The organism is Trinickia sp., from assembly GCF_051953955.1.
Taxonomy (GTDB): domain Bacteria; phylum Pseudomonadota; class Gammaproteobacteria; order Burkholderiales; family Burkholderiaceae; genus Trinickia.
This window is the reverse complement of the sequence record NZ_JBQCIF010000116.1, coordinates 1-56942: the sequence shown is the minus strand read 5'-3', so window position 1 is coordinate 56942 and position 56942 is coordinate 1. Positions and strand designations below refer to the sequence as shown.

The window sequence follows — 56942 nt, the reverse complement described above, 5'->3', positions numbered from 1 at the left end:
GCATCGGGCGCCTCGCCCCAGGTGAGGTAGGTATCGACATGCGAGGCGGCGATCTCGTGGGCGGCTTCGGACGATCCTCCGAACCACAGCGGCGGATGCGGCGTTTGGACGGGCGGATAAAGCAGCCGCCCCCCTTTCGACTTCAAAAATCGTCCCTCGAAATCGACAGTCCCGCCGTCATGGGCCCGGCTCAGATGGTCACGCCAGATCGAGAGGAATTCATCGGTGATGCGATAGCGCGTATCGTGATCGGCGAACACTCCATCGCCTTCGAGTTCCGCCTGATCGCCGCCCGTCACGACATTGATGAGCAAACGCCCCTTCGAGAGCCGATCGAACGTGGCGGCCATGCGGGCGGACAGCGCGGGCGAGCTCAGCCCGGGGCGCACGGCCACGAGGAACTTCAAGCGCTGCGTCGCGGCGATCAAGCTCGACGCGACGACCCACGCGTCTTCGCATGACCGTCCCGTCGGCAGCAGCACGCCCTCATAGCCGAGCGTGTCAGCCGCCACGGCCACTTGCCGGAAGTAATCGAAATCGGCCGAGCGCGCTCCCTCGGCCGTGCCGAGATAACGCGTATCTCCATGCGTGGGGATGAACCAAAATACTTTCATGCGTTCTCCGCTTCTGTTAGGCGAGCCATTGCGCGTCTTTGACGGCAATCTGCTTGGGAATCAGCTTCAACTCGGTGAAGGTATCGGCGATCGTCTGCTGCGCGGCCAGCACCTGCGGGCTCACGGGCACGACGCCGTATGACGCACGGCGCGCGGCAATTTCGATCGTCGCGGCGTCGAGCCCGGTGATCGGCGCGAGTTCGCGCGCGATTTCGCCGGGGTGCGTCTTCGCCCATGCGTCGACTTGCGCGAGTGAATCGATGACGGCATGAACGAGTTGCGGCGCGGTCGTCGCGAAGCGGCGCGATGCCAAGTAGAACTGCAGGTTATCGACGAAACCAGTACCGTCCGCGAGCACGCGCGCGCCCGTTTGCCGTTGGATCGCGGCGAAATACGGATCCCAGATCACCCAGGCGTCGATGCTGCCTTGCGTGAATGCGGCGCGCGCATCGGCCGGTGCCAGATAGACGGGATGGATGTCGGTGTAAGCGAGGCCAGCCCGCTCGAGCGCGCGGACGAGCAAATAGTGAACGTTCGATCCTCGATTGAGCGCGACCCTCTTACCGCGCAGCTGAGCCACCGACGTCAGCGGCGAACGCTGCGGCACGACGATGGCCTCCGACTTCGGGGCCGGCGGCTCGTTGCCCACGTAGACGAAATCGACGCCGGCCGCCTGCGCGAAGATCGGCGGTGTCTCGCCGACGGTCCCGAAATCGACGGCACCGGCATTGAGGCCTTCGAGCAATTGCGGGCCCGCAGGGAATTCGAGCCATGACACGCCGATGCCTTGATCGGCGAGACGCTTTTCGAGCGTGCCGCGCGCTCGAAGCAAGACGAGCGTGCCGTACTTTTGATAGCCGATGCGCAGCATCTTGATGCGTTCCTGCGCGAGCGCGCGCTGCCCCGGTGCAATGCCCCACGCCCCCGCTGTCAGCGACACGACGCCCCATGTGGCGCACTTGAGCAAGCGACGGCGTGCGTGATCGCGAGGGGGTGTATTCGGCGAGGACATGACTTCTCCTTGGCGCGCGAGCGCCGTCTTCACGATATCGTTGGGTGGATGGGACCGGTTCGGTTCGGCGTTGCAATCAGTTGCAACGGGAAGCGTCAGTCTAGAAAACCCAGCGCGACGTGAGAACGATCGATTCGAGCTTTGCTCAGGAGAGATCGAGATATGTTGCGGGCGCGGCCCCTTACAAGCCCCACGCAGCGCGCACGCGCTCGCGAATGTCGGCGAGCCGCGCCACCGGTTCGTTGGCGTAGACGAACCGCAAGTAACGGCCGGCTTGCGGCCCCCACCCTTTCATCGGTGTTGCCGCGACGTCCGCCTTCGCGAGCAGCAGGCGGGAAGCCTCATCGGGCGAGAGCCCCAATTGTTCGGTGTCGATCAGCAAGGACCACCCCCCGGAAGGCCGAACGACCGGCAGATCGTGAAGCTCGGCGAGCAGCCGATCGCGCCGTGCCTGCCACTCGGCGACAGCCGCAGCCACGCCGTCGTCGTTCGACGTCAGCGCCGCCGTCGCGCCCGGCATGCCGATCCCCACCTGGCAAACGACGTTGGACAGGCTCGTCAATCGAACGTCCGCCATGATCGGCGCGGGACCGACGATCCAGCCCACGCGCCAGCCGATCATTCGATACTCCTTCGACACGGACCCGACCGTGATCGTCCGCTCGCGCATCTCCGGTAACCCCGCCGGTTGAATGACGGGATGGCCATCGAAGACGATCCGTTCCATCGCGGCATCGTAGACGAGCCACGCATCGGCCCGGCGGCAATGGGCCGCGATGGCTGCCCACTCCTCGGCGTTCGCGACGAAGCCGCTCGGCATCGACGGCGACATCACGAGCAACGCCCGCGTGCGCGAGCCGATCGCCGCCGCCAGCGAATCGAGATCGAGCCGCCATCCGCGAGCGCCCGGCACGAGCCGCACGAACTTGGGCACACCGCCGGCCAGCCTGACGCGATTGATGAGCCCCGCGTAGGTCGGGTCCGTCAGCACGACTTCGTCGCCCGGCTCGAGAATCGACAGCAGCGTATTGAAGATGCCGGCAAGGCCGCCAGCGCTGATGATGCATTCCGTTTGAGGATCGTACGTGACGCCGAACGAGCGATGCATTCGCGCGGCGACGGCTTCGCGCAGCGCCGCCTGCCCCGTGAACGGCAAATAGCTGTTCGCATCGTCGTCGTCGATCGCGGCATGCGTGGCCGCCAGCGCGCCGGCCGGCGGCCTGATGTCGGTATCCAGATTCTCGAGCCGTAGAATGTCGCGGTTACGCAGGGCATCGGCCGTATCGCCGATCTTGTCGACCCCGATGCCGGGGATGTCGCTCAAACGCGAGACCGTCATGAATGCCTCCCTCCGCTTCACAGGTTTTTAATATATTAAAATGAAGAAGTCGCCGACTGCAAAGTTTTTTTCGGAGTCCCTCGCGGATCAGCTGCGCGACCGCATCTTGCGCGGCGAGCTAGCGCCTGGTGCTCAGTTGCGGCAGGACAAGATCGCGCAGGAATTCGGCACGAGCCACATCCCCGTGCGCGAGGCGTTCGCTCAGCTGCAGGCGCGCGGATTCGTCACGATCATCGCCAACCGCGGCGCGTTCGTTTCGTCGATGACGGCCGACGAGGCCGACGAATTGCAAGCGATGCGCGTCGCGCTGGAGCTGCTCGCGCTCGATTCGGCAATCGACGCGTTCACATCGGAAGATGCGGCCGCGGCACGCGAGATTCTCGAGATCGACCGCAACGCGGGCGACGTCGATCAATGGTCGCGAGACAACTGGGCGTTTCACCGGGCGATCTATGCCCCTTGCGGCAAGCGCTATCTGCTGAGCGTGCTGGAGTCTCTATGGCAGAAGGCCGATCGCTATTTGCGGCTCGTCTGGCAGATTGCGGCGTGGCAGAACACGTCGCTTGCCGAGCACATGGAAATCCTCGAAGCGGTCGAGGCAAAGGACAAGCGGCTTGCAAAACGGCTGACCAAAGCCCACATCACGGCGGCCGGAGAAGTCATGCTGACCGCCTTGGATCGTCATCGCGCCGACACGGAGTAGTGGCGCAATTGCGTGTTGCCCCTTAGGCGCTGCTCGAGCCGGGGCGTCGCCCCCTTTGTCCTCGCGCGATGCCGAACCAGCCAGCATCGGCCCCATATCGAGCGCACTCGGTTACGCTGCGCACACATGGTGTGAGTTATCCCCATTTTCTGTTGGCAATGCTGTGGACAAGCTGCTGATGATTAGCGTAAGTTCTTGATTGAATTGAGGGACAGACGCAGTGCACGCAATTGAGGTGCACCGGTCTTTCTATTTACCGCTTCGTTCGTCGATCGGGGATCCAGCCATGCTCAAGAAGCTCCTTTTGCTGCTCGCCGCGCTCGTCGTGGCGATGTCCACTGCCACTGCCGCGACGGTCGACGTCAACACGGCCGACAAAGCAACGCTTGAAACGCTGAAGGGCATCGGTCCCGTCAAATCGCAAGCGATCATCGACGAACGCAACAAGCACGGCGCATTCAAGGATGCGGACGACTTGGCTCGGCGCGTGCCGGGGCTAGGCGTGAAGTCCGTCACGAAGCTCGAAGCCAACGGATTGACGGTAGGTGGCTCGTCGGCCCCCCCCACCGCGGCCGGCAACAAGCGTGAAATGCCCCCGGCGGCAGCCGCCGCCAATACCGCGCATTCGCCCGCGAAGACGGCCGTGCCCGCCCCGTCCGCGCCCGCAGCCGCATCGACTGCGGCTGCATCGGCGCCGAATCCGTCATCCTCGAAATCGCACAAGCCAAGCAAGAAAAGCAAAGCAAGAGGCGCCTCTGCCGCATCGGGCGCTTGATCGGCCTCAAGCCACCCTTCCCGCGCCGCACGGCGCATGACTTCGGCGCCGGTTGCTCAGCGGCGCCACTTTTGCAGGAATGCCACCATGAGTCTCTTGAATATGCTGGGCGCTGTCCTCGGCAACACCGAAACGGGCGGACAACAACAGAACGCGCTTTCGGCCGTGGCCGAATTCATCAACAACCAGCCAGGCGGGCTACAAGGTCTCGTTCAGACCTTCGAGCAACAAGGCGCCGGCGGCGTGATCCAGTCGTGGATCGGCAATGGAGCAAATCAGCCGGTGTCGTCCGAAGCACTGCAGAACATTCTCGGCTCCGGCGCACTGGGCGACTTGGCGGGCAAGCTGGGCGTGTCGCCCGAGCAAGCATCGAGCGTGCTGGCTCAAGTGCTGCCGCACGTCGTGAATCACGCGACGCCGGATGGCGAAGTGCCGCAAAGCGGTCAGGTCGATGCCGGCAGCGTCCTCGGATCGATCGAGCAAGCCGGGGGGCTCGGCTCGCTCGTCGAGGGGTTGCTGGGAAGGAAAGAAGGCTGAAGGCTGCGCGCTGGCTGGCCGAAACGGCGTGGGAGCCGCGGCTGCGACCGTGATCGCCGCCGCGGGAAGCTGTCGAGCGCGGGCTACGTCAGCTTCGGCCGCTCGGCGCGCTGCCGCGGTGTCCTACGCACGTGCGTAGGGCCGAGAACGCATACGCGTCAATTCGCGGAATCGTGGCTTGCAGCATCCGCAGGTTGCGGTTCCGCGCTTGCCGCGTCGCTCCGTTTCTCCACGGCGGCGTCCGACGCCTGCGCGTCGGCTTGTTGGGCGTCGGCGCGTTCCGCATTCGCCGGTACAGCAGTCACCTGGCCTGCGTTGGCTTGGCCTGCGTTGGCTTGGCCGGCGTTGGCTTGGCCGGCGTTGGCATTGGCTTTGCCCTGTGCCTTGCGCCGCCCGCCGGGGCCGCCCTTCGCTTGATTCCGCGCAAACGCGGCATCGCGCGCCGTGACCGTACCGGCGGGCGCGCCCGACAAATCCACGCGCGCCGCACCGTCGGTTAGGCAAGCCCAGTAACGGCTGCCGCGACACCAGGTGCTGACGGCCTCGCGGATTTCCGCTTCGCTCAGTTGGAGATCGGACGCCTGCGCGACGAGATCGGCCAGAATGCCCACCTTGAGCGGCACTTTCGGGGCGGGATTCTTCGGGAAAGCAGCCGGAAAGCGCTTTTGCAGCTTACCGATCACGCGCACGACAGGATCGACCGGCGGCGTCTTCTCGCTCCCGCGCGCCTGCCCGGCGGGCCGTGCCGGCCGCTGCTCGGGCTTGGCGCCCGGCTTGGCCGCCGGCCTCGGCCCAGGCTTGGCGCCCTGCCTCGGCTCTTGCTTCGCAGCCGGGGCCGGCTTGCCCGCCGGGCGCTCGTGCTGCTTTTTCAACTTCGCTTCTTTCGTCAGCTGCGCCTTGAGCGCGGCCAGTTGCTCGAAACCCATTGCTCTGTCCTATCACCGCAAACCTGAATCGGACGACAATAGTAGCAGCGTCGCCGCCGACGTGCCGCAGATGTGGGAGATTTGTGGCGAAGAGGGACGAGCCGCGCGCAGCGCCGGTCGTCGAATGCCGCACCGGCACGGCCGGCGCGGCGGCGGCAAGGTGCTCAGGCGCCGGCGCCGTTCGTCGCCTCGCGCAGGGCGCGATATTCGCGGCGCACGATATCCATGAGCTCGGGCACCGACGTCTTCGCGCTGTGCTGCTCATAGGTCACGCGCCCGCGTTGCATCAGCATGATGCGGTCGGCGATGTCGAGCGTTTGCGCATAGTTGTGCATGATCATGATGATCGACAAGCCGCCCTTCTCTTTGAGCCGCAGAATCAAATCGATGATGAGGCTGGCTTCGCGCGCCCCCATCGCGGCGAGCGGCTCGTCGAGCAGCAAGATCCGCGCGTTCGAATTGACCGCGCGGGCAACGGCGATGGCCTGCCGCTGGCCGCCCGACAATCGCTCGACGGGCATCGTCACCGACGGGACGTGCACGCCGATGTCGTCGAGGCACTGCGCCGCGCGCTCTCGCATCGCGCGATGGTTCAGGAAACGGATCGGCCCGGGATAGACGATCTCGCGATTCAAGAACATGTTGTGATAGATGCTCAGCGAATTGGCGAGCGCAAGGTCTTGGTAGACGCATTCGATACCGAGCGCGCGCGCGTGATCGACCGAGCGCAACAGCGTCTGCTCGCCGTGGATCGTCAACTCGCCGCTCGTTTGCTGATGAAAGCCCGTGAGGATCTTGATCAGCGTCGATTTACCCGCGCCGTTGTCGCCGAGAATCCCGAGAATTTCGCCCTCGGCGAGGTGCAGCGAAACGCCGTCGAGCGCCGTGACCGCACCGAAACGCTTGACGATGTTGCGCGCCTGCAGGGCGAGCGCCCCCTCGTTCGTGGCCATCACGACCTCCCCCGCCGGCCGAGCCGCGATACGTGGATGTTGAAGATCATCGCGGCGAGAATGGCTGCACCGAGAATGATGTTGAACGTGAACGCGTTGATGCCGATCAGCGTGAAACCGTCGTTCAGCATGCCGAGCACGACCGCACCGATGAGCCCCCCGATGATCGTGCCCGATCCGCCGGTCAGCGGCGTACCGCCGATCACGGCCGCGGCAACGGCCAGGAACATGATCTGATTGCCGCCGGCCTGCGGGTCGATCGACGTAATGCGCACGGCTTCGAGAATCCCCGTCAGCCCCGACAGCACGGCCGCCAAAATGAAATTGCCGAGCTTGAGGCGGTTCACGTGAATCCCGGCCTCGGACGCACCGAGCGGATTCGCTCCGCTCGCGACCGTATGCAAACCCCATCGCGTATGCCGCAGCATCACGTGCATGGCGAATGCGATGCCGACGGCCCAGCAGATCTCGCTGTAGCCCCATCCCCCCATCACCGACGTGAAAATGGGGCCGCCCGGCGTCGGCACCGGCGTGCCGCGCGAGATCGTCAACGTAATGCCGTTGATGAGGAACAGCGTGCCGAGCGTCGTCACGAACGAAGGCAAGCGCAAAAACACCGTCACCGCACCGTTGACGAAGCCGACCGCCCCTGCTGCGACGAGGCCCGCGATGACCGCAAGCCACATCGGTGCCCCGGCGTCGAACGCGAACGACATCATGAACGGCGCAAAGGCGAACACCATGCCGGACGACAAATCGATCTCGCCGCCGATCATCAGCATGATTTCGCCGAACCCGATGATCGCGGCCGGCGCGACGAACTGCGACAAGTTCTGCAGGCTCGCACTCGTCAGCAGAAAATCGTGGTTGGCCGCTTCGAAGTACGCCGCAACGAGTATCGCAACGAGCGCGATGCGCAGCTCGGCAGACCATGCAAAGCCCCCGAACCTCGCGCCCGAGCGCGAGGATACGGGGCGACTGCGCGTTTCGTTCACACTTTCACTCATGACTTGATGGGACCTGTGCGCGGTACGATTTGCGCCTTGGTGCTCTTGCCTTCATAACGGGTCGACGTATTCAGGTACGGATCGACGGTCGACTTCGTGACGAATTTCAGGCCCGAGTTGACGTCCGCCGGACCGACGAGGCCGCCCGACGCCAGATACGTGAATGCCTCCACGACAGTATAGAAGCCCTGAACGTAAGGCTGCTGGTCGATCGTGAAGTCGAGAAAGCCGTCGTGGATCAGTTGGACCGTCGTGGGCAGCAAGTCGAAGCCGCCGCCATGCACGCCTTTCTCGGGCAGCTTGTTCTCCTTCATCAATTGCGCGATGCCCTGGGTGCTGCCTGCATCGACGGCGAACATGCCCTTCACGTCCTGGTGGCCCAAATAGAACGACTTGATCTTCGAGAGCTCTTCGTTGACGGTCGCACCCGTGGCGATCGTCTGAATCTCGATCTTCTTGCCCGACTTCTTGATCGCATCGGACGCGCCGTCGAGCCGCGGTTGGATATTGAGCTGCCCCGGCGTCGCGATGAACAGCCCGACGAGACCGCTATCGATCAGGCTCACGATCCGCTCGCCCATCTGATAGCCCGACAAATACAAGTCTTGGCCGATGTAGGCGAGCCGCGGGTTCGTGCTGCCGCGCGGCGCGTCGGCGTTGTAGGCGAACACGGGAATGCCGGCGTCGAGCGCCTTTTGAATCGGGCCGTTGAAGGCTTTCGGATCGACGATCGGCACGGCGATGGCATCGGCCTTCGCGGCGATCGCCGCGTTCATCGCATTGACCATCTCGCCGACGTCCGCATTGGCGGAGCCCGTCCACTGGTAATCCATGCCCAACAGGGAGCAGGCGTCTTGGATCCCGTATTGCGTCGGCACGAAGAACGGATTCGTCGTCACGTGATTGACGAAGACGATCTTCCAGCGCTTGTGCGAGGGGAACGCCGCCTCGGCCGCCTGCGCAGGCGAAATCATGCCGCCCATCATCGCCAGTGCCGCCCCCAGCCCGGCGCCTTGCAGCAGGCCGCGCCGCATGCGGTTCGTCATGCCGTCGCCGGCTTCCCCTTGCAACTGATCCTGGGCATCGTCTCGCTCGCTCGTCATTACATCCTCCGTCGTTTTCGTTGGCTGAATGCTTCTTGCGAAACGGCGCAAGCCGTAATCGGCTTGCGCCGGTAAGTCGCTCCGGCGCGCCCCGCGCGGACAACACTGATCGCGCTTGGGGCCAATGCATGAACGCCTGCCATGCTAGCTCACCGGTCAAACGACCTTAATACATAGATACCCTTAACTAGTCGGACTATTTAGTGGGATTTTGCGTGATCTGACGAAATCGGAGAATCGTCCCTCCACACTTCGCAACAGTGACGGATAAATTCTAGCAAGACGAACGTAAGGAATACCGCGGCCCACGCGCGATCGACCTCGATCCGCGCATCGCGCTCATGAAACAGTAAGACTATCTGAGCCAGATATTGGTGCGCATGGCGCATTAGGCGATACCGGCTATCCTCGTCAATTCTTGCTTCGCTCGATGCCACGCCGCGAAGGTCAGCACACTCGGTTCGAGTTGCGACGGATCGAGCCGCGTGATGCTGTAGAACGCGCCGTCCCATTCGGGAACCGGGCGCATGTGCGTCGTCGGAATGTCGGACAAACCGGCTCGATAAGCCTCGTGCGGCCAAAACAGCGGCATGATCCGACGCTGCTCCATGCCCTCGCGCAACCAGTCAGGCCCGCCCGCATCGACGACGGTATCGCACTGAAAAGCCCATTCGTCCTCGTCCCATGCGACGAAAACACCGGCACGGCCCTGCTCGTCCAGCATCAGCACGGCGTTCTGCGCGGGCCGCCAGTAGTATTCGACATAGCCTTCGCGCGCGGCCAGATCATCGAGCAATCGGATCACCCTCGCATCGCAGTAGGTCGAGCCCACGTCGTGCACCCCGACCTGCCCCCTGAGCCTGCAATGTTTTTTCTTCGCGTCCGCGAGGATGCCGGAGAGCTTGGCCGGCATGTCGGCGTCGGTCTTGCGCAGATAGAAATCGATGAGCCCCGCGTTGAACGCATCCACCGCCTCCCTATCGCCGGCGACGCCCGTGAGCAGAATCTTGGTGCAGGCGGCATCGTGAATCGACGAAAGAAACCGGATGCCGTCGATCTCGGGCATTTCGTAATCGACCACGACGGCAGCGATTTCCTCGAAGCGGCTGTCGTCTTCGAGCGGGTCATTGCCCAGCGCGTTGCCGCCGCCTTTCTCGATTTCCGAATAATCCGAACCCGAAAGCAAGAGGCCGGGCACTTCGCGCTGGCGCGACGAGATATACGCGAGCCCCGCTCTCGGATCCGTAAAAAACCGATTCAGGATGCGATCCCGAAAGATGCCGCGCAATCCGCTCAGGAAATCCGCGCTGTCATCGACGAAAACGACTGACAGAGGGTGAAACAGCGGTTGCCTGACGAACGAACTCATATCGACCTCTGATAAAGAGAATTTTCAGGTTTCCTTGCGAACCGTCTTCGGCTAATGCCGCGGCGCGGTAGCGCTCGCCGGCGACAATTATGGCATATCCGCAGCGCTTTCCACAGACAAATCCGAATTGAACGTCCATCCCTAATCCTTCCGCGGCAAAGGCTGCAAACGATAAACCCGGTAAAAATCGTGCATTCCCCAAGATTGGGCGAATGCGCCGCTACCGCCAGTAGCGTTTTTTGCAAGGAAGATTTTTATGTTGACGCGAGATGCAGTTCCCCAACAGTTGACCAACGCTGCTTCGCTTTTGACGTCCGGATCGCTCGATGTCAGAGAGTGCAAGACGTTTCATCACACCATCGATATTTACCTCAAGGACTCCAATGCCTTTGCCAACACTTACTTCGCCCGCTACTTCGAATGGCAGGGAGTATGCCGTGAACGCTGGTTTTTCGAATGCATCGACAACAATCTGCTCGGGGCCGGCGGCACCTTCATCACCAAGCGCGCCCATCAGGAATATGTTCAAGAGACGTTTCCGTTCCAGCGCGTCGATTGTTATCTCAATACGTTCAAGGTGAAGCAATGCTCGGCCTATTTGCTGTTCCGGTTCTACGTGGACGGCCGCCCCGTCTCCATGGGATATCAGCAAATTCTGTTTGCCGGTCACGATAAGCGGATCCGGCGCTTCCCTGCTGGCATTATCGACCGCGTCATGGAGTATGCCGTGACGCTGCCGGCGGCGAATTGATTGTGCCAACGCACGCGATGTAAGTAGTCATCCGGCGCAATAGCGCGGCGGAGGCGGCAGGTCGTGCACGCCACGATCTGCCGCCGAACCCGGCTCCGGCAAACGCAACGTGAACGTCGTGCTCACGCCGAGCGTCGATTCGCACGAGATGCTGCCGCCCAACGCTTCGCAGACGCGCCGGCAAAACGTCAACCCTACCCCGGCTCCTCGTCCGTGCGCTTTCGTCGAGTAAAACGGATCGAAGATGCGCGGCAAGACGTCGGGGGCGATCCCGGACCCGCTGTCGTGAAAGCGCAGCACGCAAAAGCCGCCGGCCCGATGCGCGCCGATCTCGATGCAGCCTTTGCCCGCGGCATGGATGGCCGCAATGGCGTTTTTCAGCAAGTTGATCAAGACGAAGACGAGAAGCGAATCCGATCCGGAGAAACGAATCTCGGGATCGACCGATACCACCGACACGAGTTCTCGCTCTCCCGCGCGAAACGGAAAGCGATCGAGCGCCGACTCGACGCACGCGCGGATCGAATGCACGGCGTAACAGCGTTTATCGAGCCGATTCATCGTGAGCGACGCCAAGGACATTTCGATGACGGTGCTCGTGCTGTCGACCTGGCGCCGAATCGCGGACGCGAGCGCCGGCACTCTGTCCGGTTCGTCGAGCATCGACAAGGTGTCGCCACACAACTGGTACTGCACCGCCAATTGGTAGCCGCGCATCAGTTCGGGAAGCACGTGGCGCAATTCGTCGGCGTGCAGGCCGATCGTGGCGAGCGGCGACGCGACCTCGTGAGCGACCGTCGCGAGCACGAGCCGCGGCCCCATGAGGCCATAGCGGATGATCGACACGGCCAGCAGCCCCAGGCTGACGGTAATGAACGCGACGCCGAGCGGATAGAAGTCGAAGCCGTAGTTGACGGCGTAATCGGTGGCCGCGAGCGAATATAGGCCGAGACTGATCAAGCACAGATCGAGCAGTTTTCGAGAACTCGACGAATCCGCCTTGCGCCTCGCTTTGAACAACAGCCAAGCGCTGCGTCCCGCGAGAAAAATCGTTTGCGCGACGTGAATCGGATGGAGCCGTCCCGCGCGCGGGTAATCGCCGAAAGAATGGGCGATGAAGCCATTGACGACTTGATCGGTTGTCACGACGAGGATGCCCAGCAATGCGCAGAGAAAGTAAGATCCCAGCAGCAACGGCCGTTCACCGGGACATGACGCTACTTCTTTCACGAAGTGATAGAAGGTCGTCGGCAGAAACAAAATGAATAGGTAGCCGCCCTTGACGAGCAGGTTCGCAACGCTCGGATTCGTCGTTTGGAACAGAAATGCCCACGTTCCCTGCCAAACGAAGGTCGTCGCGCACATGGCGATGAAAGGGACGGACATACGTGTCGTACCGACGGTAACCAACACATAGATGCCGAACCCGAGAAACAGCGCCGATACGAAGGCAGGCAATAACGAGTACATGGTGCGTGTTCGCGATTCCAGTATTCCTGCAAGCGCACCGACCCATCGAAAAAGCCGCTCCCGCGTGGAGAACGAACCGCCGATAGCGTGCACCATAGGACCATGACCGGGCGCTGCGCCGCATTACACCGAACGCACTCGAACGTCTGCCTGCCCGTATTGGATCCAACCGAAAACCGAATCTTAACGCATTATGCACATCGATCCGAACTGCGATTCGACGAAAAACTCGGCCGAGGGTCGATCCCGCCGATATCGACCAGAACGGTCAGTATTTTATTGCCGCGCAAAAACGCGCGAATTAGGCAGTTTCTACTAAAAATCAGGCTTCACGCCTCCATCGTCCGCAATTCAATACGTCTCGAGATGCAATCGCCCCTCGCGCTTGAGCCGCTCCCAGAGCGCGGGCCAACCGAGCCCATGATCCTCGGCGATTTCGCGAAGCACCTGCAGTACGCCCTCCTCCATGCCGCGCAAGCCGCAAACGTAGATGTACGTCTGGTCGTCCTTCAACAGTTGCGCCACGTCGGCGGACCGCTCCCGCATCGCGTCCTGCACGTAGCGTTTCGCTTGGCCGGGCGTGCGCGAAAAAGCCAGATTCGTATCGATGAAGTCCTTCGGCAAGTTCGTCAAAGGCCCGAAGTAAGGCAACTCCTCCTTGGTGCGCGCGCCGAAGAACAGCATGAGCTTGCCCGTCGCGCCCTTCATGCGGCGGCGCCTGCGGTATTCCGTCATCGCCCGCATCGGCGCCGAGCCCGTGCCGGTACAAATCATCAGCAAATGCGAGTTCGGATGATTGGGCATCAGGAACGTGGCGCCGAACGGCCCGATCACGGTCACCGTATCGCCTTTTTTCAGGTCGCACAGATAATTGGAGCAGACGCCGTCGGCCGCATTGCCTGCGTGGTCCTGCGTCACGCGCTTTACCGTCAGCGCCAGGTTGTTGTAGCCAGGGCGCTCGCCATTGCGCGGGCTCGCGATCGAATATTGGCGTGCATGATGCGGCTTGCCGTCCGCCGTCGTGCCGGGCGGCAGGATTCCGATCGATTGGCCTTCGAGCACGGGGAACGGCGTCGCGCCGAAATCGAGCACGATGTGGTGGATGTCGGCGGCCGGCGTGGATCGCGGCGCCGATTCGTCCGTCAGCCGATAGTTGCCCACGACCGTCGCCGTCAACGGCGACTTGTGCGTATAGAGATTGACGTAGGGTTTCGCCGCCGACCACGGCGGCACGAGCGCCCCGCTCACTAGCGCGTGCGGATCGGCATCGCCCTCGGCGGCGAAGGCGGCTTGCTCCGAAAGCGCGGCGGCCTCCTCGAGCGGCTTCGATGCCGGGAGTTCGTCCCACGTGAATTGCTCGTCGATGCCATAGGCTTCGGCCTTGAGCACGGTACGCCAATTGTCAATCGCACCGGTCGGGCACGGCGAAATGCATGCCATGCACCCGTTGCAGACATCCGCCTTCACCACGTAGTTGTTTTCGTCGTGTGTGATCGCATCGATCGGGCACGTCTCTTCACACGTGTTGCAGCGAATGCAGATCTCGGGATCGATCAGGTGCTGCTTGAGCACTTCCATGGGGACGACGGGCATGTTCATGATGGCGAGTACGATCGGTTTTAATTGAATCGCACGTATTCGAAATCGATGGGTTGTCGGTTGATGCCCATCGCGGGCGGCGCGATCCAGTTGGCGAACTTGCCGGGCTCCGCCACGCGCCCCATCAGCGAAGCGACGTAGGCGCGGTCTTCCGGCGTCGCCAGCCATTTGGCCTCGTTCGCCGTCCACTCGGCTTCGCTCACGATGCGGCCGTCCGGCGCAACGCGCACGCCCGCGAACGTCCCGATCTGCCGGTTGAACGCCTTGTGCGGCACAGTCAGGCGGAAGTCGATGCCAGCCTTCTCCAGCACCTTGTTCCAACGATTGACGCCCGCCACCGAGTCCTTGATGTAATCGTCGCGCAGTACTTCGTTCATGGCATTGAGCATCGGCACTTCGCGTTCGACGAGCTTGTCGCCCTCCACGTCGAGCAGCTTGTAAGCCTGCCCGACGAGTTGGTGATCATCTTCGCGCTTCGATTCCTCATAGCGCCCCTTGAGTCCCGAGTTGTAGAACGTCGCGGCATTCGACGACTGATCCGCGCCGAACAAATCGATCGTGACCGAGTAGTGGAAGTTCAGGTAGCGCTGAATCGTCGGCAAATCGATGACACCTGCCGCGCGCAACTTCGCGACGTCGTCGGTCTTGAGCTCGTTCATCACCTGCGCCGTGCGCTGCACGACGCGCGAGACGCCCGACTCGCCGACGAACATGTGGTGCGCTTCCTCGGTCAGCATGAACTTCGTGGTCCGCGCGAGCGGATCGAAGCCCGATTCGGCAAGCGCCGACAGTTGGAACTTGCCGTCGCGATCGGTGAAGTACGTGAACATGAAAAACGACAGCCAGTCGGGCGTGCGCTCGTTGAACGCGCCGAGAATGCGCGGGTTGTCGTCATCGCCCGAACGGCGCTCGAGCAGCGCCTCGGCTTCCTCGCGCCCGTCGCGGCCGAAGTACCGGTGCAGCAGGTAGACCATCGCCCACAGATGCCGGCCTTCCTCGACGTTCACTTGGAACAGGTTGCGCAAGTCGTACATCGAGGGCGCCGTGAGGCCCAAGTGACGCTGCTGCTCGACGGATGCCGGCTCGGTGTCGCCCTGCGTCACGATGATGCGGCGCAGGTTCGCGCGGTGCTCGCCCGGCACGTCCTGCCAGACGGCTTCGCCCTTGTGCTCGCCGAAGTGGATCTTGCGGTCGGCGTCACCGGGCGAAAGAAAAATCCCCCAGCGATAGTCGGGCATCTTCACGTAGTCGAAGTGCGCCCAGCCGCCAGCTTCGACGCTCACCGCGGTGCGCAGATAGACGTCGAAGTCGTGCGAGCCATCGGGGCCCATATCGCCCCACCAGGACAAGAAGTTCGGCTGCCATTGCTCGAGCGCACGCTGCAGCGTGCGGTCGTCGGCTAGATTGACGTTGTTGGGGATTTTTTGGCTGTAGTCGATCGTGGACATGATGACGGATTCCTGTTGCGTATCGAGACGGAGCGCGACGGGGCGCCGGAGCGGCCGGTCAAACGCGGGCAGCGTCGAACTGGGCCTTGCTGCCTTTTCCATAAACCTTGAGCGCGCCCTTCTCCCCAACGGCGTTCGGCCGATTGAAGATCCAGTTCTGCCAGGCGGACAAGCGCCCGAAGATGCGCGTTTCCATCGTCTCCGGTCCGTTGAAGCGCAAGTTCGCTTCCATGCCAGTCAATGCGTCGGGCGACATCGCGGCCCGCTCTTCGAGCGCGATGCGGATCTCGTCAGCCCAATCGATGTCGTCCGGCGCGGCGGTGACGAGCCCGAGGCGCTCGGCTTCGAGCGCGTGCACGGGCGTGCCGATCTTGGCCCGCACGGCCTCGATGGCAGCGGCCTCCTCATAGAACCGCCGCGCAAGGCGCGACTGATGCGTGACCATCGGGAAGAGACCGAAATTGACTTCCGAGAGCGTGATCGCAGGCTCTTCTTCTTCGTTCGCCGGGAGTGCCGCCATGTAGGTGCGGTCCGCAGCGAACGCGAGTTCCGCGAACGTGCCCGCGAAACACGAGCCCGGCTCGATCAGCGCGAACAGCGAGCGTGAGGAGACGTCGATGCGTGCGAGCGTGCGCCGCAGCATCCCGATCGTCTCGCGCACGAACCAGTGATCGCGGTGCGCAAGCAACGCAGCATCGGCCGCGAGCACGGCGGACGCCTCGCCCGACGTCTTGAAGATCCAGGTGCCGACGTCCAGCTCGTTCGTGCGCATAGAAAGAATCGCGTCGTCGAGCTCGCGCGCGAATTGCAACGGCCACCATGCCGCCCCCGCTTCGACGATGGCCTCGATCGTCGACGGCTGCGGGCCGCTCGGCGCTTTCGCCGTGAACGTGGCCGTGCGTTTGGCACGATCGATCGAGACGTTCACCGTGGCGTAGTCGATACCGTCTTCCCGGTCGCTGCGCTCGATCCGCGCAAGCGCGATGCCTTTCGCACCCGACGGACGGTCGCTTTGCGCCGCGAGCTCCAGAGCGCGCGCCTGCACGGCCTGGCCGAATTGGTTGGGCTTGACGACGTCGTCCACGAGCCGCCATTGCTTCGCGCGCTCTCCGCGAATGCCCTCCACGATCGTGCAGAAGATGTCGGCGCGATCATGCCGCACCTTGCGCTTGTCGGTCAGCCGCGTGAGCCCGCCCGTTCCGGGCAGCACGCCGAGCAGCGGCACCTCGGGCAAGGCGACCGACGACGAACGATCGTCGACGAGCAGGATCTCGTCGCAGGCGAGTGCAAGTTCATAACCTCCGCCGGCGCAGGCGCCGTTGACGGCCGCAATGAACTTGAGGCCCGAGTGGCGCGACGTGTCTTCGATGCCGTTGCGCGTCTCGTTCGTGAACTTGCAGAAGTTGACCTTCCAGGCATGCGTCGACAACCCGAGCATGAAGATGTTGGCACCCGAGCAGAACACGCGGTCCTTCAAGCTCGTGACGACGACGGTTCGCACTTCGGGATGCTCGAAGCGGATGCGCTGCAACGCATCGTGCAGTTCGATGTCGACGCCGAGATCGTATGAATTGAGCTTGAGCTTGTAGCCGTCGCGAATACCGCCGTCCTCGGAGATATCGATGCCCAGGGTCGCGACCGGCCCCTCGAAGCTGAGCGTCCAATGCTTGTACTGCGAAGGATCTGTGCGGTAATCGACGCGCTGCGCCGCTTTGACGTCCGTCTCCGGTGTGAGCATGCCTTTCTCCTAGTGAGCTGCATCGTTGCAATGAACGATAGTGCATCACCAGGATCATGTAAAGCACTTTAGTGCATGTTTTCGCTTCTTCCCGGGTAAACGCGAAGTAGGCGCGCGGCGTCGCGTCGACGCCCGCTCATTCCATCTCGGCGCCCAAACGCGCGGCAATGCGATCGCGCAATTGCAGATAGGCATCGGCCAGCGTCTTGTCGCTCGTGTCGAATGCCATGTCGGCACGGCCATAGAGTTCGCCGCGGCCTGCCAGGATGCGCTTCAGATCGTCCATGGCCTCGCGATTGCCCGACATCGGCCGCAGGTCGCCTTGTGCGACGACGCGGCGCATGTGTTCTTCCGGCGTCGCCTGCAGCCAGACCGTGAAGCAGTGCGCGAGCAGCATGCTGAACGTGGACGGCTCCGAGACGAGCCCGCCGGGCGATGCAATCACGGCGCGCGGATGCTCGGCAATCACGGCTTCGAGCGCCCGGTGCTCGTAGCGGCGGTACGCGCTCGCGCCGTACAGCGAATGGACTTCCGACGGCGAACAACCGGCCAGTTGCTCGATGACGCGATTCAATTCGATGAAGGGCGCCTTCAACTCCTGGGCGAGCATGCGCCCAAGGGTGGATTTGCCGGCCCCGCGCAGCCCGATGAGCGCGATCCGCTCTCGCCGATGGGGGTCCGCGGGGGCTTGCTCGAACAGTTGCGCCAACGCCGCGCGCGCGCGCTGCAGCGCCGAGGGATCGCGCCCTTGCAACAGCTCGCGGATCAGCATCCATTCGGACGAGGACGTGGTCACGTCGCCGATGATTTCGGCGAGCGGGCAATTCAACGTCGCGGCGATCTGGCGCAACACCTGCACTGAAGGATTGCCCATACCCGATTCGAGGTTGGCCAGATGCCGCTCGGATAGGCCCGTCTCTCCCGCCAGCGCTTTGCGCGTCATCCCGCGGCGCGCGCGCAGCAGACGGACGCGCTCTCCCATCGCGGCCATGAACGGATCTCGTTCGGTGCGCTCCGCCTCGCCGCTCTCGCTTTCCATGTCGCTAGCCTGGCGCTCAGCGCCCTTGCCCTCCGCCACGACAGTGTAATTTTGCTTCATGTTTTACCCTATATTCTTCCGACAACACGCACTATAGTGCTTGACACATCGATTCGATACGGCTAATTTTCGCGGAAACGGTGGGATGCGGCAATGAGCGGCACCTCGCGTGCACTAACGTGCACCTTCATACGATTCGAGAAGCTAGGAAGGAGACATCGATGTCGCCCGAGGATTTCGAATACCTCATAGCCGAGGTGACCGCGCCGCTCGCTGGGCGCGTGCTCGACGGCACGCTCGATCGCTGGCTCAACGAAACGTGGCCGGCGGGCAGCCCCACTTATGAGCAGCTTGCGCAGGCCTGCCGAACGGGCGCCGCCGAAGGTTGGTTGTGCAACCGCGAGGCAGGCGGCATCCGCTACGGCCGCATCGTCAAGCCGACACCACGCACGCACGACTTTTCCGTCGACGTCGTCCGGATGGAAGACCTCGCCGGCCCTCACCACGTCCACCCGAACGGTGAAATCGATCTGATCATGCCGCTCGCGGAGCACGCGACGTTCGACGGCCGCCCCGCCGGATGGTGTGTCTACGAGCCCGGCAGCGCACATCGCCCAACCGTCTCGAACGGTGCCGCGCTGATCCTCTACCTGCTGCCGCAAGGCGCCATCGAGTTCACCCGCTAGCGCGCGAGCCGCGCGCACGTTGCAAGGAGTCACGAAGCATCATGACCGAACGACTGAAGAATTACGTAGCCGGCCAATGGCGCGACGGCAACGGCCCGGGAACGGTACTGACCGATCCCATCACGGGCGAAGCGCTCGTCAGCGTGTCGAGCGAGGGTCTCGATCTCGATGCGGCGTTCCGCTTTGCGCGCGAAACGGGCGGTGCGGGTCTGCGTTCGCACACCTACGCATCGCGCGCGTCGATGCTCGGCGAAATCGCCCAGGTCCTTCAAGCGAATCGCGACACGTACTACGACATTGCCTTGGCCAACTCCGGCACGACGCGCAGCGATTCGGCCGTCGATATTGACGGCGGCATCTACACGCTCTCGTGGTTCGCCAAAAATGGCGCAACGCTCGGCGACGCATTCGTGCTGCGCGACGGCGCCGATGTCTCGTTGTCGAAGGATCGCTCGTTCGGCGTTCGACACGTCTGGACCCCGACGCGCGGCCTCGCGCTCTTCATCAACGCATTCAACTTTCCGGCATGGGGCCTTTGGGAGAAAGCGGCGCCTGCCCTGCTCTCCGGCGTTCCCGTCATCGTCAAGCCGGCGACCGCGACGGCATGGCTCACGCACCGAATGGTCGCCGACGTCGTCGCGTCGGGCATCTTGCCCGACGGTGCGCTTTCGATCGTCTGCGGCAGTGCGGCCGGCCTGCTCGATCGAATCGATGCATTCGACGTCGTGTCGTTCACAGGCTCGGCGCAAACCGCATCAAAGCTGCGCACCCATGAGGCATTCGTATCGAGAGGCGCGCGGCTCAACGTCGAAGCCGACAGCCTCAACAGCGCGATTCTGTGCGGCGACGGCGCACCGGGCACCGAGGCGTTCGAGCTTTTCGTCAAGGAAGTCGTGCGCGAGATGACCGTCAAATCCGGGCAGAAATGCACCGCGATTCGTCGTGCGTTCGTGCCGCAGGCATGGCTCGACGAAGTGCTCGCGGCGCTGTCGGCACGACTGGTGAAGATCAGCGTCGGCGATCCGCGCAACGAATCCGTACGAATGGGGGCGCTCGTGAACCGGGCACAGCTCGAGGGCGTCAAGGCCGGCATCGCGGCGCTGTCGCGGGAAGCACGCCTCGTTTTCGACGGCCGGGCCGTGCCGCTCGTCGATGCCGACCCCGACGTCGCGGCCTGCATCGCCCCGCACTTGTTCGTCGTCGACGATCCCGACACGGCGCAGTGCATGCACGACGTCGAAGTCTTCGGCCCCGTCGTCACCGTCGCGCCTTATCGCCTCGCGACGGAAGCGATGCCCGAAGCGCATGCCGTTCAGTTGGCACGGCGCGGAGGCGGTTCTCTGGCGGTCTCGGTCTACTCGAACGACGATGCGCGCGTGGGCGCCGTCGCGCTGGAACTGGCCGATACACACGGCCGCGTCCACTGCATCACGCCCTCGGTGCGCGATAGTCAGACGGGACACGGCAACGTCATGCCGATGTCGCTGCACGGGGGCCCCGGCCGTGCCGGCGGCGGCGCCGAATTGGGCGGATTGCGCGCGCTCGAGTTCTATCACCGGCGAGCGGCCGTTCAAGCGTCGTCAATCGCGATCGAAAGCATGACCGGCATCGCGAACCTACCCGCGTAGCCGTAGCCGGCACGGTGCGCCATGCGCGCGAGTGAGCCCCGTCACGCGCGCTGCGCGTTCCCGCAGCGACACGGCGCCCGGCGAACGAGACGACCGAAGATCAAGCCGAACATCAAGCCGAACATCAAGACCAGGACGGAGACGAAGCACCCATGGACACTCGCACGACATTGCCCGCCGGCGCGGATGCGATCCCGGCCCCTCCCGCGCAATTGAATTTCGCCTCGCACGTATTCGCGCTGAACCGGTCGAGGGCGCAAAAGCCCGCCTACGTCGACGACCACGGCGTGACGACCTATGCCGAGCTCGAAGCGCGCGCCAGGCGATTCGCGTCCGCGTTGCACACGCTCGGCATCCATGAGGAAGAGCGCATTCTGCTCGCGATGCACGACTCGTCCGATCTTCCCGTCTCGTTCCTCGGCGCGCTCTATGCCGGCGTCGTGCCGGTCGTGGTCAATACGCTGCTCACCGCGCCCGACTATGCTTACATGCTCGCGCACAGCCGTGCGCGAGCGGTCGTCGTCTCGGCGCCGATGGTGCCGGTGTTCGAGGAAGCGCTCGCTCGAGCGCAGCTGGACAGATGCATATCGATCGTTTCGTATCGCCATGAGGCCGGCACTGCCTCGCGAGCACCGGGCCTCGACCTGGAAACGCTGATCGGCGAAGCGCAGCCTCGCGCGGACGGCGCCCGCACGAACGGCGACGACATTGCATTTTGGCTCTATTCCTCGGGCTCCACGGGCAAACCGAAAGGAACGGTGCATACGCATGCCAATCTCTATTGGACCGCCGAGATGTACGCGAAGCCGATACTCGGCATCCGCGAAAGCGACGTCGTGTTTTCCGCCGCCAAGCTTTTTTTCGCCTATGGCCTCGGTAACGCATTGACGTTTCCGCTGTCGGTCGGCGCGACGACCGTGCTGATGGCCGAGCGCCCGACGGCTCAGGCCGTGTTCGCTCGCCTCGTCGAGCATCGGCCCACGATCTTCTACGGCGTGCCGACGCTCTACGCGAGCATGATGAGCGCACCCGATCTCCCGGCGGCAGCCGACGTTGCGCTGCGCGTGTGCGCATCGGCCGGCGAAGCGCTCCCGCGCGAAGTCGGCGAACGGTTCACGCAGCATTTCGGCTGCGAGATCCTCGATGGGCTCGGCTCCACGGAAATGCTGCACATCTTCCTCTCGAATCGCTGCGGCGACGTGCATTACGGCACGACGGGCACGCCGGTTCCCGGCTACGAGATCGAACTGCGCGACGAGAACGGACGTCTCGTTCCCGACGGCGAAGTGGGCGATCTCTTCATCAAAGGGCCGAGCGCGGCGCTCATGTATTGGAGCAATCGCGAGAAATCGCGCGCGACGTTCCTCGGCGACTGGGTGAAAAGCGGCGACAAATATCGGAAGCTGCCGAACGGATGCTACGCTTATGCCGGCCGCAGCGACGACATGCTCAAAGTGAGCGGACAATACGTCTCGCCGATCGAAGTCGAGATGGTGTTGACGGCGCACGACGCCGTGCTCGAAGCGGCCGTGATCGGCGTCGAGCAAAACGGCCTCGTGAAAACGTGCGCGTTCGTCGTGCTCAAGCCTGGTCAGGTCGCCAGCGATGCACTGACTCAAGAAATGAAAGCGTTCGTCAAACAGCGTCTCGCGCCGCACAAGTATCCGCGCGAGATTCTGTTCGTCGACGATCTACCGAAAACCGCGACGGGGAAGATCCAGCGTTTCAAGCTGCGCGAGCGCACGCAGCAGCAAACACAACCGTGACCGTATCCGATGAATACGCGTTTAGCTTCCTCGACTCCCTCCACTCCCGACGACATTCGGTTCGCGATGCTCGCGGCGCACGGCCCACGCGGCCCGCTGACGATCGAATACCAATGGATCGATGCCGAGCGCACGGATGCGCCTATCGCGCTATTCCTGCACGAGGGGCTCGGCTCGCTCGCGATGTGGCGGGACTGGCCGCGGCAGCTTTGCGATCGGCTCGGCATGCGCGGGCTCGTCTATTCGCGGCCCGGGTATGGGCAATCGACACCGCGCCCGCACGGTGTGAAGTGGCCCGTCGATTTCATGGCGCATCAGGCGCGCGATGTCTTGCCCGCCCTGCTCGATGCGCTCGAAATCGGCGAGGAGGAACGGCGGCGCATGTGGCTGATCGGCCATAGCGACGGCGGCTCGATCGCGCTCTTGTACGCCAGTGCATTTCCGCGGCTGTTGCGCGGCGCCGTGGTCATCGCGCCGCACGTCTTCGTCGAGGAGATCAGCGTTCGCAGCATTGCGCAAGCCAAGGCGGCATACGAGCGAACGGACCTGCGCACGAAGCTGAGCCGCCATCACGCCGACGTCGATTCGGCCTTTTACGGTTGGAACGACATTTGGCTCGATCCGGCGTTCAGGGCATGGAACATCGTCGGCGAACTCGGCTCGATCGCTTGCCCCTTGCTCGCCGTGCAAGCGCACGACGACCACTATGGAACGATGGCCCAGATCGATTCGATCGCTCGGGCAGTGAATGGGGCACGGTTGTGCAAGCTGCCCGAAGGCGGACACTCGCCGCATCGGGACGCGCCGCAGGCGCTGAACGATGCGGTAGTGCAATTCGTTTCGCGGATCGGACGTTAGCCGGCCGGCGCGGCTTGCGCGCCCACCACGGGGCTCAGGTCGCCCGCCGCCACGCGCTGCGTGATGCAGCGCGAATCTCGGACAGCACAGGGAAAACGGGATGGGACCGTTCCCATTCGGGTTGCGGAGCGATGGGAGTTTCCCGCTCGGCATGAGCCCCGAGCTGTCGTATTAATCACGCAGTTCGTCCACCGGTGAGCGGCCGAACTCGCGTTGATAGGCCCGCGAAAACGCCTCGGCGCTCGAGAAGCCGACGCGTCGTGCGACCGCTTTCACCTTCGCGTTGCCGCGACGCAATTCGCGCTGCCCCAAGTGGACGCGCCACCGCGTGAGATAAGACATCGCCGTCGTGCCGACGACCTTCGGAAACAGCGCCATGAAATGGCTGCGGGAAAGGCCCGCCCTATGCGCCAGCTCATCGACGGTCCAGGCACGCGCGGGCGACTCGTGCAGGGCCACGAGCACCGGGTGCAGCGCGGGGTGCGCCAGCCCCGCCAGCAGACACGGCCGGGTACTGCCGCCTTCGATCGCCGCCCTCAGCATCATGAGAACGATCACTTCGCCGAGCCGATGCAGGGCTTGTTGATGGCCGCAGCGCCGATCCGATAGTTCGTCGAGGAAGGCATGCGCGAGATGACGCAGGCGGGGCTGCTCGTCATCGACGATCAGCGAGAGCGTGTCGGGCAGCGAATTCAAGAGCGGGTTCTCGGTGCCGCCGAACGACACCGCCGCTGCGACGATCGTATTCGCCGGTGCGTCACCACCGCGCACGACGAGACGGATCTCCGCCAACGCGCCCGTCGGCCCCTGGAGCAGATACAACATCGAGGCGCCAACGCCGCGAACGCCGTTTTGCGCGGGCGCGCTCACTTCCAGCGGGAAGGCATCGAAGAAGGCAGAGAGTCGGTCCATGCATCGTCCGCATTGCAGATTTTGAATCATGATATTTGGACTTTTCATGACTGTAAATATCGGAAACTCGCTAGGCCGTCTCAGGAAAATCGCAGGAAAATCTCTTTCGCCATCAAGGAGGCACCCATGCTCGTCCCTCGCCAAACCGCCCCCGCTCTTTCGCTCGAAACGCTCGCGCATGGCCGCTTCGACTTGGCCGACGAGCGCCCTGAACGAATGACGCTCGTTTGCTTTTACCGAGGCTTGCACTGCCCGATCTGCGCCAGCTATTTGAAGGAACTCGAGCGACTCACCCCCGCCTTCGCGGAGCGCGGCGTGAACACGATCGCGATCAGCACGGACGACGAGACGCGTGCCGGCGAAATGGCGCGCAAGGTGGGCGCAACGCAACTGCGCATCGGGTATGGCCTGCCCCTGGACGTTGCGCGCCAATGGGGGCTCTACCTTTCGGCGTCGCGCGGCAAGACGTCGATCGGCATCGAAGAGCCGGCTCTCTTTTCGGAGCCTGGCGTGTTTCTGATTCGGCCCGATCGCACGATCTACTATCTCTCCGTACAGTCGATGCCGTTCGTGCGGCCTTCGTTCGCCGAGATGATCCAGGCGCTCGATTTCGTCATCAAGCATGACTATCCGGCGCGCGGCGAATATGTCGGGGCGATCTAGGCGCCATCCCCGACGCAAGGCGAAATGGGACTTCCCATACTGGGTGGCAGTATGCTACCTTCATGCTGCCCACGAGTATCGACCCCACGACGATGCCACACACCGCTGAAGAAAAGAAACGCGTTCTGGCCCGTGTCCGCCGCGTAAGAGGACAGATCGACGCGCTCGAGCGCGCGCTCGAGGAAGGCGCCGACTGCGGCCCGATTCTTCAGCAGATTGCGGCCGTGCGCGGCGCCATCAACGGCTTGATGGCCGGGGTGCTCGAGAGCCATCTACGAGAAGAGTTTGCGCACGTCGCGCAAGCGGATGGCGCGCAGCCAGGGGCGATCGATGACGTCGTCTCGCTCGTGCGCTCCTATCTTCGTTGATCCCATTGAGCGGCCGTCGAAACGGCCGGCTGGCTTCCCCCTCTTTCGCCGAAAGGACTGACATGAAATCACGTGCTGCCGTTGCGTTCGGGCCTGGCAAACCCCTCGAAATCGTCGAGATCGACGTCGAACCGCCTCGCAAGGGCGAAGTGCTCGTCAAGATCACGCATACGGGCGTCTGCCACACCGATGCGTTCACGCTTTCGGGCGACGACCCCGAAGGCCTCTTCCCCGCTGTGCTCGGTCATGAAGGCGCGGGCATCGTCGTGGAAGTCGGCGAAGGCGTGACGAGCGTGAAGCCGGGAGATCACGTCATCCCGCTTTACACCGCCGAATGCGGCGAGTGCTTGTTCTGCAAGAGCGGCAAGACGAACCTGTGCGTGTCGGTGCGTGCAACCCAAGGCAAGGGCGTGATGCCCGACGGCACCACGCGCTTCAGCTACGACGGCCAGCCGATCTATCACTACATGGGCTGCTCGACGTTCAGCGAATATACGGTCGTGGCCGAAGTCTCGCTGGCCAAGATCAATCCGGACGCGAACCCCGAACAGGTTTGCTTGCTCGGCTGCGGCGTCACGACCGGCCTTGGCGCGGTGAAGAACACCGCCAAGGTGCAGGAAGGCGACACGGTAGCCGTGTTCGGTCTAGGCGGCATCGGCCTCGCGGTCATTCAAGGCGCGAAGCTGGCCAAGGCCGGCCGCATCATCGCGATCGATACGAACCCCGGCAAATTCGACCTTGCGCGCGTGTTCGGCGCAACGGATTGCGTCAACCCGAAGGACCACGAGAAGCCGATTCAGCAAGTGATCGTCGAGATGACGGGCTGGGGCGTGGACCACAGCTTCGAATGCATCGGCAACGTCAACGTCATGCGTGCCGCGCTCGAATGCGCGCATCGCGGCTGGGGCCAGTCGGTCATCATCGGCGTCGCGGGCGCGGGGCAAGAGATTTCGACGCGTCCGTTCCAGCTCGTGACGGGCCGCCGCTGGCTCGGCACGGCGTTCGGCGGCGTCAAAGGCCGCTCGCAGTTGCCGGGCATGGTCGAAGATGCCATGGCCGGCAAGATCCAACTGGCGCCGTTCGTCACGCACACGAAACCGCTGGCCGAAATCAACGAGGCGTTCGATTTGATGCATGAGGGCAAGTCGATCCGCACCGTCGTTCATTACTGAGCTGAGCCTGAGTGCCCAACGATTCATGCGAGGCCCAAACGATATGGAACGTATCGAGCGACATGCAAGTCATGGTGGATCCCAGGAGGTGTGGAAGCACGCCTCCTCCACCCTTCAGTGCGAAATGCGCTTCGGTGTCTACTTGCCCGAGGCCGCCGTGCGCGGCGAAAGATGCCCGGTGCTGTATTGGCTATCGGGCCTCACGGGCACCGAGCAGAACTTCATCACGAAGAGCGGTGCACAGCGCTATGCCAATGAACATGGCCTCATCGTCGTTTCGCCGGATACGAGCCCCCGGGGCGACGATGTCGCCGACGATCCGGCTTACGATCTCGGCAAAGGCGCGGGTTTCTATCTGAATGCCACGCGGCAGCCGTGGGCTAAGCACTATCGAATGTACGACTATGTGGTCGACGAGCTGCCTGCGCTGATCGAGGCAACGTTTCCGGCAACGGACGCGCGATCGATCTTCGGGCATTCGATGGGCGGCCACGGCGCCTTGACGATCGCCCTGCGCAATCCGGGCCGCTATCGGAGCGTGTCGGCGTTCGCGCCGATCGTCGCACCGAGCCAGGTGCCGTGGGGCGAGAAGGCATTCTCGGCGTATCTCGGCGACGACCGCGAAGCGTGGAAGCAATACGACACGGTGGCATTGTTGAATGCTGCCACCGAACGGCTGCCGTTACTGGTCGATCAAGGCGATAGCGACGAGTTCCTGGACAGCCAGTTGAAGCCCGAGCTCTTGCGCGCGGCCTGCGAAGCGACGGGGCATCCGTTGGCATTGAACGTCCGTGCGGGCTATGACCACAGCTACTACTTCATCGCCAGTTTCATCGGCGAGCATGTTGCCTACCACGCGAAAGCACTGCGCTGAGCCAGGGCTTGGCGCAGTTGGGCGCGGCGTCCACGATGCGAGTATCTTTCTCGTCATGGACGTCGCGAACTGAAGCGGGTACTCGAAAATGAACTATCAAGTCAGCTATGAGCATAGCCTGAAGAGCGCACCGAGCGATTTCATCGTGCACGTACCGTGTCAGCTCATCGAGAACGTGCCGGACGACATCCCTTTCGCATTGCTCCCCGAATTCATCACCAATCTCATCCTCAGCCGCTCTCCGCAAATCGGAAAGATTCGTGAATTGCGAATTTTGTAGGCCGTAGGCGATTTTCGGTCCCGGCCGGATACCGCGCAGGTTCCGGCCTGTTTCTTGCGCGCTCGTCCGCTTCTCACGCACCGCGGTGTTTTGTCCAATCATTGCCGAGGAGAGAGGATGCAGCGAGGAAGAATCTCCGGTCTCGACCAAGCTCGATCTATTGCCATCATCGCCGTCGTCGCGGTTCACCTGTCCTTTCAATTCCCACACCTGCCGCCATGGGCCACCGTGCTGGCCCGCATGGGGCAATACGGCGTACAGTTGTTCTTCGTCATCAGCGCGGTCACGATCTTCATGACGCTCGATGCCGATCGCAAGCGTTACGAAGCAGCGAGCCATGTGACGGCACGGTTTTACATCAAACGGTTCTTTCGCATTGCGCCGCTCTACTACGTCGCGATCGTGGCGTATGGCGCAATGAGTTGGTACACGTACAATTTTCAAGCCGATCACGCTTCGATTCTCGGGCCGCACGACATCAGCGACGTCATTCTGAATCTGCTGTTCGTGCACGCCGTCTCTTCCTCGGCCATCAACAACGTGGTGCCCGGCGGGTGGTCGATCGGCGTCGAGATGCTGTTCTATTCGATCGCACCGATGATCTTCTTTTTCGCGACTTCGAGGGCGCGGCTCGTCCTGTTGACCGCCGCACTGGTGCTCGCGTGCGCGGTTTTCGTGGCCGCCGGTGCTTGCGGTGGTGCGCTCGAATGCAACGTGAAGAACAATTCTTTCTTCTACTTTTGGCCGCCCGTGCAGGTGCCTTGCTTTCTCGTCGGGATTTGGTGCTGGGCGCTGTTTCGGCCTTATTTGACGGGGCGAGCCAAACTGGGTCGCCCCGCAGCCGGAATCGCGCTGGGCATCGCGGCACTGTGCGCGCTGACGACCGCCGCATGCGGCGTATGGAGGGGGCTTGCCAATGAATATGCGCCTGTCGTCGCGGCGTGCGGGTCCGCCGCGGTGGTGCTGCTCTGCTGCTCGGCGGCGAGCCAGCGAACCGTCGGGCGCATCGCGGGTGCCATCGGCCGCGAAAGCTACGCCATCTATTTATGGCATTTCGTTTTCGCGTTCGAGGCACTTTATCTGTTCAAGGATTCCCGCATGCTCGCCACGCACGGGCCGCTGCTATCGCTCGCGGTGTTCGTCCCGGTACTGGCAGCGACGCTGGCTGCGTCCTACGCGCTGTCGCGGCTGACCGACATACTGATTCAGCGGTACGCATCGCGCTTCGCGCGCGCGCTGCTCGAACGTGTCGATATGACGTTCGCATTCAGGCGCGATGCGTCCGTGGGCGTTAAATAGCCTTGTCGTCCGCTTCGGCGATCGACGATGAGGCGCGGGGGTGGTTGCTCGGCGAGGTGACGTGCACTATCCTCGCCGTTTCACACCTGCCGATTCGCCGAGACCGCCTCATGCCCCATCTCACACTGGAATATACGGATAATTTGCCGGCGCTCGACGCGCGTGACGTGCTGCTGGAACTGAACCGCACGTTGGTTGAATCCGGACACTTCGAAGAGGCCGATATCAAAAGCCGAGCGATCAAACTCGACACGTTCGTCGTCGGGACGTCGAGTGACCGCCGGGCGTTCGTGCACGTAAAACTCGCGGTGTTGAGCGGACGATCGCCGGAAACGAAACGAGCGCTTTCGGAAAGCCTCTTGCTCGCGCTGAAGAAGTTCGGCGAGCCGGCCACGGGCGGCGAAGTCCAGCTCTGCGTCGAAGTCCTAGATATCGATCGCGGGAGCTACGCAAAGGCCGTTTCGTAAAGAGACGTTCGTTGCGAAGCAGCAGCGCTAGCGGGTGAACACGCGCGCGCAGCCTCAATCCGCAAACACGTATCGCCCGTCGAGCTTCTTCGGCGACATGAAGACGAAGTCCGGAAACAGCCGTTGCCGGACGAACCATACGTAAGCGCAGACCGCTACGCCGATCGCAAGCCCGATCGAGGTTGCCGTCGGATTCTCCGAAAAGCCTTCGAGTTGCCGCGGCATTTGGACGATCGCCAGAATGATGAACGCGTTGTATGCGCCGGCAATGTTTTTCGTGAACCCCCATACGAACAAGGCGGCAACCGCCACGACGATCGCGCCGAAGACGAGGCCGAACGTCACGGACGTCGTGGAAGCAAGGAAAATAGCCGTGGCAACGGCCACCAGCACTTGAAGATAGCCAATTGCGATGACGGCCCTGCGGTGCACTTTGTTCTGCGCGCAGCGCTGCGGGTCCACATGCGAGGCGATGAAGCGCGCCAAAGCGCGATCCTTGACGCCCCGGCCCGATAGCGCCGCGAACACATCGCACTTCTTGGCGCCGGCCGACAGCATTTCGGTCACTTTCAACCGCACTTCTTTCTTGGTCATCGCTTGCGTCATGTTCGTCATGTTCGTCATATTCTTGTCCTTGGCCGCGAAAGAACGATGGTCCTTTCAGCGATGGGGTCTCTCGAGGTTGCCCGGTAGGGCATTGGCGGCTCGAACGGCCTGTCCGAGCAGCACGCAATATTAAACGACATCCGCCTGCGCCCTCCCTCGCCGCTCGCGATAAAATTCCTCGCTGCGCGAAATCACACCTTCTCAAAATCGCCCCCCAATGAACTCGCCCGCCGTCAAAAACCGTCATTACCTAGCCGGCCCGGCCGTCCTGCTCACGATCGCCGTATGCGGCCTGTTCTACGTCAAATGGCTGCCCTACTACAACCGCGCGTTCGTGGCGGCAAGTCATCATGCGATCGGCAACTCGATTCTGATGGGGACGGCGGAAGCTCCGCCGCCGGCGTCGTGGAACGCCGCCCTCAGCTACGCGCTCGCCTACGGCAAAGCGATCTGGCAGGCGATGGTGCTGGGGCTTTTGCTCGGCTCGGCCGTGCAAGCCTTGATCCCCTCGCGCTGGGTCCTGCGTGCGCTGGGTAAAGGCGGCTTCGGCAGCGTGATGACGGGCGCGGTCATGTCGTTGCCCGGCATGATGTGCACCTGCTGCGCGGCGCCGGTCGTCGCGGGACTGCGCGCGTGCCGCGCGGCGCCCGGCGCGGCGATCTCGTTCTGGCTCGGCAATTCGCTGCTCAATCCGGCTACGCTCGTATTCATCGGTTTCGTGCTCGGTTGGCAATGGATGGGGCTTCGCCTCGCGCTCGGTCTTGCACTGGTGCTCGGGATCGGTTATCTCGTCGATCGCATCGCGACGCCCGAAGAGGCCGGCGAGGCGCAGCAGGTACTCGATCAGAACCGGATCGAGGGCGACGACGATACCAGCGGCATGTTCGTGCGCTGGCTGAAGATCCTCACGCGCATGAGCGCCCGCCTCATCCCCGAATACGTCGTGCTCGTGTTGCTGATGGGCGCCGCGCGCGCATGGCTGTTCCCGCACATCGGCCCCGGCATCGATGCGAGCCTTCCTTGGATCCTCGCTTTCGCCGTCGCGGGCGCGCTGTTCGTCATTCCGACCGCGGGCGAAGTGCCGATCATTCAGGCGATGCTGTCGCTCAGCATGGCCACGGCGCCCGCTGCCGCGCTGCTGCTGACGCTGCCGCCGATCAGCGTGCCGTCCCTCGCGATGCTCGGCCGGTCGTTCCCTCCGCGAATCCTCGCGCTGACCGGTGCATGCGTCGTGATGGGCGGGGTCGTCGCAGGGTTGATCGCCATGGCTGCCGGCCTTTGATCGATCGGTTACGGGAAACGCTGCTGCCTAGAGGTGGCCTATAGCTGACTCTCGCTGATCAACACCGCCACGGCCCGGCGATAGATCTGCCCCAGCAGGCTCGCCCGGTCGCCTTCGATATCGACTTCCCCACGCAGGCGCCGCCATGCCTTCACGCCTGAATCGCGCGGTACGAGCACGGCGCGATAAACGGCCGTTTCGGGAATGAGCTTGTTGTCGGCCCCCTTGCGCACGGCAACGCCACCGCCGTAGACGGACGCCAGCTCCGTCACGTCGAGCACGCGCGCGGAAGTCGTCTGCACGCTCGAAACGACGAGATCGACAGGCGGATCGCCGTTTTCGGGAAAAAATCGCGCATGTGCACCGGGATGCACGCGAGGCAGATCGGCCTCGCCGACGAACGCGTCGACCGCGGCCGAAGACGGATCGATCAGCATCGCCAGGGCCTCTCGCCGCGGCAGCCACTCGCCGTCGCGCATCGGCGGCACGTCGGTGACGACACCGGCGAACGGCGCGCGAACGGTCAGCAGCGCCTCCTGCGCGGCAACCTGATCGACCGCCGCGATCGCACCCTGCAGTTCCTGTTCGCCGACGGCGATCATGTCCGCCTGCTCGGGATCGAACGCCTGCCCTTTCATTCGGCTTTGCACGCCCGCCAGCGCTGCGAGCGCGGTGGCCTTGCGATAGGCGACGGTCGGCGACGCGAGTTCGAAGATCGGCTGGCCCGCCGCCACGCGAGTGCCGTTCGCCGTTTGCGCCACGAGCTGCCCGGGCTCGGCCACGTAAAGCGTCGCCTGCTTGGCGGCGCGCATCAATGCGGGCGCCGAGACCTCGCGCCGCCACGGAACGACGAACAGCAAGAGCGCCGCGGCACAGCAAGCGATCGTGACGAGCGCGCGCCGATCCGGCCGGCGCGTGCCGAGTCGGGCATGCCACACGCGAATCTCGCCCACGATCGGCCGGACGAGAAACCAGCCGATCTCGACGCACATCAAGAAGATGCCGAGCGCCTTGAACGCCTTGTGATAGACGACGAGCGCGATTCCAAGAAAAAGCGTGAAGCGGTAAACCATGCATGCGAGCGCATAGGCGATCAGGATGCGCTGCTTGTTGCGGGCAAACCGCTCGGGCGGCGGATCGCCGAGCCCGAACAACGTCTCGCGCATCCACCAACGGCCCATTGCGAATCCGCGCTCCTGCAAGTTCGGCACCTCGAGCCAATCCGAGAGCAGGAAATAACCATCGAAGCGCATGAGCGGATTGACGTTGATCGCAATCGTCAGCAGCCAGGTGGAGCTAGATAGCAGGAAAGCGCCCGTGCGCAACGCGCCGTCGGGCAGAATCGACCAGGCGAGCGACGCGAAGACGGCCAGCGTCGTTTCGGCCAGCATCCCGGCCCCATCGATCGCGAGCCGCTGCCGGCGATCGGTCAAGCGCCAAGCATCGGTCGTATCGGTCCACAGAACCGGCCAGAGCACGAGAAACGCGACGCCCATTGAAGGCACGCGGCAGCCCATCCGCTTGGCCATCACGCCATGGCCGATTTCGTGGACGACCTTCGCCGATGCGAGCGCGAGCCCGACGAGCGCGGCGCCTTGCAGCGAGAATAGATGCAGCAGACTGTGCGTATAGGCGTCCCATTGCCGGCTGATCAGATAGAAGCCGAGCGCGGCGAGCAAGGCGAGCGCGACCGCGAAGCCTCGCGTGAATATCCATTCGAGGCGCGGCACGACGGCCGACAACACGCGATCGGGGTTGACGAGGCGCACCTTGATCGATAGATAGTTCTTCAGCAGCCAGCGCGCCGGCGACAATCGTTCGGCGGCACGCTCGGCCGCGAAGCGCTGAGTCGCACCGGCGTCGACCGGTGCGGTCAAACCGGCGCGATAAAGGAAGCTCAATACGTCCGTCACGTCCTGCGGCGTCGCGCGTATCGTCGTCTCCGCCGAGATCGAGCGCGCGACGGCGCAGGTGTTGCCCAGCGCCCAGCGCGCCAGCACTTCGAATTCGAGCCAGCCGATCCGCACGTATCGATGCCGCGCCGGGTCATGCAGCGTCCACGTCGGCTTGCCGTCGCTACTCGCCGGCCCCGGCATCAGCTTCAGGTCTTCACGCAGCGCAGGCAAAACGACGGGCGGGACACCGCCGGCCTCCATAGCGGACGCGGGGGCAACGACTTGCACCGCGTCTTCGCGCGGCATCTCGCTCAGATCGACAGCCATTCGCGCAACACCGTCAAAGGACGCCGGAGCAGCCAAAGCACGAGCGCGCGGCGCGGCCCGTAGATCTTCGCCGTGCCCTTCAAGCCGAGCCGCAGCGCCGACGCGTGATCGAGCGAAGCGCGAAACGCGTACGACATCACACCGTCGGCCGTGACCGTCGTCGAATAGCTCGCGAACGTGAGCTTGCCGTAAGCGGGCTCGTCGGGCCGAAGATTGCTGAAGAAAACGACTTCGGCACCGGGGTTGAACGATACGACCGAGCTCGCCGGCACCTCGATCTGCAACTGCGTGCGCCGGGGCGACGCGACCACCATGATTCGCTCGCCGAGCACGACGGGCTTGCCGATCCACTCGCTGCTGTCGTCGAAGATCGCCACGCCGTCCACGGGCGCCGTGATCTGCGCGCGCCGCAGCATGTCTTCGTCATAGGCCAGCTCCGCCTGATCCTGATCGACCTTGCTCGCGAGCATGGCGAGCCGCGCCTTCGCGCGATCGTCGCTCATCGCCTGCTGCGACGTGTCGGCATACTCCTCGCGCGCCATGTCGAGCGCCTTCTTGGCCACCTCGTAGCGAGTCTGCAATTGTGTCTCGTCGAACGCGACGAGCGGCTGCCCCGCGTGCACCGCCTGATTGGGCTCGACGCGCAACGCGCCGACGACTCCATCGAACGGCGCGCGCACGGGCGCGGGATCGATCGGCACGACCTCGGCCGGGGCGAGCACGGATTCGCGCACCGGAAAAATCGCGATCACGAGCAAGACGGCCGCGGCAATCGCGAGCGGCCGCTTGCGGGCAGCCAGTTGCTGTGCGATGCCCGGCTTGCGCGCGCGCTGATGCAGCAGCAAGCTCTGAGCGTAAGTGCCCGCCAACGCCTCCAGCAGTTGCCGGTCGCTATCGGTCCACGCATCGGCGCGGCCGAGCAGCAGATAACCGACCGGACCGGTATCGCGCCATCCGAGCGGGCACAGCATCGCCTCCGCCGGAAACCATTCCGGCCATTCGCTCGCAAGCGGTGCCGGCAAATCGGCCGGGACGACCACGCGCGGCGCGCGCGCACCGTCGGCATCGCCCGCGTCGTCGCGCGTCAAAGCGGCGAATACGCGCTCGAGCCAAATGTAGTAAGGGCCGCCGCGTTCGCTCGATGCCACGCCGGACAGCACGAGCGACTCGTCATCGAGCGAACCGCTCTGCCACAATGCGGCCTGCTGATACGGCACGACACCCGCCGTCTCGTTGACGATCAAAAAACCCAATTCCTCCCGCGCCACCGCGCGGGCGCGCCGCTCCAACTCGAGGACGGCCCCGAGCCGCAACAGCTGATAGTTCAGCGCGCTTGCAGGCGAATTCATTGCCGCGACGTCAAGGCCACGCCGGCAGGCGGCGTAAATGCGGCATGCCCGCTCATGCCGGGCAGCAGCGTATCCGACGGGTGCTCGAGATGCGCGTAGACCTTGACCGACCGGCTCACGGCATCGACCTTCCCCGAAAGCCGCGAGAGCGTGGCGGCGTAAGTCTTGCCCGTTTCGTCGATCGTCACCTTGAGCGGACTGCCCGGCTTGAGCCAAGACAGCCACATGGACGGCACGATCATCTCGAGTTCGAGGCTCGCGTCGCTGAGTACTTCCAGCAGCGGCGCGCCCGTTTGCAGATACTGATAGTTGTGCGTGTAGACGGCCGAGACGCGGCCGCTGAACGGTGCGGTGACCGTGCAATTCCCGACGAGCGACTGCGCCGCCTGCACATCGGCGGCGGCCTGCTTTTCGTCGGCCGCGGCGACTTCGTACTCGACTTGGCTCGACGTGCCGAGCGCGCGCAGGCGCTGTTTGCTTTCGTTCACGGACTTGCGGCTTTCGAGCACCGCGCGCGCGTGGGCCAGCGCCGCTTCCTTCTCGCCGCAATCGAAACGCGCGAGCGCCTGCCCCTGCTTGAACCGATCGCCGTCGCGCAGCGGAAATTGCGTGAGCCGCCCGGACATCGGCGCGCCGATCGTCGCGATCGTCTCGGCAACGAGTTGGACGCGGACGTCGGGTGGGGCCGATTGGGGCTGTGCCGACGGCGCGGCAGCCGGCATGTGCGGGGCAGCCGCGACCGGCAACGCGAGCGGCTTCGGTGCGGGTATCGGCGCCGGTGCGGGCGCCTGCGCAGCAAGCGCGGCTGCGACGCCCGCGACGCTGATCGCGGCGGTAAGCGCCAGGCGTTTCCCCGTCTTCAGGGCGCGTGGGTGATGCACTTTCATAGTAGTCCTAATCGTCTGTCGTCGGGCGCTCGGCGCTCACCGCGCCGCGATGGTGTTGTTCGATGCGGCCGCCACCGGCACCGCGGAGGCCGGCGCGGCAGCGCTCGGCTTCGCTGCCGCCGCGGGTGCCGCGCTCCCGTTCACGCCGTTCACGCCGTTCGCGCCGCTTGCACCGCTTGCACCGCTCGCTGCCGCGAACGTGGAAGCCGCGGGCAGCACCATCGCGACGTCGGGCAACTGTCCCGCTTCCCAGCCGGCGATCGCAGCCTTCACCCGCTCGCTCAGCTTGGCGAGATCGTCGGTATCGGCGCTCGGCGGCACGAGGTCCACGCCCACCGACGTGTAGAGGTTCGTGAGCGCCGTATGCACCTGGGCGATCGTGCGGTCGTAGCTGAATTCGGCCACCATCGAAGCGAGATCGCGCCGAATGCGTTCCGCCTCCGATTCTTCCTGCGCCTTGGCCTCGTTGGCGGAAGCGACGCGGATCTGCTGCTCGACGTCGTTGATCTGCTTGGCGATGTCGAAATCCTCGACCGCGGCCAGATATTCCTGGTAGCTGAGATTGACCTGAGTGAGGACCGCGACGCTGAGCGCGAGGCGGCGCTGGCGCGAAACCTCGACGGACGCCTTCGCGGCCGAAATCGCCTTCGGCCCTTCGATCAGATTGACGAGATTGAACGTGGCATTGACGCCGAGCTGCGCCCAATTCGGGTTGTACAGGTACCGGTTGCTGTCGTAGTTGAGGCTGCCGAGCACACCGACGCCCGGCATCATCTTGACGATTTCCTTGTACACGTCCTGCTGATCGATCTTCTCCTGGTACGCCTCTTCACGCAACTCCGGACGCATGGCGAGCCCGAGCGCCTCGAGCTTGCGCGGATCGACCTTCGTGGCCGTGCCGGCGTAGTCGAGATCCATCGGCGCGAATTCGATCGGCGCGTCGGTCGGCACGTCGATCAGCGAGGCAAGCTGCACGCGGGCCGTGTTCAAGTCCGTCTGCATGCGACGCAACTGGCCCACCACCGAGAGCATGTTCTGCTGGTAGTCGAGCCCTTGCAGTTGCGGCACGAGCTTCTGGCGGCTCGCCTCGCGCGAGTTCTCGAGCATCTTGTCGGCTTCGGCGAGCAGCGGCTTCAGGCGTGGCAGCAGGCGATCGGCGGCAACGGCCTTCCAATACGCTTCCTGCGTGCTCTTCACGATGTCGTCGATGACTTTGCGGCGGCGCTCGACGGCGGCATACGTACGGAACCCCTGCTGTTTGGCCTGAAAGTAGCTGACGCCGAGATCGAGCAGGTTCCAGGACAATTCGAGCGAAGCCGTCGCGTGCGATGGTTGCTCCGAGAACGAGTACTCGAGCGATTGCTGCCGCGTGAGCTCCGAAACGCTTTCTGCCGCATTGTCGTTGTTGCGCCACGTGTAGCCGGCGTTGGCCGCCAGGCGCGGCAACATCTGGGCAACGGCGAGATCGAGTTGACGTTCCTGCAGCGTCTGCTCCGTCTTCGCGAGCCTGGCGTTGTAGTTGTACTTGAGCGCGCGCGAGATCGCGTCCGACAGGGTGAGCGGCCGTGTGAGCGGCACATAGGTCGAGTACAGCGTCTTGTAGTCGTCCTGAGCGCGCTGGAAGTGCTCCTGTTGCGTGATCGGCTCGGGCTTGATCGCACAGGCGGACAACACGGCGGCTGACAGCACCGTCAGGCCGGTGAGCCGCACCGCAGCGACCACGCGCTCGCGCGCCCGGTGCGCGTTCGCCCTCGTCTTTGCATTCGCACTTGCCCCGTGCACGGTGCGCGCCGAGCACACCATCCCCTGCAGCCCCGCATCGCGGCGGCCAAAGAATCCGTTTTTCATTCTTGCGTTCGCTTCGTTGATGTTTTCGATTAGCTCGACTAGCTCGTGGAGCTCGTGGACTTCGCACCTTGCACCGCAGCCGCGCCGACGACGGAATGCACCATGCGGCGCGCCTGCAGAATCTTCCCGATCGGACCGGCCTCGCGCAGCTGCGCGGAAAACGCCGCGCGTCCTGCATTCGCGCCGTGAGACTGCGGTGCTTGGGCGGGATGCCGCGGGCCGTCGGCACCGTGCCGCGCGCCGCCGTCATGAGCGGGCCGCGCCGGATGCGAATCGTGCGCGGCCGCGCGCGCGTGCTCGAGCATCCGATCGAGGTCCTTCGATTCGCGGCCGACCGTGATCTGGAATGTGGCCTGAGCCTGGTTGCCGAACTGGTCGTGCGCGACGATCTCGACTTCGACGGTGCCGTGCGAGCCGGCTGGCGGCGTCCCGGTGAACGTCAAATTGCGCGCATCGAACGAAAGCCACGCGGGCAGCGGCATGCCGCCCGGCATGCGCGCTTCGTACTGAAGCTCGGCGTTCGGATAGGTATCGCTGAAAAGATCCGACGGCACCGCGATGACGGCCTGCTGCTGCTCGACGATGAAGCGGCTCCCGACCGATCCCGTCAGCCACACCTGCGGAATGATCGGTTCGCTGTATAGATTGGGCCGATAGCCGCGCCCCTCGGCCGGCGGAACCGCGCCGTCGTCGGGGAATTGCTGCTCCGGTGGAGCAAATGGGTTATTCGGATCGACTTGATGGCCGAACTTGTTGTAATCGTTCGGCGCGTTGAAGTCGGGAATCTTGATCGGCTGATCGGAGAGCACGACTCGGTTGGTCGCCTGCACCTGCGCCGTCAGCGCGACGGTGGCCGCGCTGTATCGCGACGTGCCGCCGACCGCTCCGAGATCGACGCCGGCCGTATCGGCGACGGGCGCGGTGCCCGAGCTGTCGATGAGGCGAACCGCGAGCGCGCCCGGCTTGCCGCTGAACGTTCCCGACGGCAGGAAGCGCACGCTGTCCGTCGCCGCGAGCACGAGCGCGTTGCTGTCGCTTAAGCCGTTGGCCGCGATATTCGTCCAGGTCTTGCCGCCGTCGCTCGAATATTGCCACGTGCCCTGTTGCGCCGTGGCCCCGTCGCCGACGATCGCGATCCCCGCAAAGCCATTCGCCGTCGAGCCGGCGGGATTGGCCGCGCTGTGCTGCTGATCGGCGCTATCGTCGAAGCTGCCGCCGAAGAGCGTGGTGACCGATGTGCCGGGCGGGTTGCGATCGCTTTGATTGACGGCGCCGATCGTGGCCGTGCCGCTGGCGACAGGCGCGTCGTTGACAGGCGTGACGTCGATGCCAAGCGCCACCGTTCGCGCGCTGACAGCCGTCGTCCCGCCGTTGTGCGAGCCAGACACGTCGACGCTCGCGATGGCCAGGTTGCCCGCACCGAGTTGGGCGCCCGTCACCCCACTCGTCACCACCGTGTTCGACGAATCGACGAGGCGGGTCGTCAGTTGCCCCGGCACGCCGTTGTAATTCGCGGCCGGCACGAAGCGCAGCTCCGCGGACGAAGACAGCACGAGCGCGTTCGAATCGGACAGCCCGGTCGCGGCGACCGTGTGCCAGCTCGTGCCGTTGTCCGTCGAATACTGCCAGGTGCCCTGGCTCGGATCGGCGGCGTTGCCCGTGATGGCGATGCCCGCCAGCGTATTCGCCACGGAACCCGTCACATTGGTCACGCTCAGCTGTTGGTCGGCGCTATCGTCGAAGTGCGAGCCGAACAGCGCACTCACCGTTTGCGGCGCCGGGGCGGCCGTGTCCTCGGGGATCGTCGGCATCGACACGCTGCCCGATGCGATCGGCGCGTCGTTGACCGCTGCGACTTGCAGGGGAATCGTCTCCTGCGCCGACGAATACGCCGATGCAGCCGTATTGTTGCCCTGCCCGAACGTACCCGTGCTCGGCAATGCCGAAATCGTCCCGTTCGCCACGCCGTCGAACTGGTCCCACGCGCGGAACGTCAGCGCGTTGCTCACGGTCCCGTTCCAATTCGCCTGCGCCGGTTCGAAGTAAATGCGCGTGTTGCCGTCGCCGACGAGATGCAGCGCGTTGTTCGCCGAAATCGCCGCGAGACTTTGCCCGGCGAATTCGGTCCAATTCGCGCCGTTGTCCGTCGAGTACCACCACGTCCCTTCGCTCGTATCGGCCCCCGTGATCGCGACGCCGACCGAGCCCGGCACCTGGCCGTCGTGCGCATTCGCGCCATCGGTGTCGGTCGCGTTGCCGTTGCCCGTCAACTGCGAGACGAGCATGCCGACCTGCCCCGACGGTGCGCCGTTGTCTTCGATCGAAGTCGCCGTCGGCGACGGACCGTTCAGGACCGGCGAATCGTTGGCGGCCACGACGTCGAGCGTCGATACGGCCGCGGTCGTCGTCGCATGCGTGACGTCGTCCGTGACCGAAATCGTGACGTTGCGCGTCGTCGTGCTCGGCGTGTCGCTGTTGTCGTAGTAGCTGACCGCGCGCAGCGCGCTTTGCACCGTCGCCGCGGATAGGTTCGTGCCCGTCAGCGTCATCGTGCCGGTGGCCGAATCGAAGCTTGCCGTCACCCCGGCCGGCAGCGTCCCCGTCACCACGAGCACGTCCTCGCCCTGCCGATAGTTGCCGCTGATCTGCACCGTCGCGCCCGAGAACGTATCGGTGCTCGATACGGTAACGGTGGGATCGACGCCAACGGCGGCTGCCGTTGGCGAGGAATCGTTCGGTTCGGTGAACGTTGCCGACGACGAACCCGCGCCCGGCACTTCATTGACCGTGGCGAACACGGGCGAGCTCGTCAGGTTGCCGCCCGTGCCTTGCGCGCCAGTGACGTTATGGTCGTTCAGCGTCGCGCCGATCCGAATGCCGGTGCTGACCGTGCTCGTATCGGTGCTCGAGTACGCCAGATTGTCGAGCACCTCGCCCACCGTCGTCGACGTGGCGCCCGCGCCGAACGTGATCGAGAGCGTGCCGCCCGCCTGCGTATACGTGCCGACGGTCGTGCCGTTGTAGGTGACCGTGCTGCCGGCGAGCGCGAGCGGCCCGATAGCCGCGAAGACGTCGCTGCCGCTCGGCGCGGGCGTGCCGCCGTTGTATCGCTGCAGCGTCAAGGTCGTACCGCTGTAATCGCCGCCGAGCGAGTCGAGTTGCGTATCCGTGATGGACGCCCCAGGGCCCGAGAGACGGATCGGTGCACCACCCTCGACATACGAATCGGCATTACCGCCCCACCCCGTGATGGAGGGAGCCGTATCGGGCGCCTGATAGGAGAAGTTGACGTTCGCATGCGCGTCGCCGTTCGCCGTGAACGATGCCGATGCGGGACTGCCCGTGACGGCATTGCCATCGTTGTAGGCGAGCGTCTCGTTGGCAGGGAGCCCGCCGCTGCCCGCGCCGGGCAGCGAGATGACCACCGTGCCTTGGGGCAGCGCGCCGAACGTGTAGGTGCCATCGGCGGCCGTGGTCGTCGTTTCGGTGACGACGGTGCCGTCCCCTTCCGTGATCTTGGCCGTGACCGTGATCCCGCCGAGCCCCGTGTCGGCCGAGCCGCCCGAGGTCGCATACGTCGTCGGGTCGTTGCCGAGGTCCTGCCAAACGCGGCCCGACGCCGTGCCGAGTTGTGTCGTCGCCGTCACGCGGTATGAATCGGGGGCGCCGACGACGGAATCGAAATCGCGCGCACCCGTTGTCGAGCCGACGGCCCCGCCCGTCGAGCCGTTGAACGTCTGCTGCCCGGACAAGCTCTGCCAGAGCACGGCAGCCGTATCGTTCTGCACGGTCTGCCCCGGCGCGACTTGCACCGTGTAAGTGATCACCTCGCTACCGCCCGCGCCCAGCTGTCCGATCGCGTAGTTCAGATCGCTCGCCGTCGTCGCGGCTTGACCCGCGCCGCCGACACCCGCGCCCGTTGCGCTCACGAACGTCACGTTGCTTTCGTTCGTCGCGGCCGGATCGTCGATCGCGACGTTGTAGGCAGTCGATCCGCCCGTGTTCTTGACCGTGACTTGGTAGGTGACGGTACCCGTTGCGTTGTCGACGGCGGTGGCCGTCTTCGTGACGGATACGCTCGGTTCCTCGACCGACACGTTGACGTTGTTCGACGTCGCCCCGCCGACCGTCAGCGAGGCGGCCATCGCGGCCGCGCCCTGCACGTTGGCCGCGACGTTCGCGACGACCGCGTTGAACTCGACGATGACGTAGTTGCCGATCGGCGAGCCGTCGTTGTTGCTGAGCGTCGACAGATTGATGCTGACGTTGCCGCCGGCCGTCGACACGACGTTCGACGGCAATTGGCTCGTGGGCTTGAACGTGGCGACGTCGCCGGCCGTCGTCGTTCCGGTGGCCGGATCGACGTAATTGGCCCCGCCCGAATTGCCGTCCTGAAGCTGTGCGATGCCCGATAGCGTGCCGTCGCTCGAAGTCAAATCGCCGTTCGGGCTGACGAATGCGATCCTCGCACTGCCGTCGTTCAAGTATTCGAGCCCAGGCGGCAGCGTGAAGTCCAACGTCGTCGCGTTGGCGCCTTCCGGAACCTGCACGTAGGCGTGCAGCGTCACGATTTCGCCGACCGTCGCCGCCACCGAGGTTTGCGTATTCGTCTGCGACGGCGTGTGAACCGTGTCGGTATTGTTCGACTCGCCCGTGATCGACAACACCGGCGTGATTTGCGCGATCTTGACGGTCGTGCTCGCGTTGTCGGTGTACTTGTGCCCTTGCGCGGTGCCCGGCAGCGAGTAATAGGTACCCGACGTGCCGTCGTTCGGCGTGCTGACCGCGATCGACGAACCCGCGGCCTGATTGGGCGCCACGGTCGCCTGGAACGTGAAGGTGGCGCTCTGGCCTACCCCGAGCGACGTGAGGCCGACGGCCAGGCCGGACGTATCCGAAGTCGAACCGCCCGTGCCCCCGCTCTGGTAAGTCAACGAGCCCGGTACGTAGTTCAGGCCCGCAGGCAGGTTGATCAGGTCGGCCAAGTCCTGCGCGGGTGCATCGCCGTTATTCTTCAGCGTGACCGTATACGTCAGGTTTTCGTTGCTGTAGACCGTTCCGTTGTTCGCAATCGTCGACGACGTGTTCGTGTCCTTGACCGTAATGGTCTCGGTGACCTTCGGATCGACCTCGTGAATGGTCGCTGTCGCAGCGGGCGAGGTCTGCGTCGTATCGTAGTTGACGACGACGCTGTTCGTGCGTGCCGTGCCATCGACCGGCGTGTCGGTCGACGCAACCGTCGCCGTATAGGTGATCGTAACCGTGCCGTTCGCATCGACCTGACTGTTCGTGAGCGAGCTGCCGAGATCGAACGTAATGGTGCTGCCCGACACACTGGCCGTCACGGCGCCGGGGCCGCCCGGCGAGCTGACGCCGGTGCTGAACGTGACCGCGTTCATGCTGCCGAACGTCATCCCGGCCGGCAGCGTGTCGGTGAGCGTCACGTCGCCGGAGCCGTTGGCCGTCGTCCCTTGCGGCAGCGTCACCGTGATCGAATACGTGACGGTTTCGCCGAGCGTCACGTTGTTGCTCGCCGTGAGCGGGATATCGCCCGTGTCGCTTGCGGCCACGACCGTCTTCGTGACGGTAGGCGCCGAGAGGTTCACGATGGCCGTATCGGCAAGCGCCGCCGCGTTCTCGCCGATGGGCTGCGCCGATGCACCGGACCCCGACACGAAGCCGTTGCCGCCCGCCACGCCGCCGGCCACGCTCGCCCAATTGACGACGTTCGCGGCGAACGTGAGCGTGTCGCCCGTCTCCTGCGCCGTCGGCAGCTTGAGGTCGTAGACGACGTAGACGTTGTCGTGCGCGGCGATCGACGAGCTCAGTTTCACGCCGCCCGCGCCGAAGTACTGCGCCGCCGTCACGCCTGAGTCGATCTGCTGTCCCGACGCGTTGTAGATCGCGAAATTTTGCACGTCGCTCGTCGAAAAGCCCGACGGCAGCGTGCCTTGCACCGTGACGTCGTAGGCTGTCGATCCGCCTTGGTTCTCGACGGTCGAGACGACGCGCGCGAGGTCGCCGCCGTCGCCGCCCTTCACGTTCAAGTTGTCCGCAGTAAGCGGATCGCCCGTGCCCGTGAACGGATTCGTGCCCGCTGCCGTGCCCGCTTGCGCGAACGGGCTGCTGCCGCCGCCGCTCGGCGTGAGGTTCGTCTGAGACGTCCACGTCACGCTCGATGCATTCGACGCATCGGCCGAGTACGTACCCTTCGATGCGCCGCCGTCGCCTACGATCGAGACGATGCCCGTCTTCGTCGCCAGCTCCGGTTCCTGCAGCGGCACTTGCTTGATCGCCGCGGCTGCAAGCGTTTGGCCTTCTGCATTCGTGTACGTGCTCGAGCCTTGCGTCGTCAATTGCAGCGCGTTCGCGAATGGCTTGTTCGTGACGACGGCGCTGAAATAGACGACGACCTGCTGCCCTGCCCCGTTCGTCGGATCGTCGCGATTGCCGAAGTTGAACGAGATGCTGTTGGCCGTGCCGTTCGTCGACACGGTCGGCACGTTCTCTCCCGACAGCGGATTGACGAGCTTATAGGTGCCGGCCGTCGGAAATGCGTCGGCGCTGTCTTGAGAAAACGACGACGCGTTGCCGCCGTTGGCGAGCGGGTCCGTCGTCGAGAAGACCGGCAACGGCAGATAGGCGGTCAGATCGAGGTTGCCGTAGTCGCCCGACGTGAGCGTATAGGTCATTGCATAGGTGACCGTATCGCCCGGCTTGATGTCGGTCAGGTCCGCGGTCTGACCGTTGACCGCCACCACCTGCAGCACGAGTTGGCCCGGCGCCACTTCGTTCGTCACCGAAGAACCGTCCGTGACCGTCCCGTTCGTTCCGGTGATCGTCTGCGTGACGTCGTTGACGGTCACGACGGCCGCGCTCGTGCCCTGCGTCGTCACGGCATCGGCGATCGAATCCTTCTCGCGCACGCTGTCTGCGTTGTTCGCGTTCGTGTACTTGTCGAGCACCTTCGCCTTGAACGTGATCGTCCCTTGCGTCGCCGAGCCGCTGCCGTTCACGCTGCCACCTTGCAAGACGCCCGCGAACGCGGCGCCGCCGAGGTTCGCTTCGATGAGCTCGCCGACGCTGAACGTCATCGCGGTGGCGCCCGGGTTCGACGTCGAACCCGCATCGTCGCGCGCGTAGTTCCAGTTCGCGTTCGAGCCGCTTTCGGCAACCGACTGGCCGTTGACGGTGGATTCGACGTTGTTCGATGCGTCGCCGAACGAGAACGAGCGGGTGGTGCCGTCCGTCGTCAGCGATAGCGCGGGCGTCGCATAGCCGGCGTCGGTCGGCGCGAGCAGCGTCATGCCGTCTCCGAGCAAGTCGGCGACGTTGAGCTGGCTGAGCGAGTAGTAGTCCGAAACCTGGAAGTTGATCGAGTAGCCGACGACCTGTCCCGGCACGATGTTGCCGCTCGGCGCATCGTCCGTCACCTGGATCGCCAGCGATTTCGCGACGAACGATGTCGATTCGGTATTCGTCGAGCTGTCGCCCGAAACCGTCTGAATGCCGGCCGCGTGATCGAGCGATCCCGTCACGGCCGTCCATGAGCCCGTATAGTTGTAGATCGCCGTCGTGTCGATCGTGCGCGGCTGGCCGGCGCTGCCTAGCACCGAAGCGCCCGACGCATCGAATTGCGGCACGAACACGGGAATCTTGATGACGGTCGGCGTATTCGATGCATCCGTGGCAAGCGAGGTGAACGTCACCGTCACCGTGCCGCCCGCGCCGCTGACGCTGCCGGCCTTCGGATTGAACGTCGCCGTGCCGTGCACGCCGCCCGGCTCCGTGAACGAAATCGTGCCGCCCGTGTATTCGACCTGATCGGGCAGCGTGAACGTGAACGTCACGCTTTGCATCGGGTCCACCTGCGTCACGGGGGCCGGCTTCAGCGTGATCACGTAGTCGAACGGAAAGTCGGGGCCCGTCGCCGTTTCGCCTTCGTGCAGATCGGTGGTGGCGGAAACGTCGATCAGCGAAACCTGCGTCGATGCCGTGACGAGACCGTCGCTCGAGTTCGTCACGCTCGCGCTGCCCGTCGTGCCGCGGATCGACGGGTCCGTCGCCGGATTGTTGAGCGCATCGGCCCCATACTGGAAGCCGCCGATCGCCGCGATGTTCAGCGCTTGGCCACTATGCATGCTCGAGAGCTCGGTCGTGTTCGCGACCGAGAACGTCAGCTGGATTTGGGCAGCCGGCTCGCCGGGCGTGTAGCTGCCGAACGGCAACTGCAGCACGTACATCGTATCGCCCGCTTGATAGCCGCTCGGCGCGGCCACGAACAACGGGTTGCCGCTACTATCGAGCGCGAGCGGATGCAGCGCGCCGAGCGTGCCGACGTGGCCGGCAATGTTCGTCGACAGCGTCACTTGATCGACCGTCACGGCCGTGCCGAGATAAGTCGCGCTCGCCAACGAGACGTTTTCGGCGGAATCGCTCGGCACGTACAAATCGATGAACGGCCCATAGCCCGCGGCGTTCGAAGCGGTGTTCTGGAACTGCACCGTCTCGGTGAAGGTGCCGCCGAGCAAGACGTCATGGGGCACAGTGCCCGAGACGAAGGAGACGGTGGGAACCGGCGTATCGAGCAGGCCGTGGTAGGCGGCCATGGCCGAATCGCTGAACGGCGTGCCGACCGCGAGCACGCCCGTGGTGCGCTCGAGCGTCCAGTCGCCGCCGAGCGACGCGTCGCCCGTGGCGTCCGTTGAAGCACCGACCTGCGCGCCCGTCAGCGCATGAACGGTATCGACGAATTGCTGCCCGCTGGCTCCTTGGCCGACGTCGCATCCCCAAAACTCGATATCGGCATTCGACGCGAGGTGATCGCTCCACGAAGCCACCTGTTGCTTCGCGGCCGCAAGCGAGTCCGCCGTGATCGGCGCGTCGCCGAGCTCGATCTGCCCCGCCGAGCCATAGGTCAGGAACTGGATCGCCTTCAGGTTCGATCGTCCCTGCAACGCTTCGGTCACCTGGCTGATGCCGTCGCGGTTCGGATCGATGACGATGACCTGCACGTTCTTGTCGACGCTGGCCGCGAGCGTTTGCCAATTGGCGACGCGCGGATCGACGAAGAGGATTTCCGTCGCTTTCGGATTGGGAGCCAATGCGGGGACATCGGCGTTGGCGTGCGACGTGCTCGCATGCGGATCGTCGGTCGTCCCGTGCCGCACGGCACCGTCGCGCGTGTCGTGGTGCGGCGATGCATGCGCCTCGGTCGCGCTGTCGTGGTGCGGTTGCTGTTGATGTTGATGCTGCTCGGCCGCTGAATGTGTCGTGGTCGCCGCAACAGCCGCCACGCTACCGTCGAACAGATGGCGAGGCTCAAGAATCAATCTCATGGCATTCCCCCGGGTTTCCGCGACCGTAATTTATGTGTTCCGCCAAAGTCTTACAATATGGGCGGACCGCGTTTTTAAAAATTTAACAATCGTCCATATAGTGAGACGATCGAGGCGACGAATGATGTCGTGTGATCTCAGATGAGCCGCTGGATGGGGCGTCGATTGAGATGATGGGACGCCGCTGCAACCTTGCCGGCTCCGGCTGCGAGGCCCCGTGGCGTCAAATAGTAATACAAACAGTATTTCATTTCCAAGTGGGCCTAAAAATCATCCGCCTCGAATGGAACGGAAACGCCCCTGATCGTTTCGGTTCATAAACAGAATCCACGCCGGAAATCTTCGATCATCGGCGCGCAAACGTTTGCGCGCCCGTGCGCGCTGCGCGTTATGCGCACGCAGCGTATTCACCAAGCAGTTTTTCAGCGCGCGCGGCTGCCCGGCGTCGCACCGTGCTCGGGCTTTGAATCGGATATCGCTGCCGCGAACAGCGAAGCAGCCCGATCGACTTCGAGGTGCGCGACATTGATCCGCAGCCATGGACTCGGCCGTCCGTCGGCAGTGAACAGCTCGCCCGGTATCAGCAAGATACCCATCGCGCCGGCGCGCGCGAGGAACGCGCCGATGTCAGTGAGCGCGGGATGGCGAACCCAAAGGAACATGCCGCCTGAAGGCGCGTGATACATCGACCAGCCCCAGTCGCGAAACGCCGCTTGGGCTGCCGCCTGATGAACCTTCAACCGCTGCTGCAGTTCACGCAGGTGACTGTGATAAATGCCGTCCGCGAGAATCGCTCCGATGAAGCGTTCGCAAAAACTCGGTACCGATACGCTCGTCAGCAGTTTCATGGCCGCGAGCGTGGCTGTCAGGGCGGCCGGGGCGACGACGTAGCCGACTCTGAGATTGGCGGACAGCGTCTTCGAAAAGCTGCTGATGTAGACGACCTTGCGCAGGCCATCCATCGTGATCAACCGGCCATTGTTGCCGTCCGCGAAATCGCCGTAGACATCGTCTTCCACCAGCATGAAGTCGTGCCGATGCGCCAGTTGCAGGACCTGAAACGCGTTTTGTGGGCTCAGCGTCGAGCCTGTCGGGTTGTGATGGACGGAGTTGATGAAGAATGCCTTGACCTTGCGCGTCATCAGCACGGCCTCGAGCGCGCCGAGATTCGGGCCGTCGGGCTCCCTCGGAATGCCGATCACCACCGCACGCGCGAGTGCCAGCAGTTGAACGAGGCTGCTGTTGCAAGGATCGTCGATCAACACGACGTCGCCCGGCTCGATGAGTTGCCGGATGACGAGATCGAGCCCTTGCGTGGCCCCGAGCGTCGTCAGTACTTGGTCCGGATGCAGTGCGACGCCGAGCGTGAAATGCAGATGCTGCACGAGGCTCTCGCGCAGCGGCAGATATCCCATCGGATCGCCATATTCGACGAGCGAGCTGCGCGCGAAGCTCGCCGTTCGCCGGATCACTCGCGCGAGTGCGTCGGTGTCGCGCCAACTCGGCGGCAGCCAGCCGCTGCCGAGCTTCATGTTGGTCGCGTCCGCGTGAAACAGTTGGCGAAAGGCCGAAAACTGCTGCCCGTATTGCTCGGTGCCGGCCGAAGGCGCCCCGGCGAACGCTTGATGTGCGTGCGCGTGCGCGGGCCGCTGCGCCTCGACGAAAAATCCGCGGCCCTGGCGCGCGCTGATGAGGCCGGTGCGGGCAAGACGGTTGTAGGCGCTGACCGCGGTGTAGTAGCTCACCCCGTGCTCCGTGACCATGGCGCGGATCGACGGCAGCCGCTGGCCGGGCCTGAGCGCGCCGGAAACGATTGCATCGGTCAAAGCGCCGGCCACCTGCTCCACCGCCGTACCGGGGCGAGCATCATCGTAGAGTTTGCAAGGAAGCGTCGACATGTCGGTGTTAGCGCGAAGATCTCACAGTTCCGCATTTTGCCAGAATGGTGTTATTTGTGTTCCGGCATTATTTAAGTGATGCTCTCCACCGCGATTAACGCGTTTCGCATTGGAGAAAATGCTCATGCTTCCCACGCTGGACCACGTCGCTCGAATTCAATTCACCGAAAATATGCATTCCCGTCCCGATCCGACATCGGCCGAATGGCGAGATTGGAAATGGCAGCAACGAAATGCGATCACCAGTATCGCGGACATTCAGCGTTATTTTCCCGGCCTGGGTCAGGAGATGATCGCACGGATTCGCGCCGGCCTCGACGATCGCAAAATCACCGTCACGCCGTACACGGCGAGCCTGATCGAGACGGACGTTCACGGGTGCCCGCTGGAGCTTGACCCGATATGGCGTCAACTGATTCCCGATTGGCCCGCGGCACCCGCCGCGCAAGAGCTCGACTACGATGGAGAGTCGGAAAACTGGGAATTGCCCGATGAAATGGTCACGCCGATTTGCCAACATAAGTACGACAACCGGGTGATTCTGCGCCTTTCGAATGTCTGCCACGCCTATTGCCAGTTCTGTTACGAGGCGCTGCGAACGCTCGAAAAAGAATCGACGAAATCCGCGATGCGCAAGCAAGACTGGCAGGCAACGCTCGATTACATCGCACAAAACGCGGCCCTCGATGAAGTCATTTTGAGCGGCGGCGAGCCGCTGATGCATTCGGATACGCATCTGGATCATTACTTGAGCGATCTGCGCGCGCTGCGCCCCGACTTGATCATTCGCATCCATACTCGTGCGCTGACGTTCAATCCGTTCCGAGTGACGGACGCACTGCTCGAGGTCCTCGCGCGCCACGACGTGACGGCCATCGGCTTGCATGTCGCCCATCCGAACGAAATCACCGAGGAATTCGTCGCAGCCGCGAAACGGCTCGCCAAGGTCTGCCCGATCTTGTTCGCCAACATGCCGTTCCTGCAAGGCGTCAACGACGACTATGCGACGCTGGTCGCGCTGTGCTTGAAGCTGTATCGCAACGGGATTCAGCCGCATTACCTCTACCACTTCATGCCTTTCTCGCCCGGATCGCAGGCGTACCGGACCGAGATCAGCGCTGCGCTCGACATCGTGTCGAGAATGAAGCGGCGCATCTCCAACATCGCCGTGCCCGAATACGTGCTGCCCCACAAGACGGGAAAGTACACGGTTCCGCTGGACCTCGGCCGCGAGCCGCCCACGCTCGTTCGCGGCGCGGACGGCGAATCGCTGCGGTTCACCAACTGGCAGGGGCAAGCATGCGTGTTTCCGGAATGAGTGCGATGCAAAGCGCCATCCAAAGAGCGGCTGCCCATGTCGCCGCGTTGAGCCACCACAATCCGTTTCCCGGGATCTACGCACTCCAGCAGCGGATCGGCCGCCGAATCCAACAGCGCTTCGGCGGTAACGAGAGTCTCGATGCGCCGCTGTCGGCGCTTCGCTTCATCGACGCGAAGATCTTGCGCGAGCACGCGCGCCTCTATGGCGATCCCGCCTGCACCGAGTTGCGGGCAGCGCTGGCTGAAGCCGAAGGTTTCCATCCCTCCGATATCCGCGTCGACAGCGGCGCCGATGCGGTACTCGCCCTTTGCCTGCGCGCGTTGTGCGTGCCGGGCGACGCCGTGGTCTGCAGCGCGGGCACCTACCCCACGTTTTCCTACTTTGCGCGCGCGGCCGGATGCGAAGTGTTCGAACGCCCGTACCGGCACCACGCCGGCGCCATCCAAGCGGACCTCGATGCTTTGATCGAGTGCGCGATCCTGAGAAAGGCAAAGGTCGTTTATCTCGCCAACCCCGACAATCCGACGGGCACCTGGCATAGCGCGGAAGACATCGACACGCTCTGCTCGCACCTTCCGGAATACTGCACACTGCTGCTCGACGAGGCGTATCTCGACTTCTGCCCGCCGCTGCGACAAGACCGCGCTCGCGTGCGGCAGGGGTGCATCCGCATCCGGTCGCTCTCCAAAGCCTATGCGCTGGCAGGGCTGCGAGTGGGCTATGCGCTCGCCGATCAAGACATGCTGGCTCAGTTGGATAAGGTCAGGATTCACTATGCCGTGGGTGGCCTGGCACAGTACCTGGCACGGACCGTGGTGTCCGATCCGCGCGAGGCGGCCGATCTGCGGGCCGGCAACGCGCGCTGGCAAGAAGAGCTTGCGCGGCGTCTAGCCGCCCAGGGGCACCGGGTGCTGCCTTCCGGGACCAACTTCGTCAGCGTCTTGATGCCCGATGCGGGCGCGGCCCTTCAGGCACAACAACAGTTGCTCGCGCAAGGCATCGCGATTCATCGCCCCGAGCACCCGGCCTTCGCGAACCTGCTTCGTATCACAGCGTGTGAAGATGCGTTTCGGGACGAGTTGTTTTCGGCGCTGGGAGGGCAAATCCGATGACCTCTGAACTGCGCCTGCGCGATGCGTTTCACGATGCCTCGCCGATCATCGTCAGCGGCTTCGTGTTCGGTCTCGTCTTCGGGGTGCTGGCCAGCAATTCAGGATGGACCTCATGGTCCGCGACGCTCATGAGCGCGCTCGTATTCGCGGGCGCCTCGCAGTTCATCGCGGTCGAGCAATGGGCCAGCGGACACTCTAGCGTGCTGGCCGTCGTGCTCACCACGCTGCTCGTCAATCTGCGCCACGTCCTGATGTGCGTCTCGCTGCGCCGCCCGTTCCGGCAGGAGTCGCGGCTCAAGCTCATTCCAAGCTTTGCGCTGCTGCTGATCGACGAGACCTGGGCACTCGCCGAACATCGCTTCCGCACGAGCAAGCCGTCGCTCTCCTATTTCGTGCAGGCAGGACTGCTGATCTATTGCGGTTGGGTCGGAGGCACCTGGATCGGCACCCAAGTGGGCAGTCACATTCCGCACCCCACGGACTTCGGCCTCGATTTCACGTTCATCGCCATGTTTCTGTCTCTCATGGTGTTGCTGTGGCAGCAGCCGTCCGACTTCGTCACCTGGATCATGTCCGGCGTCATCGCCTATTTTGCGGCACGGCTTCCCGGTGTCGGCCAGGCATCGGTCGTGGTCGCGGCGATCTGCGCCAGCGCGACGGTCGCCGCCATGCCGCAGTGGTCCGGGAAGAAGGAGGCAACGTGACGCCGACCGATCTCGCCATCATCGCGGGCATGGCGCTCGCCACCTGGATGACCCGCATCAGCGGCCTGTTCGCCTCTTACGATGCATCGCACACGAGCGGCTTCGCCGAGCGGTTCATGAAGAACCTGCCGGCCGCGTTGCTGGCCGCCCTGATCGGCCCGAAGCTCGCGACGGGCAGCGCCGATGTCTGGGTGGCCGCCGCGATCACGATCGCCGTGGTATGGAAATTCCGAAATACGCTGGCCGGTGTCGCCGCCGGCACGTTGGCCTGCGCGCTCTTGCGCTGGTATCTGAGGTAAAGAGGCAATCCCACATGAAAATTGGCATCATCGATTCGAACCGGAACTGCTATGTCACCGATCCGGACATCGAACGGCGGATCATCGGCGAAACAGCGAACGTCACGCTATATCAGGCCGCATCGGCCGACGCGCTGCCGGACGACGTGCGCGATTGCGACGGGCTCATCAGTTGGCACCTCGTGCCGCTCGATGCGGCATTCATCGGCAGCCTGCGCCGGTGCAGGGGCATTGTCCGCGCCGCCGTGGGATTCGACAACATCGATCTCGAGGCGGCCCGGAGGCACGGGATTGCGGTGGCCAACGTTCCCGACTACGGCACCGATGAAGTGGCGGATCATGCGCTCGCAATGGCACTATCGCTACTGCGCCGGCTCGTCCGCGGCCACGAGGTGGTCGCGCGCGGCAGTTGGGATTGGCGTGAAGTGGGTTCGCTGCCGCGGCTACGCGAGCTGCACGTCGGCATCGTCGGTTGCGGGCGCATCGGGATGGCGGTCGCATTGCGATTCAAGGCCTTCGGTTGCCGCGTTAGTATCTTCGACCCGTACCTGCGAAGCGGAACGGAAAAATCGATCGGAGTGGAGCGCCTGGAAACGCTCGATCAACTGCTTTGCGCCGTTGACCTGATCAGCATCCACACGCCGCTGACCGACGAGACGCGCCACTTGATCGGCGCGCGGGAAATGCGCATGCTCGAGGGCAAGTATCTCGTCAATACTGCACGCGGCCCCATCGTCGACGGCGATGCGCTCTGCAGTGCACTCGCAAACGACGCGCTCAAGGGCGTCGCGCTCGATGTCTACGAGGACGAAACGAAACCGATCCCTCAAATCATGCAAGGGCGGCACGATGTCCTGCTCTCCCCGCACGTCGCGTTCTACTCCGAAGCGGCGCTGCCCGAACTGCGGGCGAAGGCCGCGCAGATCGCCTCCGAACTCGCGACGCATGGCTGGCATCGAAACGTCCTCTAGCGCCGGCGAAACGGCACTGCTGCAGGCCTACTACCGCGCGTGGTCGGCAAGATGGATCGACACGCGCTGCTTGCGCGAGGTGCTCGGCCGTGCATCCGACGTGCTTTGGATCGGCAGCTATTTCTCGCTGGCCGAACCGTGGGCTCATGCCTCGTCGTGGACGATCGCCGACCTCGATTCCGACATGCTCGCCTTGGGCCGCCGAGCGCTGCCCCATGCCGATGCGATACGAGCCGACGTCCGGCAGTTGCCTTTCGACGGCACGTTCGACGCGGTCATTGCGCTCGGCGCCGTCACGGCGTATCTGCTCGACGACGAATCGGTCGAACGTGCCGCCGTCTCGCTCGCGCGCTCCCTCGCTAACGCCGGCCATGCGCGCGTGCTGATCGATGCCTACGATGCCGCATCGATCCATTCGACGACCTATTTCTCCGGAGAAGATGCCTGGTCCTCGGAAAGCGAGCGATGGACGCGTCAGGCAACCGTCGAACCCATTGCTGGCCAGGACGACGGCGTGTTCATGGCCAGCTTGACGGTCTCGCGCGAAACAGCACAGCGCAAGCAGTCAGCCCATTTTCGTTTCATCCAGCGCGCGTTCTCGCGCGAGCGGCTGGCCCTGTCGATGACGAAGCACGGCCTGCGACTGCTGGGCAGCGAATCCGATCCGGCTCATGGGCGCTTGTATCAAGTGTATGCGCCGGCATCGTCGAGATGACGTTCCCACGACGCCGGATTTCGTTACATCTCTTACGGACTTCCGATCAACGAGCAACATCTTCCTTTCGGCCCTCTCGGTATACTGCGCGCGATCATTCCAACAAGAGGCAAGAGGCCTGAAATGCTGAAGAAAGACGTACGCACGACCCTATCCGCAACCTTGGTGGCGTTGGCCGCCTTCGCGTCGCTGCCGGCATTCGCCGGCGACTTGAACAATGCACTCGGCGGCGCGCTGGGTGGTGCGGCCGGCGCTGCCGTGGGCGGCGCCGTGGGCGGCAGCACCGGCTCCATCATCGGTGGTGCGGTGGGCGGCGGCGCCGGTGGCGCCATCACCTCGAACCGCCGCGAGCGTACCGGTGCGATCGTCGGCGGCGCCTTGGGCGGTGGCGCGGGCGCGGCCGCAGGCAACGCAATGGGCGGACGCGCGGGCGGCATCATCGGTGCCGCGGCGGGCGGCGGAGCGGGCTCGGCACTCGGCGGCCACATCTCGCGCGCGAACTCGTACGCCGCCGGCTATCACGGGCACCGCGGCCGGCATCACCGCCGCCACTATCGCGACTAACGAATACGTCGCCTCGCCAACGGCTGCGGATGACGAGCAGCCGTTGCGCCTTCCCTCGTCCTTCCCTCGCCCGCCTTCGGCGGACCTCGCACGACCCCTACATGCAAGCGCGCATTCGCCCGCGTATCCGCCGTTTCGTCGTTCTCCCTCTTCCCACGCCTTTCTCGTGCCCATAATCGGCATCTTGGGCAAACGAAACTGGCAACGGAGGAAACATCCGCGTGATCTATGAAAACGAATTGTCCGAGGGATGGGACTGGCCGGACGATACGCTCGACGTATCCGTGCCGGTTTCGATGATCCGGTATCCGACCGGCGAAATGGACATGGTGGTGCTCGACTTGACGGCCGAAGCAGAACACGAGCATCTTGCCGAGCGAAGAGTCCGCTTCAGCGCGCGAGCGGCTGCTCAGTTCCTCGATGCCATCGGCAGCCACGGCCAGCCCGGCTACATCCTGTTCGGAGACGAACGCCCTGTGAACGCCACGCTTCATTGAAGCGCCGATAGAAAGCCGTGATGGCGGGCACGCGCCAGCGTGTCGAGAACGACGATCGATTGCTCGAGCAGATGACTTCGGTCTTGGACGCGCTCCACGCGCATTTCACCGCAACCGCGAAAGAAGCTGCAGGGAGACGGTCTTGAGCACGGTTACCACGGCAGCACCCGCCTATTCCTTGGGCCAGCTCGTTCGATACATGCTGCGCCTCGGCGCATTCGGTTTCGGCGGGCCGGTTGCGCTGGCCGGCTACATGCGCCGCGACCTCGTCGAACGGCTGGGCTGGATCACCGAATCCGACTACAAGGAAGGCATCACGCTGGCACAACTGGCGCCCGGGCCGATGGCCGCAGTTCGGTGATCGTGATTGCGAAACGCTCGATCGTGGACGTACCGACGCTGCTCATCGGCCTCGTGACGATCGCCCTATTCTGGCGCTTCAAGAAGCTTCAGGAGCCCGTCATCGTCACTGCGGCCGCGCCCCTGGGTGTCGTCGTTTATCCGCTCGTTCATTCGCACGCGATTTGAGGGCTGTGGGCCGCACCATCAGGACGCTGACGCGCGGCGGTGATGGCAAAGCACACGATAGAAGCGCTCGGGATCATGGGTTTGAAGCAGCGCCGATTCCCGCGGAAAGTGCAAGTCCATCAGCCGCGATAGCCAGAATCTCAGGGCTGCGGCTCTGAGAACGGCAGGCAAGTAGTGCCGCTCTTGCGAGGTCAACGTGCCCATGCGCTCATAACCTTCGACGAACGCGGTAGTCATGGCCGGCCGCGGCGCCCCCGATTCATGATCGGTGCACCAGTCGTTCAGACACACGGCGAGGTCGTAGATCAGTACGTCGGTTCCTGCGAAGTAAAAGTCGAAAAATCCCGACAGCTTGTCTTCGCCGATCGTCCCAGCCGCCGCGTCGCCACCGATGAACAAAACGTTATCGCGAAACAGGTCGCCGTGGACAGGACCTCGCGGCAGCGTCCGGTACGCACCGTCGCCGGCTAGCGCCTGCTGGAACCGCAGTTCGTCCAGCAGCACCTCGCGTCTTTCGCCATCTAGAAATGGCAAAACTTGGTCAGCCGCCCGAAACCACCAATCGAAACCGCGCAAATTGATCTGCTCCAAATCAAAGTCGCGACCGGCGCCGTGCATGCGCGCCAGCATTTCGCCCACTTGACGGCAATGGTGCGGCCCAGGTTCGAGGCAATGCCGCCCCTCGAGCTTCGTTACGACACAAGCGGGCTTCCCGTTCAGTTCGAAGACGATCCCGCCGCCGTCGTCCGGCCTCGGCTCAGGCACGGGCACTCCCTTCAGGGCCAAGTGCCGCATGAGCCGCAGGTAGAACGACAATTCCTTTTCGTTGAGCCGCTCGAATAGGGTGAGCACGAATTCGCCGGCGTGCGTCGTCAAGAAATAGTTCGTGTTTTCGACTCCGCTTGGAATGCCCCGCAGCGAAATCAGCTTCCCGAGCTTCAGCGGCGCGACGAAAGCGGCGGCTTCTTGGTCCGAGACAGGAGTAAACACAGCCATGTCGAATTCGCTCAGCGGGGTGAGCCATCACAACGCCGGCCGACGTATGCCATCACCGCATCGGCCGACGGCGCGAGCACCTCACAGCGCCGGGGGCGTTGCTCCAGATCGGCCACTTGCGCCGGGCGCGGCGCGGCCTGGCCCGTTGCCTCGCGGATGATGCCTTCGAATTTCAGCGGCAGCGCGGTTTCCAGCACGATGGTGCGAATGCCCGGGCGCAAATGTTCACGCGCTACCTTGACGCCGTCGGCAGTGTGCGGGTCGATCAGCATGCGATGGTGTTGCCAGGCATCGGCGATGGTCCGCAGCCGGTCCGCGTGCGTGCTCTTGCCCGAGACGAAGCCATAGCCGGCGATGCGCGTTCGCTCTTGCTCCGTCAATTCGAACCGGCCGTGCGCTGAAAGCTCGGCGCCGAATAGCTGGGCGACGCGGCTTGCATCGCGGCCCAG

General features: G+C 64.0%; 47 protein-coding genes and 3 pseudogenes (1 of these 50 running past the window's edge). 27 read left to right on the top strand and 23 right to left on the bottom strand.

Annotated features, from left to right (window positions below):
* The 3 genes from ssuD to ACTHNZ_RS21575 form a co-directional block, all read right to left on the bottom strand.
* Window positions 1–614, bottom strand: partial view of an FMNH2-dependent alkanesulfonate monooxygenase gene (gene ssuD, locus ACTHNZ_RS21585; protein WP_440544622.1) — the 5' portion only. 544 nt of this gene lie to the left of the window's left edge; 614 of the gene's 1158 nt are visible here — the first part of the coding sequence; its start codon is at window positions 612–614; its stop codon lies beyond the left edge, outside the window.
* Window positions 615–630: 16 nt separating this feature from the next.
* Entirely contained in the window at window positions 631–1626 is a 996-nt protein-coding gene (locus ACTHNZ_RS21580; RefSeq protein ID WP_440544621.1) for a sulfonate ABC transporter substrate-binding protein, read from the bottom strand.
* Window positions 1627–1807: 181 nt separating this feature from the next.
* Entirely contained in the window at window positions 1808–2965 is a 1158-nt protein-coding gene (locus ACTHNZ_RS21575; RefSeq protein WP_440544620.1) for a pyridoxal phosphate-dependent aminotransferase, read from the bottom strand.
* Window positions 2966–3005: 40 nt separating this feature from the next.
* Between ACTHNZ_RS21575 and ACTHNZ_RS21570 the strand changes: the two genes are divergently transcribed.
* The 3 genes from ACTHNZ_RS21570 (at window position 3006) to ACTHNZ_RS21560 (ending at window position 4980) form a co-directional block, all read left to right on the top strand.
* Window positions 3006–3668 (top strand): GntR family transcriptional regulator, encoded by a 663-nt coding sequence (locus ACTHNZ_RS21570; protein WP_440544619.1) that lies wholly within the window; start codon window positions 3006–3008, stop codon window positions 3666–3668.
* Between the two features lie 286 nt (window positions 3669–3954).
* Window positions 3955–4443: a ComEA family DNA-binding protein gene (locus ACTHNZ_RS21565; protein ID WP_440544618.1), complete on the top strand. Its 489-nt coding sequence runs from the start codon at window positions 3955–3957 to the stop codon at window positions 4441–4443.
* Between the two features lie 87 nt (window positions 4444–4530).
* Window positions 4531–4980, top strand: coding sequence for a YidB family protein (locus ACTHNZ_RS21560; RefSeq protein WP_440544617.1), 450 nt, complete (start codon window positions 4531–4533; stop codon window positions 4978–4980).
* Window positions 4981–5138: 158 nt separating this feature from the next.
* Here ACTHNZ_RS21560 and ACTHNZ_RS21555 read toward each other — a convergent pair whose 3' ends face one another.
* The 5 genes from ACTHNZ_RS21555 to ACTHNZ_RS21535 form a co-directional block, all read right to left on the bottom strand.
* On the bottom strand, window positions 5139–5906 hold the full coding sequence (locus ACTHNZ_RS21555) for a ProQ/FINO family protein (RefSeq protein WP_440544616.1): 768 nt from the start codon (window positions 5904–5906) through the stop codon (window positions 5139–5141).
* A gap of 164 nt (window positions 5907–6070) precedes the next feature.
* Window positions 6071–6859 (bottom strand): ATP-binding cassette domain-containing protein, encoded by a 789-nt coding sequence (locus ACTHNZ_RS21550; RefSeq protein ID WP_440544615.1) that lies wholly within the window; start codon window positions 6857–6859, stop codon window positions 6071–6073.
* On the bottom strand, window positions 6859–7866 hold the full coding sequence (locus ACTHNZ_RS21545; RefSeq protein ID WP_440544614.1) for an ABC transporter permease: 1008 nt from the start codon (window positions 7864–7866) through the stop codon (window positions 6859–6861). The genes ACTHNZ_RS21550 and ACTHNZ_RS21545 overlap by 1 nt, the downstream gene beginning before the upstream one ends.
* Window positions 7863–8969, bottom strand: a complete 1107-nt coding sequence (locus tag ACTHNZ_RS21540; RefSeq protein WP_440544613.1) for a sugar ABC transporter substrate-binding protein — start codon at window positions 8967–8969, stop codon at window positions 7863–7865. Before ACTHNZ_RS21540 ends, ACTHNZ_RS21545 begins: the two co-directional genes overlap by 4 nt.
* Window positions 8970–9357: 388 nt before the next feature.
* The gene (locus tag ACTHNZ_RS21535) at window positions 9358–10338 is read right to left on the bottom strand and encodes a response regulator (RefSeq protein WP_440544612.1); all 981 of its coding nucleotides are present in this window, start codon (window positions 10336–10338) and stop codon (window positions 9358–9360) included.
* Between the two features lie 256 nt (window positions 10339–10594).
* On the opposite strand from ACTHNZ_RS21535, the gene ACTHNZ_RS21530 reads away from it, so the two are divergent.
* A complete protein-coding gene (locus tag ACTHNZ_RS21530; RefSeq protein ID WP_440544611.1) occupies window positions 10595–11089 on the top strand; it encodes an acyl-CoA thioesterase in 495 nt (164 codons plus the stop codon).
* Window positions 11090–11116: 27 nt separating this feature from the next.
* On the opposite strand, the gene ACTHNZ_RS21525 is transcribed toward ACTHNZ_RS21530, so the two are convergent.
* The 5 genes from ACTHNZ_RS21525 to ACTHNZ_RS21505 form a co-directional block, all read right to left on the bottom strand.
* Entirely contained in the window at window positions 11117–12559 is a 1443-nt protein-coding gene (locus tag ACTHNZ_RS21525) for an ATP-binding protein (protein WP_440544610.1), read from the bottom strand.
* A 351-nt stretch (window positions 12560–12910) separates the two neighbouring features.
* The gene (gene boxA / locus ACTHNZ_RS21520) at window positions 12911–14158 is read right to left on the bottom strand and encodes a benzoyl-CoA 2,3-epoxidase subunit BoxA (protein WP_440544609.1); all 1248 of its coding nucleotides are present in this window, start codon (window positions 14156–14158) and stop codon (window positions 12911–12913) included.
* Between the two features lie 20 nt (window positions 14159–14178).
* Window positions 14179–15606 (bottom strand): benzoyl-CoA 2,3-epoxidase subunit BoxB, encoded by a 1428-nt coding sequence (boxB, locus tag ACTHNZ_RS21515; RefSeq protein WP_440544608.1) that lies wholly within the window; start codon window positions 15604–15606, stop codon window positions 14179–14181.
* Window positions 15607–15664: 58 nt separating this feature from the next.
* A complete protein-coding gene (gene boxC / locus ACTHNZ_RS21510; protein ID WP_440544607.1) occupies window positions 15665–17344 on the bottom strand; it encodes a 2,3-epoxybenzoyl-CoA dihydrolase in 1680 nt (559 codons plus the stop codon).
* 136 nt (window positions 17345–17480) lie between these two features.
* Window positions 17481–18383, bottom strand: a complete 903-nt coding sequence (locus ACTHNZ_RS21505) for a helix-turn-helix transcriptional regulator (protein WP_440544658.1) — start codon at window positions 18381–18383, stop codon at window positions 17481–17483.
* A 221-nt stretch (window positions 18384–18604) separates the two neighbouring features.
* Here ACTHNZ_RS21505 and ACTHNZ_RS21500 point away from each other — a divergent pair, with 221 nt between their 5' ends.
* The 4 genes from ACTHNZ_RS21500 to ACTHNZ_RS21485 all read left to right on the top strand — a co-directional run bounded on the left by ACTHNZ_RS21500 (window position 18605) and on the right by ACTHNZ_RS21485 (window position 23321).
* Window positions 18605–19069 carry a DUF4863 family protein gene (locus ACTHNZ_RS21500; RefSeq protein WP_440544606.1) on the top strand — a complete coding sequence of 155 codons (465 nt, stop codon included), beginning with the start codon at window positions 18605–18607 and terminating at the stop codon, window positions 19067–19069.
* 41 nt (window positions 19070–19110) lie between these two features.
* Window positions 19111–20697: a 3,4-dehydroadipyl-CoA semialdehyde dehydrogenase gene (locus tag ACTHNZ_RS21495; RefSeq protein ID WP_440544605.1), complete on the top strand. Its 1587-nt coding sequence runs from the start codon at window positions 19111–19113 to the stop codon at window positions 20695–20697.
* Window positions 20698–20849: 152 nt separating this feature from the next.
* On the top strand, window positions 20850–22463 hold the full coding sequence (locus tag ACTHNZ_RS21490) for a benzoate-CoA ligase family protein (protein ID WP_440544604.1): 1614 nt from the start codon (window positions 20850–20852) through the stop codon (window positions 22461–22463).
* A 9-nt stretch (window positions 22464–22472) separates the two neighbouring features.
* A complete protein-coding gene (locus ACTHNZ_RS21485) occupies window positions 22473–23321 on the top strand; it encodes an alpha/beta fold hydrolase (protein WP_440544603.1) in 849 nt (282 codons plus the stop codon).
* 171 nt (window positions 23322–23492) lie between these two features.
* On the opposite strand, the gene ACTHNZ_RS21480 is transcribed toward ACTHNZ_RS21485, so the two are convergent.
* Complete coding sequence (locus tag ACTHNZ_RS21480) at window positions 23493–24233, bottom strand: AraC family transcriptional regulator (RefSeq protein WP_440544602.1); 741 nt, start codon at window positions 24231–24233, stop codon at window positions 23493–23495.
* Window positions 24234–24359: 126 nt separating this feature from the next.
* Here ACTHNZ_RS21480 and ACTHNZ_RS21475 point away from each other — a divergent pair, with 126 nt between their 5' ends.
* The 7 genes from ACTHNZ_RS21475 to ACTHNZ_RS21445 all read left to right on the top strand — a co-directional run bounded on the left by ACTHNZ_RS21475 (window position 24360) and on the right by ACTHNZ_RS21445 (window position 29356).
* Window positions 24360–24896, top strand: coding sequence for a peroxiredoxin-like family protein (locus tag ACTHNZ_RS21475; RefSeq protein ID WP_440544601.1), 537 nt, complete (start codon window positions 24360–24362; stop codon window positions 24894–24896).
* A 92-nt stretch (window positions 24897–24988) separates the two neighbouring features.
* Window positions 24989–25264 carry a formaldehyde-responsive transcriptional repressor FrmR gene (gene frmR / locus ACTHNZ_RS21470; RefSeq protein WP_440544600.1) on the top strand — a complete coding sequence of 92 codons (276 nt, stop codon included), beginning with the start codon at window positions 24989–24991 and terminating at the stop codon, window positions 25262–25264.
* A 62-nt stretch (window positions 25265–25326) separates the two neighbouring features.
* Entirely contained in the window at window positions 25327–26436 is a 1110-nt protein-coding gene (locus tag ACTHNZ_RS21465; RefSeq protein WP_440544599.1) for an S-(hydroxymethyl)glutathione dehydrogenase/class III alcohol dehydrogenase, read from the top strand.
* A 43-nt stretch (window positions 26437–26479) separates the two neighbouring features.
* Window positions 26480–27310, top strand: a complete 831-nt coding sequence (gene fghA / locus ACTHNZ_RS21460) for an S-formylglutathione hydrolase (protein WP_440544598.1) — start codon at window positions 26480–26482, stop codon at window positions 27308–27310.
* An 88-nt stretch (window positions 27311–27398) separates the two neighbouring features.
* On the top strand, window positions 27399–27590 hold the full coding sequence (locus tag ACTHNZ_RS21455; RefSeq protein WP_440544597.1) for a hypothetical protein: 192 nt from the start codon (window positions 27399–27401) through the stop codon (window positions 27588–27590).
* Window positions 27591–27707: 117 nt separating this feature from the next.
* The gene (locus tag ACTHNZ_RS21450) at window positions 27708–28889 is read left to right on the top strand and encodes an acyltransferase family protein (RefSeq protein WP_440544596.1); all 1182 of its coding nucleotides are present in this window, start codon (window positions 27708–27710) and stop codon (window positions 28887–28889) included.
* Window positions 28890–28999: 110 nt separating this feature from the next.
* The gene (locus ACTHNZ_RS21445) at window positions 29000–29356 is read left to right on the top strand and encodes a 5-carboxymethyl-2-hydroxymuconate Delta-isomerase (RefSeq protein WP_440544595.1); all 357 of its coding nucleotides are present in this window, start codon (window positions 29000–29002) and stop codon (window positions 29354–29356) included.
* Window positions 29357–29410: 54 nt separating this feature from the next.
* Here the strand turns inward: ACTHNZ_RS21445 and ACTHNZ_RS21440 are convergent, their stop codons facing one another.
* Window positions 29411–29980, bottom strand: a complete 570-nt coding sequence (locus ACTHNZ_RS21440) for a hypothetical protein (RefSeq protein WP_440544594.1) — start codon at window positions 29978–29980, stop codon at window positions 29411–29413.
* Between the two features lie 199 nt (window positions 29981–30179).
* Here ACTHNZ_RS21440 and ACTHNZ_RS21435 point away from each other — a divergent pair, with 199 nt between their 5' ends.
* Entirely contained in the window at window positions 30180–31244 is a 1065-nt protein-coding gene (locus tag ACTHNZ_RS21435; protein ID WP_440544593.1) for a permease, read from the top strand.
* Window positions 31245–31282: 38 nt separating this feature from the next.
* On the opposite strand, the gene ACTHNZ_RS21430 is transcribed toward ACTHNZ_RS21435, so the two are convergent.
* The 6 genes from ACTHNZ_RS21430 to ACTHNZ_RS21405 form a co-directional block, all read right to left on the bottom strand.
* Window positions 31283–33466, bottom strand: a complete 2184-nt coding sequence (locus tag ACTHNZ_RS21430; RefSeq protein WP_440544592.1) for an HlyD family efflux transporter periplasmic adaptor subunit — start codon at window positions 33464–33466, stop codon at window positions 31283–31285.
* A complete protein-coding gene (locus ACTHNZ_RS21425; RefSeq protein ID WP_440544591.1) occupies window positions 33451–34815 on the bottom strand; it encodes an efflux RND transporter periplasmic adaptor subunit in 1365 nt (454 codons plus the stop codon). The genes ACTHNZ_RS21430 and ACTHNZ_RS21425 overlap by 16 nt, the downstream gene beginning before the upstream one ends.
* Entirely contained in the window at window positions 34812–35702 is an 891-nt protein-coding gene (locus ACTHNZ_RS21420; RefSeq protein ID WP_440544590.1) for an efflux RND transporter periplasmic adaptor subunit, read from the bottom strand. The genes ACTHNZ_RS21425 and ACTHNZ_RS21420 overlap by 4 nt, the downstream gene beginning before the upstream one ends.
* A 36-nt stretch (window positions 35703–35738) precedes the next feature.
* Window positions 35739–37550 carry a TolC family protein gene (locus tag ACTHNZ_RS21415; RefSeq protein ID WP_440544589.1) on the bottom strand — a complete coding sequence of 604 codons (1812 nt, stop codon included), beginning with the start codon at window positions 37548–37550 and terminating at the stop codon, window positions 35739–35741.
* Between the two features lie 38 nt (window positions 37551–37588).
* Window positions 37589–46888: a DUF4347 domain-containing protein gene (locus tag ACTHNZ_RS21410; protein WP_440544588.1), complete on the bottom strand. Its 9300-nt coding sequence runs from the start codon at window positions 46886–46888 to the stop codon at window positions 37589–37591.
* 422 nt (window positions 46889–47310) lie between these two features.
* Entirely contained in the window at window positions 47311–48786 is a 1476-nt protein-coding gene (locus ACTHNZ_RS21405) for a PLP-dependent aminotransferase family protein (protein WP_440544587.1), read from the bottom strand.
* A gap of 124 nt (window positions 48787–48910) precedes the next feature.
* Here ACTHNZ_RS21405 and ACTHNZ_RS21400 point away from each other — a divergent pair, with 124 nt between their 5' ends.
* The 11 genes and pseudogenes from ACTHNZ_RS21400 (at window position 48911) to ACTHNZ_RS21350 (ending at window position 55497) form a co-directional block, all read left to right on the top strand.
* Window positions 48911–50104: a KamA family radical SAM protein gene (locus ACTHNZ_RS21400; RefSeq protein ID WP_440544586.1), complete on the top strand. Its 1194-nt coding sequence runs from the start codon at window positions 48911–48913 to the stop codon at window positions 50102–50104.
* Window positions 50105–50109: 5 nt separating this feature from the next.
* Window positions 50110–51219: an aminotransferase class I/II-fold pyridoxal phosphate-dependent enzyme gene (locus ACTHNZ_RS21395; protein WP_440544585.1), complete on the top strand. Its 1110-nt coding sequence runs from the start codon at window positions 50110–50112 to the stop codon at window positions 51217–51219.
* A complete protein-coding gene (locus ACTHNZ_RS21390; protein ID WP_440544584.1) occupies window positions 51216–51923 on the top strand; it encodes an AzlC family ABC transporter permease in 708 nt (235 codons plus the stop codon). Before ACTHNZ_RS21395 ends, ACTHNZ_RS21390 begins: the two co-directional genes overlap by 4 nt.
* Entirely contained in the window at window positions 51920–52222 is a 303-nt protein-coding gene (locus tag ACTHNZ_RS21385; RefSeq protein WP_440544583.1) for an AzlD family protein, read from the top strand. The genes ACTHNZ_RS21390 and ACTHNZ_RS21385 overlap by 4 nt, the downstream gene beginning before the upstream one ends.
* Window positions 52223–52236: 14 nt before the next feature.
* Window positions 52237–53193: a C-terminal binding protein gene (locus tag ACTHNZ_RS21380; protein ID WP_440544582.1), complete on the top strand. Its 957-nt coding sequence runs from the start codon at window positions 52237–52239 to the stop codon at window positions 53191–53193.
* On the top strand, window positions 53168–53908 hold the full coding sequence (locus ACTHNZ_RS21375; protein WP_440544581.1) for a class I SAM-dependent methyltransferase: 741 nt from the start codon (window positions 53168–53170) through the stop codon (window positions 53906–53908). Before ACTHNZ_RS21380 ends, ACTHNZ_RS21375 begins: the two co-directional genes overlap by 26 nt.
* Before the next feature lie 123 nt (window positions 53909–54031).
* Window positions 54032–54472: a hypothetical protein gene (locus ACTHNZ_RS21370; protein ID WP_440544580.1), complete on the top strand. Its 441-nt coding sequence runs from the start codon at window positions 54032–54034 to the stop codon at window positions 54470–54472.
* 221 nt (window positions 54473–54693) lie between these two features.
* Window positions 54694–54969 carry a hypothetical protein gene (locus ACTHNZ_RS21365; RefSeq protein WP_440544579.1) on the top strand — a complete coding sequence of 92 codons (276 nt, stop codon included), beginning with the start codon at window positions 54694–54696 and terminating at the stop codon, window positions 54967–54969.
* Window positions 54970–54980: 11 nt separating this feature from the next.
* Window positions 54981–55115, top strand: a pseudogene (locus ACTHNZ_RS21360) (chromate resistance protein ChrB domain-containing protein); the annotation flags it as partial.
* A pseudogene (locus tag ACTHNZ_RS21355) lies at window positions 55112–55321 on the top strand (chromate transporter); the annotation flags it as partial. The pseudogenes ACTHNZ_RS21360 and ACTHNZ_RS21355, both read left to right, overlap by 4 nt.
* Window positions 55322–55353: 32 nt before the next feature.
* On the top strand, window positions 55354–55497 hold the full coding sequence (locus ACTHNZ_RS21350) for a hypothetical protein (protein WP_440544578.1): 144 nt from the start codon (window positions 55354–55356) through the stop codon (window positions 55495–55497).
* A gap of 18 nt (window positions 55498–55515) precedes the next feature.
* On the opposite strand, the gene ACTHNZ_RS21345 is transcribed toward ACTHNZ_RS21350, so the two are convergent.
* Window positions 55516–56493, bottom strand: coding sequence for a homoserine kinase (locus ACTHNZ_RS21345; protein ID WP_440544577.1), 978 nt, complete (start codon window positions 56491–56493; stop codon window positions 55516–55518).
* 11 nt (window positions 56494–56504) lie between these two features.
* Window positions 56505–56942, bottom strand: a pseudogene (locus ACTHNZ_RS21340) (threonine synthase); the annotation flags it as partial.

What these genes read in the sequence shown, in the direction of transcription:
- ACTHNZ_RS21370 (WP_440544580.1), top strand. Translation starts at nt 54,032, where the DNA reads ATGCTGAAGAAAGACGTACGCACGACCCTATCCGCAACCTTGGTGGCG.
- ACTHNZ_RS21455 (WP_440544597.1), top strand. Translation starts at nt 27,399, where the DNA reads ATGAACTATCAAGTCAGCTATGAGCATAGCCTGAAGAGCGCACCGAGC.
- ACTHNZ_RS21445 (WP_440544595.1), top strand. Translation starts at nt 29,000, where the DNA reads ATGCCCCATCTCACACTGGAATATACGGATAATTTGCCGGCGCTCGAC.
- ACTHNZ_RS21550 (WP_440544615.1), bottom strand. Translation starts at nt 6,859, where the DNA reads ATGGCCACGAACGAGGGGGCGCTCGCCCTGCAGGCGCGCAACATCGTC.
- frmR (WP_440544600.1), top strand. Translation starts at nt 24,989, where the DNA reads ATGCCACACACCGCTGAAGAAAAGAAACGCGTTCTGGCCCGTGTCCGC.
- ACTHNZ_RS21545 (WP_440544614.1), bottom strand. Translation starts at nt 7,866, where the DNA reads ATGAGTGAAAGTGTGAACGAAACGCGCAGTCGCCCCGTATCCTCGCGC.
- ACTHNZ_RS21465 (WP_440544599.1), top strand. Translation starts at nt 25,327, where the DNA reads ATGAAATCACGTGCTGCCGTTGCGTTCGGGCCTGGCAAACCCCTCGAA.
- ACTHNZ_RS21450 (WP_440544596.1), top strand. Translation starts at nt 27,708, where the DNA reads ATGCAGCGAGGAAGAATCTCCGGTCTCGACCAAGCTCGATCTATTGCC.
- ACTHNZ_RS21580 (WP_440544621.1), bottom strand. Translation starts at nt 1,626, where the DNA reads ATGTCCTCGCCGAATACACCCCCTCGCGATCACGCACGCCGTCGCTTG.
- ACTHNZ_RS21405 (WP_440544587.1), bottom strand. Translation starts at nt 48,786, where the DNA reads ATGTCGACGCTTCCTTGCAAACTCTACGATGATGCTCGCCCCGGTACG.
- ACTHNZ_RS21420 (WP_440544590.1), bottom strand. Translation starts at nt 35,702, where the DNA reads ATGAAAGTGCATCACCCACGCGCCCTGAAGACGGGGAAACGCCTGGCG.
- ACTHNZ_RS21525 (WP_440544610.1), bottom strand. Translation starts at nt 12,559, where the DNA reads ATGTACTCGTTATTGCCTGCCTTCGTATCGGCGCTGTTTCTCGGGTTC.
- boxC (WP_440544607.1), bottom strand. Translation starts at nt 17,344, where the DNA reads ATGCTCACACCGGAGACGGACGTCAAAGCGGCGCAGCGCGTCGATTAC.
- ACTHNZ_RS21375 (WP_440544581.1), top strand. Translation starts at nt 53,168, where the DNA reads ATGGCTGGCATCGAAACGTCCTCTAGCGCCGGCGAAACGGCACTGCTG.
- ACTHNZ_RS21345 (WP_440544577.1), bottom strand. Translation starts at nt 56,493, where the DNA reads ATGGCTGTGTTTACTCCTGTCTCGGACCAAGAAGCCGCCGCTTTCGTC.
- ACTHNZ_RS21380 (WP_440544582.1), top strand. Translation starts at nt 52,237, where the DNA reads ATGAAAATTGGCATCATCGATTCGAACCGGAACTGCTATGTCACCGAT.
- ACTHNZ_RS21435 (WP_440544593.1), top strand. Translation starts at nt 30,180, where the DNA reads ATGAACTCGCCCGCCGTCAAAAACCGTCATTACCTAGCCGGCCCGGCC.
- ACTHNZ_RS21530 (WP_440544611.1), top strand. Translation starts at nt 10,595, where the DNA reads ATGTTGACGCGAGATGCAGTTCCCCAACAGTTGACCAACGCTGCTTCG.
- ACTHNZ_RS21410 (WP_440544588.1), bottom strand. Translation starts at nt 46,888, where the DNA reads ATGAGATTGATTCTTGAGCCTCGCCATCTGTTCGACGGTAGCGTGGCG.
- ACTHNZ_RS21560 (WP_440544617.1), top strand. Translation starts at nt 4,531, where the DNA reads ATGAGTCTCTTGAATATGCTGGGCGCTGTCCTCGGCAACACCGAAACG.
- ACTHNZ_RS21535 (WP_440544612.1), bottom strand. Translation starts at nt 10,338, where the DNA reads ATGAGTTCGTTCGTCAGGCAACCGCTGTTTCACCCTCTGTCAGTCGTT.
- ACTHNZ_RS21490 (WP_440544604.1), top strand. Translation starts at nt 20,850, where the DNA reads ATGGACACTCGCACGACATTGCCCGCCGGCGCGGATGCGATCCCGGCC.
- ACTHNZ_RS21500 (WP_440544606.1), top strand. Translation starts at nt 18,605, where the DNA reads ATGTCGCCCGAGGATTTCGAATACCTCATAGCCGAGGTGACCGCGCCG.
- ACTHNZ_RS21505 (WP_440544658.1), bottom strand. Translation starts at nt 18,383, where the DNA reads ATGGAAAGCGAGAGCGGCGAGGCGGAGCGCACCGAACGAGATCCGTTC.
- ACTHNZ_RS21575 (WP_440544620.1), bottom strand. Translation starts at nt 2,965, where the DNA reads ATGACGGTCTCGCGTTTGAGCGACATCCCCGGCATCGGGGTCGACAAG.
- ACTHNZ_RS21565 (WP_440544618.1), top strand. Translation starts at nt 3,955, where the DNA reads ATGCTCAAGAAGCTCCTTTTGCTGCTCGCCGCGCTCGTCGTGGCGATG.
- boxA (WP_440544609.1), bottom strand. Translation starts at nt 14,158, where the DNA reads ATGAACATGCCCGTCGTCCCCATGGAAGTGCTCAAGCAGCACCTGATC.
- ACTHNZ_RS21495 (WP_440544605.1), top strand. Translation starts at nt 19,111, where the DNA reads ATGACCGAACGACTGAAGAATTACGTAGCCGGCCAATGGCGCGACGGC.
- ACTHNZ_RS21570 (WP_440544619.1), top strand. Translation starts at nt 3,006, where the DNA reads ATGAAGAAGTCGCCGACTGCAAAGTTTTTTTCGGAGTCCCTCGCGGAT.
- ACTHNZ_RS21480 (WP_440544602.1), bottom strand. Translation starts at nt 24,233, where the DNA reads ATGGACCGACTCTCTGCCTTCTTCGATGCCTTCCCGCTGGAAGTGAGC.
- ACTHNZ_RS21415 (WP_440544589.1), bottom strand. Translation starts at nt 37,550, where the DNA reads ATGAAAAACGGATTCTTTGGCCGCCGCGATGCGGGGCTGCAGGGGATG.
- fghA (WP_440544598.1), top strand. Translation starts at nt 26,480, where the DNA reads ATGGAACGTATCGAGCGACATGCAAGTCATGGTGGATCCCAGGAGGTG.
- ACTHNZ_RS21425 (WP_440544591.1), bottom strand. Translation starts at nt 34,815, where the DNA reads ATGAATTCGCCTGCAAGCGCGCTGAACTATCAGCTGTTGCGGCTCGGG.
- ACTHNZ_RS21440 (WP_440544594.1), bottom strand. Translation starts at nt 29,980, where the DNA reads ATGACGAACATGACGAACATGACGCAAGCGATGACCAAGAAAGAAGTG.
- ACTHNZ_RS21430 (WP_440544592.1), bottom strand. Translation starts at nt 33,466, where the DNA reads ATGGCTGTCGATCTGAGCGAGATGCCGCGCGAAGACGCGGTGCAAGTC.
- ACTHNZ_RS21390 (WP_440544584.1), top strand. Translation starts at nt 51,216, where the DNA reads ATGACCTCTGAACTGCGCCTGCGCGATGCGTTTCACGATGCCTCGCCG.
- boxB (WP_440544608.1), bottom strand. Translation starts at nt 15,606, where the DNA reads ATGTCCACGATCGACTACAGCCAAAAAATCCCCAACAACGTCAATCTA.
- ACTHNZ_RS21400 (WP_440544586.1), top strand. Translation starts at nt 48,911, where the DNA reads ATGCTTCCCACGCTGGACCACGTCGCTCGAATTCAATTCACCGAAAAT.
- ACTHNZ_RS21395 (WP_440544585.1), top strand. Translation starts at nt 50,110, where the DNA reads ATGCAAAGCGCCATCCAAAGAGCGGCTGCCCATGTCGCCGCGTTGAGC.
- ACTHNZ_RS21555 (WP_440544616.1), bottom strand. Translation starts at nt 5,906, where the DNA reads ATGGGTTTCGAGCAACTGGCCGCGCTCAAGGCGCAGCTGACGAAAGAA.
- ACTHNZ_RS21540 (WP_440544613.1), bottom strand. Translation starts at nt 8,969, where the DNA reads ATGACGAGCGAGCGAGACGATGCCCAGGATCAGTTGCAAGGGGAAGCC.
- ACTHNZ_RS21485 (WP_440544603.1), top strand. Translation starts at nt 22,473, where the DNA reads ATGAATACGCGTTTAGCTTCCTCGACTCCCTCCACTCCCGACGACATT.
- ACTHNZ_RS21475 (WP_440544601.1), top strand. Translation starts at nt 24,360, where the DNA reads ATGCTCGTCCCTCGCCAAACCGCCCCCGCTCTTTCGCTCGAAACGCTC.